The sequence below is a fragment of the Marivita sp. genome (assembly GCF_051859345.1).
Taxonomy (GTDB): Bacteria; Pseudomonadota; Alphaproteobacteria; order Rhodobacterales; family Rhodobacteraceae; genus Marivita.
Genome location: NZ_JBHYFV010000030.1, coordinates 1 through 48,719, shown reverse-complemented (window position 1 = coordinate 48,719; position 48,719 = coordinate 1). Strand labels below are relative to the sequence as shown.

Sequence of the window (48,719 nt, the reverse complement as noted above, 5' to 3'; positions counted from 1 at the left end):
GATCGACGACCGTCTGCGCCTTCAGGCCGCCGAAGAGGCCGGGATTGTCCCCTCGCCGGAAGAAGTGCTGGACGGCATGAGCGAGTTTGCAAGCCGCGCCAATCTGAGCCGCGAGGAATTCATTCAGTCGCTTGAGGGAAGTGGCGTTTCGGCGCAGACCTTCCGCGATTTCGTGCGTGCGGGCCTCAGCTGGCGTTTGCTGGTGCAATCGCGGTTCGCGGGCCGTGTGAACCTGTCCGAAGACGAGGTCGACCGCGCGCTTGGGGCGTCGGGTGGATCGTCGGTGCGGGTGCTGTTGTCGGAAATCATCATGCCTGCCCCGCCGCCACAGGCCGAAGCGGTGCAGCAACGCGCCGAGCGGATCAGCGAAATCACGTCGGAGGCTGCGTTTTCGCAAGAGGCACGCCGCTACTCCGCCACCGCCACGCGGCAGGCCGGTGGGCGCCTGCCCTGGCAGAACCTTGACGATCTGCCGCCCGTCCTGCGCCCGCTGGTTCTGGCGCTCGCCCCAGGTGAGGTGACGGATCCGATCCCGATCCCGAATGCCGTGGCGCTGTTCCAGCTGCGCGATATCGAAGAAGCGGGCTACACTGCACCGACCTATTCGGCGATTGAATACGCCGCCTATTATCTGCCTGGCGGACGCAGCGAGACGGCGCTCGCGCAGGCTCGGGTGCTGGCCAGCAAGGTCGATCGGTGCGACGACCTGTACGGCGTGGCGCGTGGTCAGTCGCCGGACGTGCTTGACCGCCAGACGCTGCCGCCGGCAGAGATCCCGACGGATATCGCGTTTGAGCTGTCCAAGCTTGACCCCGGTGAGGTGTCCACCGCGCTGACCCGCTCGAACGGCCAGACGTTGATGGTCCTGATGCTGTGCGGGCGCACCGCCGAGATGAACGAGGATGTGGACCGCGACCAATTTGCAATTGGTCTGCGCAACCAGCGGCTTCAGTCGCTTGCCGAAAGCTACCTGTCGCAACTGCGCGCCGACGCCCGTATCGTCGCGCAATGAGCGCAGCACCGATTGTCCTGACCATCGGGGAACCTGCCGGGATAGGCCCAGAGCTTGCCGTGATGGCGTGGCAGGCCTTGCGCGGTGAGGTGCCGTTTTTCCTGATTGGCGATCCGGCGCATTTGCCCGACGGCACCGATTGGGTCGAGATCGCGGCCCCCGACGATGTCTCGGCCAAAGGCGGTGCGTTGCCTGTGCTGCCGCATGTCTTTGACGGACCGCGACGTCCGGGACAGGCGCAACCTGCACAGGCCAAAGGGGTCGTCGCCGTGATCGAACGCGCAGTTGCGCTTGCGGCCTGTGGCAAGGCGGGCGCGGTCTGTACGCTGCCGATCCACAAACAGGCGCTTCAGGAAGGGGCCGGGTTTGCATTTCCCGGCCATACCGAATTCCTGGCGCATCTGTGCGACACAGGCGATGTGGTGATGATGCTGGCCGGGCCAGAGTTGCGCGTGGTGCCCGTCACGATCCATATTCCGCTGGACGAGGTGAAACGGTCCCTGACGCCAGAGCTGCTCGAGACCCGTATCCGCATCACCCATGCGGCGCTGCGCACGCAATTCGCGATTGCCGCGCCGCGTTTGGCTGTGGCGGGGCTTAACCCGCATGCAGGCGAAGGTGGGCGCATGGGGCGCGAAGAGATCGACGTGATCGCGCCCGTGCTTGACCGTCTGAGGGCGGAAGGGATGGACATCACAGGACCACTTTCGGCGGACACGATGTTTCACGCCTCGGCACGCCAGGGGTATGACGCGGCGATCTGCATGTATCACGATCAGGCGCTGATCCCGATCAAGACGCTGGATTTCGATCGGGGTGTGAATGTCACGCTGGGTCTGCCGATCATCCGCACCTCGCCGGATCATGGAACGGCCTTTGACATCGCGGGCACTGGTCAGGCGAATCCGTCATCGACCATCGAGGCGCTGCGCATGGCGTGGCGGCTGGCCAACGCGGCCTCCTGACGGCATCGCGGGTGGATGGGACAGAGTTTGCATATTTTTGAAAAGAAGAAGCAGGGCGCTGCGCCCGGCAAGGCGAGGCTGCAATGGCGATGATCGACGGCTTGCCGCCGCTGCGCGAGGTGATCGCGACACATGACCTGAGTGCGAAAAAGGCATTGGGGCAGAATTTTCTGCTGGATTTGAACCTGACCGCCAAGATCGCGCGGCAGGCAGGAGACCTGAGCGGCACCGATGTGCTCGAGGTTGGGCCCGGCCCAGGCGGGCTGACGCGCGGATTGCTGGCCGAGGGCGCGCGCAAGGTTCTGGCGGTGGAGAAAGACCCGCGCTGCCTGCCCGCGCTGGCCGAGATTGCCGACGCCTATCCGGGACGGCTTGAGGTGGTTGAGGGCGACGCGCTGGCGATCAATGCGCTGGACCGACTGACACCCCCCATCGCGATCTGTGCCAACCTGCCCTACAACGTCGGCACCGAATTGCTGGTGCGCTGGCTGACGCCACCCGCGTGGCCGCCGGTATGGAATACCCTGACACTGATGTTTCAGAAAGAGGTGGCCGAGCGGATCGTGGCAAAGCCCGGTTCCAAGGCCTACGGGCGGCTGGCCATACTGGCGCAGTGGCGCTGCGACGTACATGTGGCCATGCACTTGCCGCCCGAGGCGTTTACACCACCGCCGAAGGTCAGCTCTGCCGTGGTGCATCTACGCGCGCTGGCGGAACCGCGATTCGAGGCCGATCCGAAGATCCTTGAACGGGTGGTGGCAGCCGGATTCAACCAGCGGCGCAAGATGCTGCGCGCGTCGTTGAAGGGGGTGTCACCGAATATCGAGGAGCACCTGAACGCCGTTGGCATTGCACCGACCGAACGCGCCGAACAGGTGTCGGTCGAACAGTTCTGCGCCTTGGCGCGACAGCTGGGCGGGTGATTCGATCCGCCCGCCAATGCGTCATTCGGCGGCGTTGGTTTCTTTTTGCTCGGACTGGGCCTCGGACGACTGGGCCTCGGCCTTTGGTTCGGGCTTCTTGCGCGGCTTGCGGGGCGCGCGCGGTTTCTTCGGTTTTTCCTCGGCTTTCGCTTCGGGTGTTTCGACCAGACCGCTGTCATTGCCGTCGTTGCTCGCGCCGGTATCGTCGCTGTGTTTGTCGATCACTTCTGGCTGCGGTGCGCTTGCCGGATCATTGTGGTTCTGCGTGTTCTGGGGCTGCTGCTGATCCTGATCAGAACGCTGCGGCCGTTCCGCGTCGCGTTGCTGCTGGCGTTCGCGGTTTTCGCGTTCCTGCTGTTCGCGGCGCGCATCCTGTTCGCGCTGTGCTTCGCTCAGCATGCGCATGTAGTGTTCGGCATGCTGCTGAAAGTTTTCCGCATTCACGCGATCATTGCTCAGCTGAGCGTCCCGCGCGAGTTGGTTATACTTGTCAATGATTTGCTGCGGAGTTCCGCGCACCTTGCCCTCGGGGCCAGAGCTGTCGAACACACGGTTGACAACGTTTCCGACAGAGTTCGAGCGGTTGCGGTTGTTCTTATTCCGCGGACGTTTGTTTGAAGAACGCATCTGTAACTTTCCAGCCTTCTTTCAGCTGTTTTTGCGATTGCTGTGTGCGCTTTGTGCGCGGGTCCTGTGCAATAGCATCCATGTTTGGGCTTAACGACCGCGCGAGAGGGGTGTAAACCTGCCTCGACCACTGCGGTAATCCTGAATAATCATGTCCGACCGCCGCTTACAAGCATAATTTGCCTCAAATGCTTCGGATTTTGCCGATTACCGGTCGTTTTGCGGCAGGAATACGCCAGATACGACCCGATCCCGCCCATCGAGGTCCGGAAACGTCGTGACATCGCTCAGTCCGGCAGCGATGAACAGCCGACTTACGGCGGCCGCCTGGGTGGGGCCGATTTCGACCATCAGCCGTCCTTCGGGTTCAAGATGGCCTGGCGCCTGCGCGGCGATCACCCGATAGGCGCTCAGTCCGTCTGCCTCGTCCGTGAGGGCAGAGCGTGGTTCAAAGCCAAGTTCCGGTGCCAGGGCGGCCATTTCGGATTTGGCGATATAGGGCGGGTTCGACACGATCAGGTCATAGGTGCCGCGCACATCCGCAAACCAGTCCGACAGGGCCCATGCCACGCGATCCGCGACCCCGGCGGTTTGGGCGTTGCCCCGCGCCACATTCAGCGCCGCATCAGAGATGTCGGTGCCAAGCCCCTGCGCATCGGGGCGTTCGTGCAGCAGGGACACCAGGATGCAGCCCGATCCGGTGCCAAGATCCAGAACGTTGTCAAAAGGTCGCGATAAAGCGGCCTCGACCAGCGTTTCCGTATCCGGGCGCGGGTCGAGCACGTCCGGGGACACGGCGAAATCATGCATCCAGAAGGCGCGCTTTCCGGTGATATGGCTGATCGGTTCGCGCCGCGCGCGCCGCGCGACCAGCCGTTGCAGTTCGGCCATCTGATCGTCACTCAAGACGCTCCACGAAGGCGCGTTCCCCTGCACCTTGTCCAGCAACGCGCTGGCATCGCGCGCCGCACTTGGGGAGCCTGCCACTTCGAGCTGGCGGCGTGCGTGTTGCAGGGCGTCCTTCGGGTCGTGGGTCACGTCATCTCGGCCAGCATCGTGGCCTGCGCATCGGCGGTGAGCGCGTCGATGATGTCATCCAGATCGCCCGCCATCACCGCGTCAAGCTTGTAGAGCGTGAGACCGATGCGGTGGTCGGTCAGGCGGCCTTGGGGGAAATTGTAGGTGCGGATGCGTTCCGAGCGGTCCCCCGAACCGACCTGGCTTTTCCGGTTCGCCGAGCGTTCGGCATCGACCTTTTGCCGTTCCTTATCAAAAAGGCGTGTGCGCAACACCTGCATCGCGATCTCGCGGTTGCGGTGCTGGGATTTCTCGGAACTGGTCACGACAAGGCCGCTGGGGATGTGGGTGATCCGCACCGCCGAATCGGTGGTGTTGACGTGCTGACCACCTGCGCCGGAACTGCGCATGGTGTCGATGCGAAGGTCATTGGAGTTGATCTGGATGTCCACATCCTCGGCCTCGGGCAGCACGGCAACCGTGGCGGCAGAGGTGTGGATGCGCCCGCCGCTTTCGGTTTCGGGCACGCGCTGCACCCGGTGGACACCGGATTCGTACTTGAGCCGGGCAAACACATTGTCGCCGGTGATGTGGGCGACAACTTCCTTGATGCCGCCGATCTCGGTCTCCTGGTGTTCGATGATCTCGAACCGCCAGCCGCGGGCTTCGGCATAACGCTGATACATACGCAAGAGGTCTCCGGCGAAGAGCGCTGCCTCTTCCCCGCCGGTGCCGGGACGGATTTCCAGCATCGCGGGCCGGGCATCCGCCTTGTCGCGCGGCAAGAGGGCCAGTTGCAGGGCATGTTCGACGTCCGGGAGCCGCGCCTTGAGGTGGGGCAGTTCCTCTTGCGCCAGTTCGCGCATCTCGGGATCGGACAGCATCGCCTCGGCATCGGCGATGTCGGCGCGCACCTGTTTCCATTCGGCGATCTGTTCGACGACGGGGCGCAGGTCGGAATATTCCTTGCCCAATGTCGCAATATCGCCCGACCCTTCGGCCATCTGGGCCTCAAGGTATTCAAAACGCGATGTGATCTGGTGCAGGCGGTCTTCGGGGATCATGCGGTTCTGTCGAGCATCAACGCCGTCCGGTCAAGGCCTATTGGCCAAGCCGCTCCAGCCAGCCCTCCACGCGGGCCTTGTTCACCCCCATGTCGGACTGGCCAAAACGTGACCGCGCGAAGAGTTCGAGAATGTCCTCGTTCCTCATCACTGTCGTGTAGTCGGGAAACCCCATCCATTGCGAGCGGGTGATATAGGTCACCTTGCCCTCGTCCACACTGCCCGCCAGCACTTCGGTGCGCGGCGTGGCGAGGATGATGCGGTCAAGCGCGGCAAAGGTGCCGTCCTGCGCGGGGATGCGACGACGTACGCCACCGGCCAGATCCTGATCTGCGGTCACTTTGGGGTCGACATGCCACACGGCCGGGTCGGACGGGGCAAGCCTGATCCACGCAAGCCCACCGACCACGATAAGCACCACAAGCCAAAAAATCATCTTCACGATGCCTCGATCCTTGCCTCAGCGGGCCACTTTGCCCGGCTATACGAGTACTGAACGTTACGCGCGGCGGGTCCATCCCCAGAGCGACAGAATCTCGGTCGCCACATGCGCCCCGGCAATCGCCGTTGCGCCCGTAGTATCGAAAGGCGGGCTGACTTCAACCACATCGCCGCCCATCAGTTCGATCCCGGCGATATTCCGCAGGATGACGGCAATGTCAGAGGTCGATGGTCCGGCCCAGACCGGCGTTCCGGTGCCCGGCGCAAAGGCCGGATCAAGGCAGTCAATGTCGAAGGTAAGGTACGTTGGGTAATCCTTGAGGATCTCACGGATATGTTCGGCCACCGCTTCGGGCCCGATGCGGTGCATCTCGCGGGCGTCGATGATGTTGAACCCCAGCGTGTCGGGATTGTCGGTGCGGATGCCCACCTGAACAGAGCGCGCGGGGTCGACCAGACCCAGCTTGACCGCCTTGTACAGAAACGTGCCGTGGTCGATGCGGTCCATGTCATCGTCGGCCCAGGTATCGGTGTGGGCATCGAATTGGAGCAAGGACAGAGGCCCGAATTTTTCGGCATACGCCTCCAGGATCGGCAGGGTGATATAGTGATCGCCGCCCAGCGTGACGGTGGCTGTGTCGGTCGCCAGAATACCCGCGATGTGGTTCTTCATCGTGTCGGGAAATTCGGATGTCTTGGCATAGTCGAAGGCCAGATCGCCGTAATCGGCAATCGCGAATTCCTCGAGCACGTTGTAGCCCCAGCCATAGGGCATGTCGTAGGGTTGCAGGCTGGATGCCTCGCGGATCGCGCGGGGGCCAAAGCGGGTTCCGGTGCGGTTGGTGACCGCCTGATCGAAGGGCACGCCGGTGACGGCCACGTCCACCTGGCGCAGATCCTTGGTGTATTTGCGTCGCAGAAATGACGTCGCCCCTGCAAACGCGTTCTCGAAACTGCCACCCTTGAGGTCATCGCGGGTGAAGGCGTGGTCGATCTGGGTTTTTGCGTCTTCAAGCGCCATGGGTCACACTCCGTGCCGTGTTTCGATGAGGCGCGCGAAGAAAGACGCGCCGATGGGGGCGACATCGTCGTTGAAATTGAACGCCGGGTGATGACAGGACGGGCCGATCCCCTGCCCCAGCATCAGGTAGCTGCCGGGACGCTTTTCCAGCATGTAGGAGAAATCCTCGGCCCCCATTTCGGGTTGACGGTCGCTGATGACGTTGCCCGCGCCCGCGACCTCTTCGGCCACTTTCACGGCGAATTGCGTCTGCGCGGCATGATTGATCGTGGCCGGGTAATTGCGCATGTAATTCAAACTGGCCTTCACCCCGTAGCTGGCCGCTTGCCCCGCGACAATCTCGGCAAAGCGGCGCTCCACCATATCGCGCAGGTCGGGATCAAAGCTGCGCACGGTCCCGGCCAGCCGCATGGTCTCGGGAATGACGTTGGTGGCGCTGCCGGTCTGAACGATGGTCAGCGACACCACCAGCGGCAAACGCGGATCGGCATTGCGCGACGGGATCGTCTGAAGCGCCTGCCCGATGGCCAGCCCGCATGGGACCGGATCAAGCGTGGTGTGCGGGAACGCGCCGTGCCCGCCCTTGCCGGTTATGGTGATTTCGAAATCATCCACCGCCGCCATGATCGGACCGGGACAGGTGTTGAAGACACCGGCTTCGGAAAACGGATCGGTGTGGAGCGCGTAGACCTCTTCGATGCCGAACCGCTCCATGATGCCGTCTTCGACCATGATGCGTGCGCCACCAATGGTTTCTTCGGCGGGTTGGAAGATCAACGCGACTGTCCCTTTGAATTTGCGGGTTTCCGCCAGATAGCGCGCGGCGCCCAAGAGCATCGTCGTGTGCCCGTCATGGCCGCAGGCATGCATCTTGCCGGGGAGGATCGAGGCATAGTCGGCGCCGGTGGTTTCCTCGATCGGCAGCGCGTCCATATCGGCGCGCAGCCCGGTGACGGGGCCGTCGCCCTGCCCCCGGATCAGCGCCACAACACCCGATTGCGCAATCCCTTCATGGATTTCGTCGATGCCGAACTCGCGCAACCGTTCTACGACGAAAGCCGCAGTTTCATGGCAGTCGAGGCTCAACTCGGGGTGCATGTGCAGGTGACGCCGCCACGCGGTCATGTCGTCTGCATAATCGCCGATCCGGTTGATGATGGCCATGTCTGGACTCCCTCGGTCTGATGCCGCATCCCTGCATCTAATCCCGAAGCACGGAGGCCTGCAATGTCCGATGACCTGATCCACGATCCCAAGGGCGGGATGCCCCGGCTGCTGGAAATCATGCGCCGCTTGCGCGACCCCGAGACGGGCTGCCCCTGGGACATCGAACAGGACTTTGCGTCCATCGCGCCCTACACGATCGAGGAAGCCTATGAGGTGGCCGATGCGATCGAGCGAGAGGCGTGGGGAGAATTGAAGGGCGAATTGGGAGATCTGTTGTTGCAGTCGGTCTATCACACGCAGATGGCCGAAGAGGCCGGGATGTTCAGCTTTGATGATGTGGCCAACGCCATCAGCGACAAGATGGTGGCGCGGCACCCGCATGTGTTCGGGGACGAGAGCCGGGACAAATCCGCCGAACAGCAGGTTCAGGACTGGGAACAGATCAAGGCAGCGGAACGCGCGGGCAAGGCAGAAACAGGGGTGCTGGCGGGTGTGGCAAAGGGGCTGCCGGCGCTGACCCGCGCGATCAAGTTGCAGAACCGCGCGGCACGGGTCGGGTTCGACTGGCCCACGACGGACGAGGTGTTGGACAAGATCGTCGAGGAAGCGCAGGAGCTGTGCGAGGTTCAAAACGAGGCAGAGCGGTTCGAGGAATTCGGCGACCTGCTGTTCGTGATGGTCAACCTGGGTCGCCACATGGGGCTTGATCCCGAAGCGGCACTGCGCGCAGCGTCGGCCAAGTTCACCCGGCGGTTCGAAAGCATCGAAGCCGCATTGGCGGACATGGACAAGACCCCTGCCGACAGCGATCTGGCCGAGATGGACGCGCTGTGGGATGCCGCCAAAGCGCAAGACAAGGCGCAAAAGAAAAACGCGCCCTGAGACAGAGCGCGTTCTAAAATGTCGAAGTTCGAACCGCTTACTGCGCTTCGTTGATGAACTTTACCGCGTCGCCAAAGGTCTGGATGGTCTCGGCAGCGTCGTCCGGGATCTCGATGCCGAACTCTTCTTCAAAAGCCATGACCAGCTCAACGGTGTCGAGGCTGTCAGCGCCGAGATCGTCGATGAACGACGCATTCTCAACCACTTTGTCCTCTTCAACACCAAGGTGCTCGACAACAATTTTCTTAACGCGATCTGCGACGTCGCTCATGTTTTCTTCCTCACAGTTTCGTCGGCGCGGAGGCCGGGTTAGCCCTCGCCCGGGCGGAATTGATCTTGCCCTTGCGGGCGGCGGTTTGCGTCCCGGTCGAACGCGACAGACCGATCATACCCGAAAATGGGCAGGTCCAAAACCTGCGCCGCTATAGCACATGAAACAGCGATGGCAAACGCTTTCAACGTAAACGCATGCAGGAGAAATATTTCGCGATATCAGCGGTTTCTGCACCTGCACAAAACAGCTTTCCTCTGCAAAATCAGAGCATTGCCATGCCGCCATTCACATGCAGCGTGGTGCCGGTCACATAACCCGCCTCTGGGCTGGCGAGATATAGCACCGCTGCCGCGATTTCCTCAGGGGTGCCCATGCGCGCGCAGGGAATCTGTGTCAGGATGGCGGATTTCTGGTCGTCGGTCAGCTTTTCGGTCATTGCGGTCGCGATAAAACCCGGGGCAACTGCGTTGACGGTGATGCCGCGTGTGGCGACCTCGTAGGCCAGCGATTTGGACATTCCCACCATGCCCGCCTTGGCCGCCGCGTAATTGCCCTGCCCCGGATTCCCGGTGGCCCCGACAATCGACGAGATGTTGACGATCCGCCCCCAGCGCGCCTTCATCATGCCGCGCAGCACACCTTTGCACAGCTTGAACGTCGCCGTGAGATTGACGTCGATCACAGACTGCCATTCGTCATCGGACATGCGCATGAACAGGTTGTCGCGCGTGATACCCGCGTTGTTTACAAGGATATCGACACCCCCCATCGCCTCTGCCGCCTGTTTCGGGAGGGCTGCAACGGCCTCGGGATCGCTCAGATTGCAGGGGAGCACATGGGCGCGGTCGCCCAGATCGGCCGCCAATGCTTCCAGCGGTTCGGTGCGGGTGCCGGACAGACCGACCGTGGCACCGGCAGAGTGAAGCACGCGGGCGATCTCGCCGCCGATGCCGCCTGATGCGCCGGTCACCAGCGCGGTTTTGCCTGTCAAATCGAACATATATGGTCCTTTCGCATGTATCCGGGCCCCGGGCGGCAGAAAATTCGTACGAATTTTCTGCGTTGCGGACCGTTATTCCTGTGTGTCACCTTGGCGGCGGTCAGAAAATTCGTACGAATTTTCTGACGCGATGTCCGGTGTTGCAAGTCTCATGTGTCTGACGCCGCAGACTGAACGTCGCTGGCGGTCCCAACGGCACATGACGCGGCAGAGCGGTCGATACGCCGCACCATCCCGATCAACGCCTTGCCCGCGCCGATTTCCCAGAAGTCATTCACACCCTGCGCGACCATCCAGGACACGGATTCGCGCCAGCGCACCACGCCAGTGATCTGATCGACCAGCAAGGATCGGATGGTTTCCGGTGCCGTGACGGCCTCGGCCAGCACGTTCGCCACAACCGGAACCGTCGGCTCGTTGATGGTCACGCGGCCCAGAGCCTCGGTCATCGCGTCGGCGGCCGGGGCCATCAACGCGCAATGGAACGGGGCGCTGACCGGCAAGAGCACCGCGCGTTTCGCCCCCGCCGCCTTTGCCAGATCTATGGCCCGTTCGACCGCAGCCTTGTGACCCGACACCACAACCTGTCCCGGATCATTGTCATTCGCCGCAGCGCAGATTTCGCCCTGGCCTGCCGCCTCGGCCACCTGGCGCACGTCCTCAAGACCCAGCCCAAGGATGGCCGCCATCGCCCCGACGCCGACCGGCACCGCGTCCTGCATCGCCCGACCCCGCGCGCGCAACAACCGCGCTGCGTCGGAAACCGACAGCGCACCTGCAGCTGTCAGGGCGGAGTACTCGCCCAGCGAATGCCCGGCCACATAATCCGCCGAGGTGACAGCCACCCCTTCCGCTTCAAGCGCGCGCATCGCTGCTAGGGAGGTCGCCATCAGCGCCGGTTGTGCGTTCGCCGTCAGGGTCAGCGTGTCGATGTCGCCCTCCCAGATCAGCGCGCTCAGCTTTTCGCCCAGGGCATCATCCACTTCGTCGAACACGGCGCGGGCGGTCGGATAGGCGTCAGCCAGATCGCGCCCCATGCCGATGGTCTGGGCGCCCTGCCCGGGAAAAAGAAAAGCTCGGCTCATGGCACCCCTCCAAAGTTGATTGGCCCAAGCCATTACAGCCCGCACTGACGCGACGCAACGTTGCTGCACGATTTCTGTGCGGTGGCGAAGATTGCAGATGTCGGGGGCTGCGATAGCTAGGCGCCAAACCTGCGCAACTTCGGAGGCTCTCATGCCCGCCACCAATACCACGTCCCGATACGGGGCAGTGTCCAAGACCTTTCACTGGCTGACCGCACTTGGCATTCTGGTTGTGATCCCGCTCGGGATCATCGCCAATGACCTGCCTTATGACACGGCGGATCAGTTGGCCGACAAGGCCTGGCTGTTTTCGCTGCACAAAACCGTAGGCGTCACGCTGTTCCTTGTGGCGTTGGCCCGCATTCTTTGGGCGCTCAGCCAGCCGAAACCAACCCCTCTGCACCCGGATCGCAAGGTCGAAACCGTTTTGGCCGAAACCGTGCATTGGCTGCTCTACGGCTCTTTGGTTTTGGTGCCGCTCTCGGGTTGGGTGCATCACGCCGCCACCGAAGGATTCGCTCCGATCTGGTGGCCCTTCGGGCAGAACCTGCCGCTGGTTCCGGAAAGCCTGCCGGTCGCAGAAGCTGCGGCAGGTCTGCATGTTGTCTTTGAACGGGTGCTGGTGGTCTCGCTTGTCCTGCATATCGCAGGGGCGATCAAACATGCGGTGGTCGACAAGGATCAGACGCTTGCCCGCATGTTGCCCCGTCGCAGGATCGCGCAGACCGTCACAACCCAGACGCGGAATGGTCTGGTGCCTGCGGTTCTGGCGGTTGTGATCTGGGCTGGCGCGCTTGGGGTCGGAAGCATGTTGGGCGTTTACAGCAAGGGCAGCGCCATTGCTGCCGAAGGCCCGGCCCTGCAACAGGTCGAAAGCGAATGGGCCGTCACCGAAGGCACGCTTGGCATCACGGTCCGCCAGATGGGCGCGGATGTGTCCGGATCCTTCGCCGACTGGACCGCCGATATCGACTTTGACGACACCGTCACCGATGGACAGGCCGGTACGGTGGATGTCGAGATCGCAATTGCCTCGCTGACGCTGGGATCGGTCACACAGCAAGCCATGGGACCGGATTATTTCGCCAGCCAGGACTTCCCGACAGCACGGTTCACCGCTGACATCCTGAAGACGGAAGAAGGCTATCGCGCCGATGGCGTGTTGACGTTGCGCGGGGTCGAACAGCAAGTACGCCTGCCCTTTGCGTTGACCCTGGACGGCACCACGGCGCAGATGCAGGGCAGCACGTCTCTGGATCGGCGGGAGTATGAGATCGGCGCGGGCATGACGGATGAAAGCCAGCTTGGCTTTGAGGTGATCTTATCGGTCGACCTGATTGCAGAGCGCGCGTCCGAGTGATCCGTCACCTTCGGCCAAAGAAAAACCCCCGGTGCAACAGGCGCCGGGGGTTTCTTACGTTCAGAAGTCCTGAAGATTACGAATCTGTTCCGGTCACTTTCATCGCCTCCAGCGAAATCTGAATCTCGACTTCGTCGCTCACAAACGGCGCGAACATACCGACTTCAAAGTCACTGCGCATGAGGGTTGCGGTTGCATTGAAGCCCGCCCACGGCTTGCCTTCCATCGGGTGATCCCCCGCCTGGTTCAGCGTCGCGGCCAGAGTGACCGGCTTGGTGATGCCGTTCAGGGTCAGGTCACCGATGATGTTTGCGGTGGTGTCACCCGTGACGTCGATGGAGGTCGAGGTGAAGGTCACCATCTCGTCTTCGTCCGCGCCGAAGAAATCGGCTGACATAAAATGCTCGAAGCGGCCTTCCCAGCCGGTGAACATGGAGCGGACCGGGAAAGACACGGTCACAGAGGAATTGGCCGGGTTGTCCTGATCGAACTGGATGTCGCCCTCGAACCCCGAGAACATGCCCCAGGTGGTCGAATACCCAAGGTGGTTGTAGGAAAAGAGGACCTGGCTGTGGCTTGAATCGAGCGTATAGGCTTCCGGTTCGGCATGGGCTGCAAGTGGCAGGGCAACAAGTGCGGCGGCGAAGAGAGTCTGTTTCATGGGTTTGTCCTGTGTCAAGATTTCGATGGCGCACAAATTGCCGTGGCGGCGCGAAGTCTCAATTGGACGAAACTCAACAGAGTCTGTGTCGCAATGAACAGTCGCCCACAGCGGGTCAGTCCGATGCGGGCACATGCACCCATTTCGCGCCGGTTGCGCGTTCGGTTCGGGCGGGGGCGGTGCTCTGGACCAATTGGGCAGGTTGCGCCCCAGGACTTTGCGGAAGTGCCGCGTCAGCGATCAGCGATTGCCACATCAGCGGGGCGAGGCTTTTGCCGATGCCATAGTACCAATGGTTATGTTCGGGGATCACGGTCAGCGAGGTCGGATGGCCCGCGCGGGCAAGATGCTTTAGCGCCATGCGGGAACTGTCCACGGTGAAGGTCACATCGGCATCGCCAACAAAACTGTGGATCGGCACCGCCGTCAGGGCCGGGATCATGCGCCGCCGGGTTGGATGCCCGGAATGGGTCACCACCGCCTTGAACGGGCCTCCGCCAAGATTGGCGATGCGCATTGCGTGGGCACCGCCGTCCGAATGACCCGCGAGGTATATCCGATCTGTGTCCAGCGGATACCGCGTGGCCGCCTCCTTCAGCAACGCGCCAAGAAACATGGGCCCGTCGGTGACAAGCGACCATCGCGTCGCGCGCGCATCCGGAGCCACCAGCACGATATCCTGGCGCTTTGCCAGGTCCTGCCACATGTCGATCATCGACGCGCCATTGCGCCCTGCCCCGTGCAGCAGCACGACAACCGGTCGCGGCGGGCCGTCGGTTGGACCAAACCCGTACCACAACCGTTCTTCAGGGGCCCCGAACCCGACGACAGGTCCAATCCCGAACACATGTTGCGTGCCGACATCGGCGGGCGCGTCATAGACATAAGGACCACGTCCGGCGCGTTCGAATGTCGGGCCGGCGTATACGTCATAGGCACCCACCCGGTCGGGCAGCACCAGCGCATGGACAGACACGGCGGCCACTGGCCCCAGAAGCCAAAGCGCGGCCATGACCACCAGCTTGCGCAGAAAGCTGCGGATCATCGCCGATTGGAGCCGAAAAAGCACAGGCCTGCGAACCCCATGACGACGATGGACAGCGCCAGCCCCAGAATCCGCGCCTCGGGTGCCGCGCCCTGTACCGCGATCCAGATGCCGGGAAGCGCGATCAGGCAGGCTATGCCGATGATGCGTCGGATCAGGCGATTTATCGTGTGTGCGCCGCGCACATAGTTTTCGTCATAATGAACCATTCCGTCTCTCCCCGACCGGCCTTGTTCCGGTCGTGTTACCGTTTACACTCGGGAAACAGTCTGTTCGGAAAATCCGCCCAATTCTGGGCGCGCACCGCCCCGTCCCGAGGCAAGTTCACGGCAGGATTATGACGCGCCGTTCCCGCTCTGTCAGCGACGCTTGATCCCCCGATCAATCCGTGTATACGGAGCGCTCCTTTCGCGGATCGATTTTTACCGCGCAGTCTCTCGTGGGCAGGTGCGAAAGGGTCAAAGCCTGTCCGTTGAAATGCGCCAGAACAGAAACGGAGTTCACATGCCGCTATACGAGCATGTTTTTATCTCGCGTCAGGATTTGTCCAACGCGCAGGCTGAAGGCCTTATCGAACATTTTGGCACGGTCCTTGCAGACAACGGCGGCAAGCTGGTCGAGCAAGAGTACTGGGGCGTCAAGACGATGGCCTACAAGATCAACAAGAACCGCAAGGGCCACTATGCCTATCTGCGCACCGATGCACCGGCCACTGCCGTGCAGGAGATGGAGCGCCTGATGCGTCTGCATGACGACGTGATGCGTGTTCTCACCATCAAGGTCGACGCGCATGAAGAAGGCCCCTCGGCCCAGATGCAGAAACGCGACGACCGTGGTGATCGTGGCGACCGCCGCGAACGTCGCAATTGATCGCCTGAAGAAAGGACGCTAACCCATGGCTACGAAACCATTTTTCCGCCGTCGTAAGGTGTGCCCCTTCTCGGGAGACAACGCACCCAAGATCGACTACAAAGACACCAAGCTGCTGCAACGCTACATCTCTGAGCGTGGCAAGATCGTGCCGTCGCGCATCACAGCCGTGTCTGCCAAGAAACAGCGTGAGCTGGCCCGTGCAATCAAGCGCGCCCGGTTCCTCGCCCTGCTGCCCTACGCAGTGAAGTAAGGAGACACGCACATGCAAGTCATTCTTCTGGAACGCGTGGCCAAGCTTGGCCAGATGGGCGACGTCGTTGACGTCAAGCCCGGTTTTGCGCGCAACTACCTGCTGCTGCAGGGCAAGGCGCTGACCGCCAGCAAAGAAAACATCGCCTCGTTCGAAACCCAGAAAGCGCAGCTCGAAGCGCAGAACCTGGAAACCCGGAAAGAAGCCGAAACGATGGCCAACCGCCTGGGTGGTCAGCAGTTCATCGTGATTCGTCAGGCGTCCGATGGCGGCAACCTTTATGGCTCCGTCACCACCCGTGACGCGGCTGATGTCGCCACCGAGGAAGGGTTCACCCTCGATCGCAAGCAAATCATCATCCGGACCCCGATCAAGGTTCTGGGTCTGCACGAGGTCGAAGTCCACCTGCACCCCGAGGTGATGGTGGCTATCGAACTGAACGTCGCCCGCTCCCCCGAGGAAGCGGCGCTTCAGGCCTCCGGCAAATCCATTCAGGATCTGGCCGCCGAGGAAGAAGCGCAGGCTGAATTCGAGATCCAGGAGCTGTTCGACGATATCGGCGCGGCACAACTGGACGATCTGGAAACAGAGACCGAACAGGATGCCGGCAAACCTGCCGTGCAGGACAAAGCCGAACTGGACGACGACAAGTAAGTCGCGTCGACAGGTCAATCGACAAAGCCCCGCCAAATCGGCGGGGCTTTTTTCGTTTTTGAGACCCGCTTCAAGGCCTAAGACGTCATTGCAGCACCATCCCGTATGATCGCTCCTGACGTCACCGCTTTGGCGTTCCTAACCGTATTGGACCGGCTGGGGGTCGGGTTGCTTCACGGCCGCGCCACGAATGGGCCGAATTTCTTCGCTCGGTGCCCCGATACGGTTCCCGTGTTCGCGGATCGCATCAGGGCTGTCCGCCTCATAGAAGCAGACAGAGCCGATACGCCCATCCTCTTCGTTCACGGCGTAGCTGCGGATCCAACGCAACCGATCACCCATGTCTTCGCCAACCTGAGCAGATTCTTCATTGGTTGCCGCCAGCTCGTCTTCGTTGGCCCAGATACTCCTGCGGCGGATCATGTACAGGTCCATTGTGCGCCTCCTAACTGTCATTGTGACTGGGCTTGATATTGGGCCAAATCCGCCAAGTTTGGAGGCGGTGATCGTGCCGAACCACGGGGGTGATTGCGCCAAATCCTGCCGCCGGGTTGGACTCTTGGCCGGATTCCCGGAATCATGTGCCCCGAAAAAACGGGAAAGCATGGCCGAGAGTGACAAAAAGCTGGACGTGGTGATCGTGCTCGTCAACGAGGGGCACGCATCGACGGCGGTTTCTCCGATCGAGATTTTTTCGTCGGCCGGAGCGATGTTCAATGAACTGCGCGGCACCGACCCAAAGCCCCGATTCAGGGTGACAACCGCATCAATCGACGGCGACCTGATCAAGAGTGCCTATGGGCTGCGTATCGCACCCGACTGCAGCATCGCTGACGTTGGCCCGACCGATCTTGTCATGGTCTCAGCCTCGGGTCCGGTGCCGTCTGAATGGATGTCGCGACATGCCGCGCTGTTGCCCTGGCTTGTCGAACGCCACCGGCAGGGCAGCCTGATTGCCGGTGTCTGCTCGGGCGCCGCGTTCCTGGCCGAGGCAGGTCTCCTGGACGGTCGGCGCGCAACAACATACTGGGGCGTCGCTGACGCCTTTCGGGAACGGTATCCCGATGTCGATTGGCAGACTGACCTGCTGATCACCGAAGATTCCGGGCTCTTTTGTGGAGGCGGGGTGAACGCGGCAACGGATTTATCCCTCTATCTCGTCGAGCGGATGTGCGGCCACCGCGTTGCAGTCGAGTGCTCCAAGGCATTGTTGCTTGATATGCCGCGCCTCAATCAGACCGGCTACGCGATCTTGCCGCTTGCTCGTCCGCATGGAGACCGCAAAGTGCAACAGCTCGAAGACCACCTGAGCGCCAATTTCCAGCGCGAGGTTCCCATCGAGGAACTTGCCGAGGTCTCGGGTATGAGCCACCGCAACCTGATCCGGCGCTTCAAGGATGCAACCGGATTTCAACCCGGCGTCTACCTTCAAATGTTGCGCGTTGCCGCAGCGCGGAGGATGCTGGAGGACGGCGCACCGTCAATCCAGCAGGTCAGTTTGTCGACGGGTTATGAAGACGTATCCTTCTTCAGGCGTGTGTTCAAACGCCATAGCGGCATGACGCCGACGTCCTACAGGGAACGCTTTGGCCGAGGTTGGACGTAACTCCGCTGCACTGCACGCTTCATTGCGAAATTCTTAGAGCATCCCGCCCGAGACCTGGATCGCGAGGATTCCCGTGCGTGTGAATTTGTGAACCATCCTGTTTGGGAGGATGGATCATGTCAGCACCTTTGCCAGACGGGCTTCGGGCGCGGTTTCAACGATACATTTAGGAAGGGTTAAGCGGTCGCGGGGCGGCATCGCTATTGAAGCTCTCGCCAGTTACGGGATCGCGGTGGACGCTTGCGATCCGGCGCACGGGTAAGGCAAGGCGACTTCGCGAAAACTTGGTGAAGCACTGCATTCCAGCCATGTCGAAGCACCCGGAACGCGTTGTCTTTATTGGCGAAACAACCGTGAAGACAACCCTGTCGAAATGGCATTCTCCAAGCTCAAAGCACACTTGCGCAAGATCGGCGCCCACATCTTCACCGCCATGTTCAACGCAATCGCCGAATTCTGCGACCTCTACTCAACCGACGAATGCCGGACCACTTCACCGCTGTCAGCGTCAAGTTGCGCTGCTTTGGGACGTGGTCCAGGCAACGGTAAATCGGTTCCTTATCTTCCATGCTGATCGTACATTCCGCCGCAAGGCAAAAGACCGTTAAACTTGTCACTTTTTTTCATCCGGTCATTCAAGAATACACGACCTCTTGCTCACAATTAATCCATCTCAATGGACTATGACACTCTTCGGTTGTGGCTTTGTCAAGGGAACCTACCGTGCCTGAGTATAGCTTTGCAGTTGTTGCTGCGTCTGATCTGACGGCGGGCGATTTTGTCGGATCGCCGCTCGATATGTCCAATATCTTTAACTGGCACAACGTGAATACCATCACGTTTTCCAATTTTCAGACCGTCACGCTGACAGATGATGACGATCGTTTTGACGACGATGATACGACCATGTCGACGCTGTCCGAGTCGTTTGAGGGCTTGCCGGCCGGAACGAAGTTTGAGCCAGAACAGTACATCGACCTGGAGGACAGCGGCGGCAACTTCTACCGTCTGGTTGCGATTTCGACCGATGCGAACAACAACACCATCACGGCTTATTCCTTCGTGGGTGACCCGCCGCCACCCGATGTTGAACTCACGATCACAAGCCGGACCCTGACCGACCTGCCGGATGAGAGCTTTTCGGACATGTCCACGGTGTGCTTTGCCGCCGGGACATGGATCGAGACACCGGAGGGCGAGGTGCTGGTGGAGCAATTGAATGTCGGCGACCTTGTCGAAACGCGGGACCACGGTGCGCGGCCACTTCGGGCGATTATTCTGAGGCGATTGGATTTCGCGCGCGCCCCGGACCACCTCAAACCCGTGCAGTTACGCAAAGGTGCACTTGGGAGCGACCAGCCTGACCGTGATCTTTGCGTCTCGCCGCAGCATAGAATAATGGTCAATTCCGACGCTGAACAGCCCGTTCTTGTCGCGGCCAAGGCGCTGACCGGGCAACGTGGTGTGCGCGTCATGGCCGGAAAGCGCCATGTCACTTATGTGCATCTTGCCTTTGATCGCCACGAAATCATCATGTCCAACGGTATCTGGACAGAGAGCTTTTTTCCGGGCCCCATGGCAGTTCAGGCCCTGACTTCTTCTCAGCGCAACGAAATCGTCGAGATCTTCGGTGCGTTTGAACCGCAAGCAACTTGCGCTGTTCTAAAGCTCGCCGCACCGGAATTGCGGGTACAGGAGGCAAAGAGGAGCGGGATGGTCTTTCATGCGCCACCGGGAAAACCCAATTCAAGGTCTATGCTCTTGCATTGACAAAAATGATCCGTCCACAGCGAGAGTGCACAGCTAACGAGGCGGCAGCCTTGAGCGACATGTGAGAGTGCCCATTTGTCAGTCTGGCGTATGGCGTCAATCCAAGAAAGTCACTGTTCTTGTTGTCGCCAGAGAAGGATCGGACCCTGTGGGTCGTCTCCAAGCGGCCCTTTGCGCAGCCGCTGCGAAAGCTGACTTCGTCCGCACACCGGCCAATTCCGGCACCAGCTCACCGCACGCTTCATTGCGACATCCTTAACCCATCCACCCGGATAACCCCGCCATCGGATCCGATACCCGTTCCGTCTTTTGGCGGAACACCCAAGGCGACTACCCTCTCTCTGCGGACGCTCATGTGCGTTCAGACCATGAGAGATGCATCTTACAGGCCTCGTCAGAGGTACAGGTTCAAAGCGGCGCAAACCGCTCTGCACGGGGGAGAGGATGTCCACCCACCTCAGGTGACGTCACCTCTTTTTCAGAATTCACCGAAGCGACACGTTTCGCCACCGGCAGCACCACCAGACAACCGGACCGTCCCGGCGACATCGACACCCCCATCAGCCACCTTGCCTTTGCGAGGCCAAACTGCTGTGGTGGTGTCATGTCAATTACCCTGACCCGCATCACCGTTTCCGCCACTCGCGTCCCGGTCCAGTCTCCTGTAGCCACATCCTTTGGCGTCATGACCAACCGTCCCGCCGTGTTCGTGCGGCTGGAAGACCAGCATGGCGCGTTCGGCTGGGGTGAGATATTCGCCAACTGGCCCTCCGCCGGGGCCGAACACCGCGCCCGGCTGGTGATGGAGGATTTTGCCGATCTGTTGCTGGACCAAAGCTTTGACGACGCGCGGGATCTGTTCACCCAACTGACCGACAAGACCCATATCCGCGCTCTGCAATGTGGGGAATGGGGCCCGTTTCGACAGGTGATCGCAGGTCTGGACACCGCCATGACCGATCTGCAAGCACGCCGTGCCGGGCTGTCTGTCGCGCGCTTTCTGTCCGCCGATGCCAGCACCAGAGTCCCCTGCTACGCCAGCGGCATTGCCATCACCCAGGCGACCCAGCAGATCGAACACAGCCGCGATGCCGGGTTTTCCGCCTTCAAGGTCAAGGTCGGGTTCGATCTCAAGCGCGACACAGACCTGCTGGCCCAGCTGATTGCCGATCTTGATCCGTCCGAAACCCTGTGCGCTGATGCCAACCAGGCGTGGTCCCTGCCCGAAGCCGAAGCGTTCCTGTCCGCCTGTAGCGGCATGCCGCTTGGCTGGCTCGAAGAACCCCTGCCCGCGGATGCCTCCCTGACCCACTGGCAGGCACTGGCGGACCAAAGCGCGTTTCCACTTGCGGGTGGTGAGAACATCACAGGAACGGGTGGCTTTGCCGATGCCATCGCCACCGGTGTCTTTGGCGTGCTGCAACCTGACATCGCCAAGTGGGGCGGTTTCAGCGGCTGTTGGCCCGTGGCCCGCGCCATCCGTTCGGCCGGACTGCGCTTTTGCCCGCATTTCCTGGGCGGTGGGATCGGCCTGATCGCCTCCGCGCACCTGCTGGCCGCTGTCGGCGGGGATGGGCTGCTTGAGGTTGACGTGAACCCGAACCCGCTGCGCGACGCGTTCGATCCGTGGCACGGCGCGACGGACCGGGGGCACTTTGCCCTGTCGAACGCGCCCGGCCTTGGCATCACGGAACTGCCGGATGAAATCGCCCGATACGAAACATATTCCGGCGCGCTGCACCGCTGATACCGTTTTTCGCGGCGTGACATGCGCGATTTTACGCGACCGCAATGAATCCGCTACCCGGATGTGATCCTTCTGGCCTAGTCTGTGCGCATGACAATTTCGAACAGGGGACACGATCATGGCACTGAACCTCAACCGCCGTGGATTTCTCGCCAGCACAGCTGGCTTTCTCGCGCTGCATCCGTTCTCGGTCCGCGCCGCCGCCAATCAGGCGCATCTGCGCATCATGGAGACCACGGACCTGCACGTTCATGTCCATCCGTATGATTATTACGGCGACCGCCCATCCGACACGGTGGGCCTGAGCCGCGTTGCCACCATCGTGCAGAACATCCGGGGCGAGGCAACGAACTCGCTGCTGCTCGACAACGGTGATTTCCTGCAGGGCAACCCGATGGGCGATTACATCGCCTATGAACGCGGCATGAAAGACGGAGACATGCACCCGGTCATCACAGCGATGAACGTGCTTGGGTTCGAGGCCTCAACCCTCGGGAACCACGAATTCAACTATGGGCTCGATTTCCTGATGAAGGCGCTTGCGGGCGCGGACTTCCCCGTGGTCTCGGCCAATGTGGTCAAGGAGACCGGGGCCACACCGCGCGACGACACCACGCTGGTGCCACCCTACGTCATACTCGACCGCGAGATCACCGATGGCGCGGGCGACACCCACCCGATCCGCATTGGTCTGATCGGCTTTGTGCCACCCCAGATCATGACATGGGACCGCCGCCACCTTGAAGGCAGCGTGTCTACCCGCGACATCCTCGAGGCCGCCCGCGCCTATGTCCCGCAAATCCGCGAACAAGGTGCGGATATCGTCATCGCGCTGTCGCATTCCGGCATTGGCGCGGCTGACGCAGAAAACGGGATGGAAAACGCCTCGGTGCCGCTGGCGGCGATTGACGGGATCGACGTGATCCTGACCGGCCATTCGCACCTGGTCTTCCCATCCTCGACCTATGCCGATCTGCCGGGGCTTGATCCACAAGCGGGCACCATCATGGGCAAACCCGGTGTCATGGCGGGATTCTGGGGCAGCCATATGGGGCTTGTCGACCTGATGCTCGAACGCGATGGCGACGGCTGGCGCGTGCTCAGCCATCAGTCCGAAGCGCGGCCCATTTCGCAACGCAACGAGGACCGGTCCATCACCGCGCTGGTCGAGGATTACCAGCCCGTTCTGGACGCCACGCAACAGGATCACGAGGAAACCCTGGCCTATGTGCGCCGCGCCGTAGGCAAGACGGCGGCCCCCCTCCACAGCTACTTCGCGCTTGTCGCCGATGACCCGTCGGTGCAGATCGTGTCGAACGCGCAGACCTGGTACATCGCACAGATGATGCAGGGCACGCCGCATGAAGGTCTGCCGATCCTGTCTGCCGCCGCCCCGTTCAAGGCAGGGGGTCGCGGCGGGCCCGAGTATTATACCGACGTGCCGATCGGCGATGTGGCGATCAAGAACGTCTCCGACCTCTACCTCTACCCCAACACGGTGCGGGCCGTGCGCGTGACCGGCGCGCAGGTCAAGGACTGGCTGGAACGCTCGGCGGGCATGTTCAACCAGGTCGCCGCCGGGGCCAGCGATACACCACTTCTGAACCCAGACTTCCCAAGCTACAATTTCGACGTGATCGACGGGGTCAGCTATCAGATCGACCTCAGCCAGCCGTCGAAATTCGACCGTGACGGCGCGGTGATCAACCCGGACGCCAACCGCATCGTCAACCTTACCCGTGACGGCGCGCCGATCGACCCGGCGGCCGAGTTCATCATCGCCACCAACAATTACCGCGCGGGCGGCGGTGGCAGCTTTCCGGGCACCGGCGACACCATCGTTTTCGAAGGTCCCGACACCAACCGCGACGTGATCGTGCGCTATATCGTGGACAAAGGAACCATCGACCCAAAGGCCGACTTCAACTGGCGCTTTGCGCCGATGGAAGGCACCAGCGTGATTTTCGAAACAGGCCCTGCCGGGGCGAAATACGCAGACTCGCTTGAAGGGATGACACTCGAAGAAGTGGGCACGAATGATGACGGCTTCGCGCTTTTCCGCCTGACGCTCTGACGAGGGCGCGTCCCCGGCTTCTTTGGGCCACAAATACCTCGGGGGAGTCGCCCTTGGGCGACGGGGGCAGAGCCCCCAACCTGTCGGATCGGCTTGGCCGATCCGATCCTCAACAAAAAAAGGCCGCCGGAACCGGCGGCCTTTGAACCATCTGAAATCAGATAGTCTTACGCGTCGTCGTCCAGCGCCTCGACGGCTTTTTCCAGATCGTCTTTCGAGATTTCTTTCTCGGTCACGGTTGCCTGCTCGGCGACGTGATCGACAACCTTGTCTTCGAAGATCGGCGCGCGCAGCTGTTGCTGCATCTGCTGGTTCTGACGGACGAAATCAAAGAACGCACGTTCCTGGCCCGGGTACTGACGCGCCTGGTTCATGATGACCTGCGTCATCTCGGCGTCGGTCACTTCGACCTCGGCCTTCTGACCCAGTTCCGCCAGGAGCAGACCCAGTTTCACGCGACGTTCGGCCAGTTTGATGTGCTCGTCTGTCGGTTCGACTTCGGGGTGGTCGTGACCTTCGACATCCGGGTTTTCTTCGTGCCACAGTTGGTGTGCGATCTGCTTGGCTTCTGCGTCGACCAGCGACGGCGGCAGATCGACAGAGATTTTCTCGTCCAGCTGATCCAGCAGGGCCCGCTTCATCACCTGGCGTGCGGCACCGGCATACTCGGCTTCCAGACGCTCGGCGATCTGGGTCTTGAGCGCGGCCAGATCTTCGGCGCCGAACTTGGTGGCAAGCTCGTCATTGATCTCGGCGGCCACAGGTTCTTTCACGGCCTTGATGGTGCATTCGAACACCGCCGCCTTGCCCGCGAGGTTCTCTGCGCCGTACTCCTCGGGGAAGTTGACCTCGACGTTCTTTTCCTCACCGGCCTTTACACCGACCAGTTGCTCTTCAAAGCCCGGGATGAACGACCCGGAGCCAAGAACCAGCGGGTAATCTTCGGCAGCGCCGCCTTCAAAGGCTTCGCCATCGACCTTGCCAAGGAAGTCGATGACAACCTGATCGCCGTCCTTGGCCTTGGAGCCCTTCTTGCGGTCCTTGAAGTCCTGCGCGGTTTCGGCAAGGTTTGCCAGCGCTTCGTCGACTTCCGCGTCACCGGCCTTGACCACCAGCTTTTCCAGCGTCACCGAGGACAGATCGACCTCGGGCATCTCGGGCAGCTTTTCGTAGGACATGTCGACCTTGACGTCGTCGCCCTCTTTCCAGTCTTCGTTGGCCATCTTGACCTCGGGCTGGAGTGCCGGACGGTCGCCACTGTCCTCGAAATGCTTGGACATCGCGCCGTCGATGGTTTCCTGCATGGCTTCGCCCAGAAGGCGCTGACCGAACTGCTTTTTCAAAAGCGGCATCGGCACCTTGCCTTTGCGGAAACCCTTCATTTCGATTTCCGGCTGTGCCTCTTTCAGCTTTTCATTGACCTTCGCGTCCAGTTCGTCCGCCGAGACGGTGATCGAGTAGCCGCGCTTGAGCCCGTCGTTGAGCGTTTCGGTGACCTGCATGTCATTCCCCTAAGCATCAACGGGGCGCGCCTGCACCCCGTACCTTTTGAATTCGGCACCTTCTATGCAGCAGACACCTTGTGTGCAAGGCGGATTCGACTCGGGCCCGTTCAGTTTCGCGGTGCCGTCGCGCAGCGGAATGGGGATACCCCGCCCTGGCAAACCCAACTTGCGCGATGGGTCTTTGAAATCCGGACATCGGATCACATGCACAGACGCGACTCTTTGCGCAAAAGGTCGTGTCAGAACGCAGACTAACGTCCACTCTGAACGGATTGAATTGACCACTATACGTTTTGAACACTGCGGTGTCGTGATTTCGGCATCCTATTGGACCAAAAGACATTATCAGGACCGCATGTTGCGACGTACCCGTCCGCCATCTTGCCCCTTGGAATGAAGATCGTGGCGGCGGATCGGTTTGATCGCGTTGGATGGGCAGAGTTCATCAGCACGTTCCCGAAGGCGGATGGGTCATCCAGCCGCCTCAGAGAGCTTAGCGCGATCAGCCGTCAGCGATCTGTTTGGCTTTTTGCACAAGAACCTCGGCCTGGCGGATGGAGGCGTAGTCGATCAAACGCCCGTCAAGCGACACGGCCCCTTTCCCCTCAGCCTCGGCCTGGGCCATGGCTTCGAGGATGCGTTTCGCCTTGGTGATTTCTGCCTCTGAGGGGCTCATGACCTCGTTGGCGAGGGCAATCTGGCTGGGATGAATCGCCCACTTGCCTTCACATCCCAACACAGCCGCCCGATAGGCCGCCGCGCGGTAACCATCGGCATCCTGAAAATCCCCGAATGGTCCGTCAATCGGACGCAGGCCGTTGGCGCGCGCTGCGACCACCATCCGCGCAAGCGCATAGTGCCACATGTCGCCCCAATGGGTCTCGCGGTTGCCATCCGCATCCGGGTCGGTCAGGACCGCGTAATCCTCGTTCACGCCGCCGATGATCGTGGTCCGGGCGCGGGTTGAAGCAGCATAGTCTGCGACGCCGAAATGAAGGCTTTCATTGCGTTTGGACGCGCCTGCGATTTCGGTGATGTTCTGCATGCCCAATGCGGTCTCGATGATATGTTCAAAACCGATGCGTTTGCGGTAGCCTTTTGCATCCTCGATCTGGGTCACCATCATGTCCACCGCATAGACATCGGCGGCGGTTCCGACCTTGGGGATCATGATCAGGTCAAGACGTTCGCCAGCCTGTTCCACCACGTCGACAACGTCCCGATACATGTAGTGGGTGTCCAGTCCGTTGATTCGAATGGACATGGATTTGGTGCCCCAGTCTATCTCGTTCAACGCCTTGATGATGTTCTTGCGGGCCTGTGCCTTTTCGTCCGGCGCGACTGCATCCTCAAGGTCCAGAAATATGACATCAACGTCTGATTCTGCTGCCTTTTCAAACATTTGCGGCTGGCTTCCGGGGACAGCCAGTTCAGAGCGGTTCAGACGACCCGGCGCCTGTTCTACGGGATGGAATGACATCTTCTTGGACCTTTCCTGACGGTAACTTTATTGCGTCAGAAGGGTTTCGGAAGAATGATTATGTCAAGAACTCTTTGGGTCTATCTGGGTATACCGGGCGTCTGTTTCGACTCCAGCGCAAGCCGGGACGAGTAGTAAAACGCAATCGCCTGTGCGCGGTTCTTGACCGAGAGTTTTTCATACAGATTGGAGAGGTGAAATTTGACCGTATTGGTCGAGATGTCCAACTCTTTGGCAAGCTCGCGATTGGTCAATCCTTTCGACAGCGCCTCCAGGATGATCCGCTCCTTGCGGGACAATTGGTGGATCGGGTCGGACTGCAATTCGCGCACGTCGAGAAATGGGAAGACCATTTTTCCGTCCGCCACTTCGACGCAGGTTTCCAGAAGCCTTTCGGCAGGGGTGGATCGCGGCGAAAACGCCGCGGCCCCGGCTGTCATCGCGCGGCGCGGCAGGTCGCCGGTGTCTTCGGCGTAAACGACGATACGGGGGGCTGTCGCCTGTTCGCGCAGTACCTCGATCAGTTTTGCACCTCCAAGCACGGGCAGGTTCCAGTTGATCACACCGACCTGCACGGGAACACGCATGACCGTGCCCAGAAACCCCTCGGCCGTGGCGGATGTGGCAACGAGAGAGAATCGCGGGTCGCGGTCAAAAAGTTCGGAAAGAGCGGACAGAACCAATGGGTTGCTGTCTGCCAGCATAATGGCTATCGGAGCGTCGATTTGGTTAAGATATTGATTCATAACATTTATTCTCAACTACCTACCCATAAGAATGGGGCCCATTTTGGTATACTATGGTACTTTTACCTGTATGGGTAGGGAATTACCCACCCAGATAGATACCCAAAAGCAGGAGTTTGGGACGTTGTGCAGTTTCACCAGCGGTTTACCAATGTCCATCCGCATCACAGTCGTCGTTTGTGACCGGATTTTGGACGAAGGCGCAACACCGCAGAATGCGACAGGACGCGAGAGCCGCCGACGAACCATAGGTGCTTTGGGAGGAGCGTAGATGGACATCCATGAATATCAGGCCAAGGAACTGTTGGCGAATTTCGGGGTCACGGTCCCGGACGGAGGTCTTGCCTACAGTCCAGAGCAGGCGACATACCGCGCCCGCGAATTGGGCGGCGAACGGTGGGTCGTCAAGGCCCAGATCCACGCGGGCGGTCGCGGCAAGGCTGGCGGCGTCAAGGTCTGCAACAGTGACGTTGACATTCAGAACGCGACCGAAGGCATGTTCGGTCAAAAGATGATCACGCATCAGACCGGCCCTGAAGGCAAGGGAATCTACCGCGTCTATGTCGAAGCCGCCGTTCCGATAGATCGGGAGATTTATCTGGGTTTCGTCCTGGACCGCACGTCTCAACGGGTGATGATTGTGGCAAGCGCCGAGGGCGGGATGGAGATCGAGGACATCTCGGCCCAGAGACCCGACAGCATCGTGCGTGCAACTGTCGAGCCAGCCGTCGGCTTGCGTGAATTCCAGTGTCGGCAGATTGCCTTCAAGTTGGGGATCGAGGCCGGCTTGATCCAGCATATGGTGCGCACGCTGCAAGGTTGTTATCGCGCCTTCACCGAGCTTGACGCGACCATGGTCGAAATCAATCCGCTGGTCATCACGACGGACAATCGTGTCGTCGCGCTGGATGCCAAGATGACTTTTGACGACAACGCACTGTTCCGGCATCCGCAGATCAACGAGTTGCGCGACAAGTCCCAGGAAGATCCCCGCGAAAGCCAGGCGGCGGATCGTGGGCTGAACTATGTGGGTCTGGACGGAAATATCGGCTGCATCGTGAACGGCGCAGGACTTGCCATGGCGACCATGGATACGATCAAGCTGGCTGGCGGTGAGCCTGCGAACTTTCTTGATATCGGCGGCGGCGCGACGCCCGAGAGGGTGGCCAAGGCGTTCAATCTGGTGCTGTCGGACCGGAATGTGCAGGCGATCCTGGTCAACATCTTTGCCGGTATCAACCGGTGCGACTGGGTGGCCGAAGGGGTGGTTCAGGCAATGAAGGACGTTGGTGTCGAGGTGCCGGTGATCGTGCGTCTGGCCGGGACCAATGTGGAGGCGGGACAAAAGATCCTGGCTCAGTCGGGGCTGCCGATCATCCGCGCGGCCACGCTCAACGAAGCGGCGGAACGCGCCGTCATGGCCTGGAAGAACGACCTCGCGCAGGGGACAACAAGACTGGAGGTTGCATCATGAGCATCCTGATTGACCGTGACACAAAGGTTCTTGTTCAGGGGATCACCGGCAAGATGGCCCGGTTCCATACGCGGGACATGCTGCAATACGGCACCAAGGTTGTCGGCGGTGTTGTTCCCGGCAAGGGAGGCGAAACCGTCGAGGGTGTGCCAGTGTTCAACACGGTCGAAGAGGCCGTTGCGCAAACCGGTGCCGAAGCATCGCTGGTCTTTGTCCCGCCCCCGTTTGCTGCGGACGGCATCATGGAAGCCGCCGATGCCGGTATCCAGTATTGCGTCTGCATCACCGACGGCATTCCCGCGCAGGACATGATCCGCGTGAAACGCTACATGTACAGATACCCCAAGGACCGCCGGATGATCCTCACGGGGCCCAATTGCGCGGGAACGATCAGTCCGGGCAAGGCGATGCTGGGGATCATGCCCGGACATATCTACCTGCAGGGACATGTCGGCATTGTCGGGCGCTCGGGCACGCTTGGCTATGAGGCGGCAGCCCAGCTCAAGGAACGCGGAATCGGGGTTTCCACCTCGGTCGGCATTGGCGGGGATCCGATCAACGGCTCGTCCTTCCGGGATATTCTCGAACGGTTCGAACACGACGACGACACCCACGTCATCGCCATGATCGGAGAAATCGGTGGCCCGCAGGAAGCCGAGGCGGCGGACTATATCCGCACCAGCATCACCAAGCCGGTTGTGGCCTATGTTGCCGGTCTGACCGCCCCGAAAGGTCGCACGATGGGCCATGCGGGCGCGATCATTTCTGCCTTTGGTGAAAGCGCATCGGAAAAGGTCGAGATCCTGTCGGCGGCCGGCGTGACCGTTGCCGAAAACCCCGCCGTGATCGGGGCGACAATCGCAACCGTTATGGAGGCTGCGTGATGGTCAGGCCAAGTGTCCTTTTGACCCGCCGCTGGCCGGGTGTAGTCGAACAAAAGCTGGCCGAGACCTATGATGTCGTTCTCAACCAGAGCGACCGTCCTCTGACGGCGACCGACTTTCGCGAGGCCATCGCCAAATACGACGCCGTCCTGCCGACCGTCACCGACAGGATCAGCGCAGAGGTTCTGGATGTGCCCAAGGCGCGAACCAAGATCCTGGCGAATTACGGCGTCGGGTATTCCCATATCGACGTCGGCGCAGCGGCCCGACACGGTATCGCCATCACCAACACGCCTGACGTGCTTTCGGAATGCACGGCAGACCTTGCGATGACCCTGATGCTGATGGTGGCGCGTCGGACCGGGGATGGGGAACGCGAATTGCGCGCCGGTGCGTGGTCAGGCTGGCGACCGACACACCTTGTTGGCACAAAGGTGTCGGGCAAGACCCTTGGCATCGTGGGGTTTGGCCGCATCGGACAAAAGATGGCGCAGCGCGCGCATCATGGCTTTGGCATGGACATCCTCGTGGTCAGCCGGTCCCCCGTGGATCCCGCATTCCTGGCGCAATTCAATGCCCGGCAGTGTGATACGCTCGAGGTGATGCTGCCACAGTGCGATTTCGTGTCGCTGCATTGTCCGGGCGGTGCGGAAAACCGCAACATGATCACCTCGGCGCGATTGGATCTGATGAAGGAAGATGCGTTTCTCATCAATACGGCCCGTGGCGAAATCGTGAATGAAACCGCACTGGCGCAGGCCTTGATGTTCGACACGATCGGAGGTGCAGCGTTGGACGTGTTCGAAGCCGAGCCGCGCATCCATCCGATGCTTGCGCAATGCGACAACCTCGTGATGTTGCCGCATATGGGCAGCGCCACCCGAGAAGCGCGCGAGGCCATGGGGTTCCGCGTGCTCGACAACCTCAACGATTTCTTCCAAGGCGGCGCCCCGCGTGACCTTGTGGCCTGACGCCGGTTTTCCGATAACAGGATCAGGCAAACGGCCGCGAATGGCATGTCTGGCAGATGTCTTCGATTGCGCGGGCCGCTTTGGCAGCGCCATTGGACGCCGTGGCGCGTCTGGCAAAGGCCTGACCCCGGTTGCGCATGGCGTTTCTAGAACGCGGATCGAGCATCATGCTGATCTGCGTCGCCAGATGATAGCTTTCGGTGGTTCTAAGCTGGGTTCCCAGACCCATATTCCGTGCAAATGACGCGCGCAGGATCTGGCGGTCCTGCTGGGCGTTTTCGTTCGGCACCCAGATTGTCGGCAGCGCCGTGGCGATATGTTCGGCAAAGGTGTTGTAGCCGGCTGCGGCAATCGCGAAATCGAACGCATTGTGAAACTGTGAAAACGGGTATTGCGTCAGTCTGACGACATTGGCGGGCACGTCATGCTTGGTGTGGGCAATTCTCCATTCGGCCACGGCCATCCCGACACCATGCCGACCCTTCAGTTGGGTCAGCGCCTTTTCTGCCACGCTCCCCGTATCGAAATTGTTGCCCGATCCCGGTGCGATCAGAACATTCACCTCTGACGGATCAAGCCCTAGGGTCGCGCAGGCCGATGCCCGGTCAAGCAGTTCTGCGGAGTCCAGAATTCTGACGGGTGGAACGGTCAGGACGTTTTCCCGAAACCGCGTCGTTGGTCCATCGTCAAGTTCCGGCGCAACTTCGCTGGGTTCGAGAACAAGATCAAACGCCTTACCGCGCTCAAGAGCGTCGATATCGCGGTCTATCCCCCACAATCCGCGTCTGATCCAGACACGGGCAAGTTCCGGTGCCCGGTCGAGCGCGGACATCAGTCCGATGAAGGGCATGTTCCCGTCATAGACAACCGCAGAAGGCTCGTAAAAGCCGAACATCATCGACAGGGTCTCGGTCAGGGCGGCGTTCCAATGCGCGCGCGCTTCTCCGTAGGCGGTATGATAGGGAATGTGTTCACAGGGGAACCCGTAATCGCGCACAACATCGACCGCCTGGGAATGGCTGACAAAGACCGGTTTGATCCGGTTGGGCAATCGTCTGGCGACAGCCAACTGCCGCGTCAGATGTCCCATCCCGACCCCGTTGGACGAGTAGAACAGCACCCGCGTTTCCCTTTGGGCGTGGATTGACGGGGCAAATGCATCGTTGCGCGGTGCGCCGACAAGATCACGCACCGTTTGCACAAAGGTCGCTTCGGAGAACTGATTTTGCAGCGCAAATTCTGCGGTGGCCTGAAGATCGCTCAGGAATCCGCGATCCCCGTGGAAATCAATGGCGACGCGGGGAAGTGTTTCTGTATCGCCATAAAGCGCCATGCCGCCGAATGTCGGGCGGTATTCGGGCGGCAAATATGGAACAACGCCCGCCCGCAACGCCATAAGCGTTTCGACCGGACACGGGTCATCCTCGGCCACGTCCGGATTTGCCAGAATGTCGATCCGGGCAAGAAAATCGGACAGCGACAGCCTGTCCTCTGGCCAGATTTGCACCGGGCCGCCTTGTGGCCAGTCCGGACGTTTCACATCACGCCCGCCGCGTATCTTCCAGCTGACAATGGGTGATGCGAAAAGGTGCTCTGACCTGGACAGGGCGTCATTCAATCCGGCGGAGCGCGTCTGCGACATGCGGGCCATGCCAACCACTGGACGGGCGGTTTCCGTCGCGGATCGTTCGGGTGCATTCCGGTTTGGCGCAACAGGAGACCAGTCATCGTCGGTCAGCGGCCAATGCGGCACGCTGCTTTCCAGCGCGTCTCGTGCGATGATGGAATTGGGCGCCCAGAGAACCGGACCGCCCAGCGCCATCTCTGCCGTGAACACCAGTCTTTCCAGATCGACACGCGCGGCATTGGCCAGGGAACGGGGACGTTCCACCGTGACCACGCGATGGGTGGCGTCGATCCGAAAGGGGGTATCCAGACGTGCCGAGACAACCCGGCTGTCAAAGACCAGCGCCAGCGCGCAGTCGATGTCGGCATCAGAGCTTATCCGGGTGATCCGCTCTTCTGCGAAAAGCTGACCATATGACGGGTCTATCGAAAACGGATCGGCCGCAATGGCCTTTGAGGCCACGGGAATGACACCAATTCGATAGCCCGCATGCGCCAGTGCGTTCAAAGCAGCGGCGTGGCAGGGGGCTGCGTTGTCGCCGACCCGGATGTCGGCGAGGACGCAAAGATCAAGGCGGAGCCTGGTCACATTCAGGACGCGCGGCAGGTCAGTCCGGATTTTGTCCTGGCGGTGCCGGTGGGCGGAAAGACAATCCGGTCAACGCCGACGGTCTGACGTCCATCAGGTGAACGATACACGATGCTGACCGCGTAGACCCCAGAGCGTTCCCCGGAGTTCAGAATCCCGTCGTCTCCGGGGGTCAGTTGGAGGTAGGCGTCAAGCGTGATGTCCGCGCGCTGACCGGTGGCTGTGGTGCGACGGGGCGAAATGGTTTGATAGGCACCGCTTCCTTCGCGGCACTGAACGGCGCGGGTGACTGGACCAGCATAGCTCAGCACCTGTGTGCCGCTGTCGGTGGACGCGGTTCTGCGGAACCCCAGAGACTGCAGTCGCGCAACCTCTGTGCCGATTTCAACCGGTTGATATCGTATCGTCGTTGGGCCAACACCTTCGGCACATCCGGCCAAAGCAAGCAGACCGGCGAGGATTGTCATAGGTCGGATATGCATCAGGGGCATAGCGGTTCTCCTAGTTGAAGGTCGAAAGGTCGGCCAGAACCTCAAGTGTGATGACGTCACCGGGTGGCGATTTTCCGCGTGACGCAAATACGGAGTCAAGGGCGGTTCGTGTTTGCGGTCCGATCTGACCGTCTGGTTCACCGATGTCTTCCCCCATCCCGACCAGCAGTCTTTGCGCCGCGAAATTGTAGTCGTCCGGCGCATAGGACGCGACGGCCTCGGTCACGAGGCGCGCAAGATTCGGATCATCGCTGAGACCCTGTGCGGTCGCGTACCAGATCAGGGCCGCGATCCGGTCCTGTTCGACGCCGCGCCCCGCTTCGGTCAGCTTGGCAAGGTCCAGGGCAGCCCATGGCACACCGCCTTCGGCAGCACGGCGATACCAGCGCACGGCTTGTTCGAAATCGGGCACCACACCGTCAGAAGACGCCCACGCCCGGCCTGCATCCCGCGCCGCCCAGGGATTGCCATCGGCGGCCACCGCATAAAGATCGCGGGCGCGCGCCAGGTCTTTGGGAACACCGCGTCCGTCTTCGTAAAGGCGGGCGAGTTCACGCTCTGCGCCATAGACGTTTTCCGAAAGCGCCCGTTCCAGCAGCCCCACGGCACGCGCCGGATCATCAAAAAGCGGGTGTTTCGAGGCGTAGAGACGGCCAAGACGGAAATAGGCTTCGGCATCGCCATCTTGAGCCGCGCGCCGGTACAAGCGGGCGGCGGCCTCGATCCCGTTGGCCTGCCCCTGCCCTTCTTCGTACATGATCCCAAGTCGCGTGACTGCGTTGGGAACACCGCGCCCTGCTGCCGTTTCGAACCAAAAGCGCGCCTGTTCGTAATCCGGCTCCACGCCGTCACCGGTCTGATAGATGCGGGCCAACCGGGTCTGCGCGGTCAACTCTCCGCTCTTGGCGGCAGTGATGTACCAGCGGATGGCTTCGGTGATGTCCTGATCAACGCCAATGCCCTCTTGGTAGAACTCGGCGATATTGGTCATGGCCCAGTCATTCCCGCGCGCGGCGCCTTCGCGGTAATACTCCATCGCCCTCGCGAAATCCTGCTCAACGCCGACACCTGCCCGATAAATCCAGGCCAAGGCGGTGAAGGCCGCGGTTTCACCACGCTCGGCGGCCGCCTCGAAAAGCGCTTTTGCCCGCGCATAGTCTTGCGGAACCGCCTGCGCGTCCAAGTACATCTGACCCAGATAGACCATCGCAGATGCATAGCCCGCATCCACCGCCTTTTGCTGGTAAAACAGCGCCTGATCGTATCGCCCGGCAGAGCGATAGGCGCGTGCCAGTTGTGCCCAAAAGCGCACCACGTCGGGATTGGTGTCGACCGCGATTTCACAGACGGCAATGGCGGCATCGAAATTGCGGTCGATGATGAACTGCCGGGTGCCCGCCGTGACCCTCTGGCTGTCATAGGGGTTGCCGGCAAGAATATCGCAGGCGTCTACATAGGTTTCGATGGCCACGCGGGTTTCAAGCATCTCTCCGTTGTCGCGCAGGGCGGCGCCGACAAATTGGTCAATCCCGCCGTTCGAACCGATCTTCGGTGTATATGACAGCGTCCTGGCTTCCGGAATCCAGCGCACGATATTCCGTGTGAGCGGTTCCCCCTCACCGACATTGACCTGACCAAGACGCGGTGCCTCTTCGACGTAGAACCAACCGGCCTCGTTGACCTCGGCGGGGGTCCACACCAACCCGGTTCCAATCGCCACCGCAACATCGCCGCGATCCAGTTCCGAGACGAATTCTTCGCGATCCGTGGCCCCTACTCTGGCGGTTGCGCCTGACCGGATGTCCTGAAGCAAGGGATCAATCGGGTTCACGTCATCCAGCGTGCCACCAAGGTTGCGGATTTCCTGCGCGGCATCCTCTGTAAATGCGCCATCCGGCAGAATGCGCAAATATGCCTTGTAGGCGTCGATGCGCCCGCTATCGCGAATGGATCGCCAGATGGTTCTGTCAACGATGCGTTGCGGGGGTAAATCGCCAAGGGTGTCGGACCTGACCCCCATGCCGGTTGTGGTCCGGACAAGATCGTCGCCTTCGGGTTTGAAGTAGAAGCGGCTTTCAAGCGTACTTGTCGTCCAGGCGATCTGATTGCCGTCCGTCGCCTCGCGCACATCGCCGCGCACCCGGCGAAAAAGATCGGTCACTTCCAATCCGGACTCATCAATATTGTCAGCAATCGCCTGCGTGTACGGGCTGTGTTTGCCGGTGCCATCATACGCCACCGCGCCCGGTGCGGTTGCAAAGCTGATGATGGTTTCGGTCTTGCCCGATGTCATCTCTGCCAACCCGCCAGTGCTGGACCCGGCAAGTTCCTTCAAACCGCGGGCAACCTCGTCCTCGGACGCACCAATCGAGATCGCGCGCGTCTCAAGACTTTTCGCGTCAGCTTCGGTAATCTCGGCAAACGGGTTGTTGCGACACGCATCAAGCAGAACCAGATTGAGCTTGGCGCCCGAATTCGACATCAGATCGACGAAAAGCTGCGCATCGACAGATTGCGCGATCAGATCATCGACCGACAAGGGCGCGGCGGAAATCGGTATCAGATAGTTCTTCCCGTTTATCTGAACGCCATGCCCGGCATAGAAAAAAAGCGCTTCGCTGCCTTCGTGCAGCCGACTGCGGAACGTCGCGAGATCGGCAAGCATTTCTTCGCGGTCGGCGTCTATGGTCTCGATCACCTCGAAACCGGATTCCCAGAGTTTCTCGGCAATGATGCGGGCATCGTTTGCCGGGTTCGGCAATGGGTCCACGCTTTGGTAATTCGAATTTCCGACAACCATGGCGACGCGGGGCGCGAACCCGGCGTTCGGCTGTGCAAAAGCCGGGCCAGCCGCAAACGCCAGCATCACTACGACCCCAAACGGCATCGCATGGTTGAAGACCGGATGGATCACAGCGTTGACCTAGTAGGGGTCGGGATCGGGCGGATTGGACGTGCCTGGCGCATTGGTGTTCGGATTGTCCGGCGCGTTGTCGCTGGGTGTGCCCGGCGTGCTCGTGCTGGGTGCGCCCGGCGTCTTGTTGTTGGCGGATGCACTCTGACGGACCTGTGTGGTCCGAGGGGCACCCTGATATCCAAAGCCCGAAATGATCTGGTCACGGGTCAGGCCGGGGTTATCTTCGGTCAGTCGAAACTCGGACAATGCCAGAAATGCGGCATTTGCCCGTGGGCCAGTCGGAAATCTGCGAAGATAGTCGCGCGCCTCACTTTCGGTGGCGAATGAACCGGTCTCAAGCGATTGGGCCTGGGCCGCCGAAAACGGTGCGCCAAGAATACCGATCAACGTGAGCGTTCTACCGAGAATCCACTTCGGCATCGTAAAAAACCTCAAAAAAATGTTCGACAGGGTCGAGACGAATGCTCAATACTAGACCGAAATAAATGCGACACGTCAAGGTTTGCGACAGTTCTGCGGCTGCATCGGCAACACAACGCTGTTGGGCCTGACCTGTCGCGCACCTTATACATTGATCTCATGTTCAAAGCACCTTTGGCACGCCCCATCCGCTGCACCTATTACCCTGATTTCCGGGCCAAGAATCCGTATCAAACGCAGCTTTACGACGGCTGGACGCCATTCGTGGATTGCAATCCCGGAACCATCTCGACAGCCCTCGAGGCACAGCGGCTGGACGCGGATGTGCCACATCTGTTTCATCTGCACTGGGAACATCATGTCCTGAACGACCCTGCCCTGACGGTGGAGGGTTTTCTGAATGACCTTTCAGAGTTTCGCGATTGTGGTGGGAAGGTGCTATGGAGCCTGCACAATATCGAACCGCATGAAGCCTATCCGCAAGATCAAGTGGCCGACCTGATTGCCGGACTGCGCGACCTTGCCGATGTCATCCACCTGCATTCACTGCAAGCGGTGGCCGAGGCGCGGGCGCACTGGACCCTTCCGGTCGATAAAATCCGCGTCGTGCCACACGCGAATTACGCGCAATCCTACCCGGTCTATCGGCGCGACGGGATGCGTCAGGACCTGGGGCTGCAAGATGCCGATATGGTCGTCCTTCTTCCTGGTCGCATCGCGTCGTACAAGAAACCGGACTCTCTGGTGCAGGCCTTTGTCGATGTTGCGGGTGCTCGGGATGTCTTGATCATCGCCGGTCAATTCACGCCAAGCGTCACTGTCGAAACGTCCGATGATCCACGCATCATCCTTCGGAACGAATTTCTGGATGCCGACGATGTTGCCCGTTTCCATGCAGCCGCGGATTTTGTCGCGCTGCCCTATGCCCAGTCCCTGACATCGGGTTCCGCCATCCTTGCTGCCACGCTTGGGCGCGGTGTGCTTGGTCCCCACAGCGCGGGATTGTTCGACGCGGTCTCGTCTGGAAAAACCGGCGTTCTTTATGACCCGACACCGCCCGATGCGCTTAAGCAGGCGCTGGATGCAGCGCTTGGGGACGGACCCGAAGTCTGGCGCGCACGGGGTGCGGCGGCGGCCAAGGCATCGCAGGCACGAGACATCACACTGGTCTCGGCCGCGTGGGGCGACGTGGTCACCGGATTATACGCAACACCGCCGCACGGCCAGTTGTGGAGCGCGGTTCGATGAAACCCTGGTGGAAGACGGCGACGGACCCGGTGGTGGCAGATGTGCGAGACTGGCGCGCGGACCTGACATGGCCCTTCAACACCGACAGTCCCGTGCTTGACGGCCTCAAGGCATCGGATCACCCGCTGGAGGTGATGCTTGTCGATGTGACCGGCCTTGAGTGGCCCGACATCGAACCGCTTTTGCCCTTGGCGCGCAAGACGGCCTTGGAACGCGGCATGGTGCCGGTGATTGTCGTGGACCTGACGGAGTTCGGAGACCTTCGGCAATCCGGTCTGGCCTACGACGTCTTGCCCAACGCTGCCGCCAATGCGCAATTGTTCCGTTCCGGAAACTGGCTCGGCTACCTCGCGCGTCGGCGACTGCTCTTGACCGAGAAATGGCGACCGGCGGCGATTGTACATCTCTCGGGCCGGGCCGAGGGCTGGCAATGATGATCGAACTTTCAGACTGCGATGTGGTGTTCATGAGTTTCGATGAACCGAACGCCGACAACAATTTTGAACAGTTGCAGGACGCCCTGCCACGGGTCAAGCGGGTTCACGGTGTTGTCGGTTTCGATGCCGCGCACCGACAGGCTGGGGAAACGGCGACCAGCCGTCATGTCATCACGATCGACGCCGACAATCTGGTGATTGATCCGGGTTTCATGAACGGCGGCTTCGAGGTGTCGGCCCGCGATCTTGGGTCGGTGTTTTCCTTCAGCGCCCGGAACGTGTTGAATGGGCTTGAGTATGGCAATGGCGGCGTAAAGATCTGGCCACGCACGGCGCTGTTGGCGTTGCGCAGCCATGAAAACGCAGGCCGGACCGAAGCCGCGGTCGATTTCTGCTGGACCGTTCCCTACTTCCAGGTCAATCGCGTCCTTTCCGAAGTTCACATGACAACCACACCGGCGCAGGCGTTCCGGGGGGGATTTCGCGAAGGTGTGAAGTTCAACCTTGCCGGTGGCAGTCTTGCCTACCAGGCGTTTCCCAATATCCCGAAGGCCGAGGCACTTCCGAAACATATCGGCAAGGCCAATTATGAACGCCTGCGGGTGTGGTGTTCGGTTGGCGCAGACATCGAGAACGGGGATTGGGCACTTTTTGGCGCACGGCTTGGCTGCGTGATGACCGCTCTGGATGGCTTTGATCCCGCACTGGTTGCCGACTACGCGTGGTTCCAATCCTTTTGGGAAACCGAGATTTTTCCGACATGGTCGGATGAGCGCACCCGCGCGGACCGGATCAGGACACTTGGAACCCAATTGAATGATGAATTGGAGCTTCACATCGCGGATCTGGATGCAGATGCGTCCTTGTTCGTGAAATCCGTGTTTCGCGGGAAACGGGCATATGGTCCGATGGAGGTTGTGTAGATCGGGGTGACGCGCCGTTCAACACTGTGTCCAGACGGTGTCGCAAGTCGGACCTATCTGCCGAATGAGTCATGCAGCCCCGCTTTCACGCGGGGGCCACGAGACGACCCTCCCTCACCGAAAAATTGCAAAGAAATTCTTGTTATGCCGCACCTAGTGTCATAAAATTCGAAAGATATGAATTTTGCATCAGAAAATGTGAATATAAACTTCCGCCATCTCCGCGCGCTTCATGCAGTGGATGCCGCAGGATCATTCAGTGGTGCAGCCGAACATCTGGGGGTTGTGCCTTCAGCATTGTCCGAACTCATCCGGCAGCTTGAAGCTGATATCGGTGCGCCACTTTTCGACAGGCGCACCCGTCCGCCGACGATGACGCCTTTGGGACGGGATTTCCTTCAGGATACAGCGTTCTTGCTTGAAGGAATGTCGCGCGCTGTCAGTCGATTGCGGCAGAGCACCGGCCTTGAACAAGGCACCTTGGTCCTTGGTGCCTCACCCTCTGCGATTTCCGAACTTCTGGCCCCGATCCTTGCAGACTTTCTGAAGGCCAATCCGGGCCTTGGCCTCACGCTGCACGATGACATCGCAGAACGACTGGCAGGACTGGTCGCGGACGGACAGATCGACCTTGCCGTGGCGGGGCGGTCGCTCCATTCGGCCGACCTGATCCAGAGGGAAATTCTGCGCGACGAAGTGGGCATCGCCTGCCCTGCTGATCACGCATTCGCGCAAGGTGATGCCGTCAACCTGAACCAGTTGAGTGCTGATATGCTGATCGGACTTGATCCCGACACCGGCACGCAGAACCTGTTGGCCGGATGCAAACGTATTCCGAAGGATTTCCTGACCCCGCGACTCAGGGCGCATTCCACGATTGCCCAGCTGTGCATGGTGCGCGCTGGGTTGGGTATTGCCTTGCTTCCCAAAAATGCGGTCATGTTGTTTCGGGACCCAGTGATCCGTTTCGTTCCGGTGTCGGGCCTGAACCTGTTTCGGACGCTTTACCTTCTCGAACCCTCACGACGCCCATTGAGCGAAGCCGCGCGCGCCTTTGTAGAATTGCTTGAAACGCGGGTTCCCGCGTTGAACGAGACCACATCCGTCTAGAGTTTTGCGCCTCTGAACCGGGAGGCGCGCAAAGGCCTGAAGACCGACACTGACAGGAGCCACCCCATGCAAGACGCACCGACGCACCCGTTGCCCTTTGTTTGCAGCAAGGCACCTGCCCGAGCATCCGGAGGAATGGTTGTCACGAACCATCCTTTGGGCTCGGCGGCGGGCCATGAAATGTTGGCGGCGGGTGGAAATGCGGTCGATGCAGCGGTGGCCGCTTTGTTGGCGTTGACCGTGGTCGAACCGATGATGGTCGGGATTGCGGGCGGCGGCGTGTCGCATCTTCGTCTGGCAGATGGGCGACACAAGGTTTTTGACTGTCTGTCCCATGCGGGTGCATCGGCAACCCCTGACATGTTTCGCCCGTTGTCTGACAACCTGCCTGAGTACATGGAAACCGAGGGGCGCAAGAACCTTGTCGGCCCGGCGGCTGTGGCAGTGCCGGGCAACCTTGCCGGATGGTGCGACATGCACAGCCAACACGGCAGCCTGCCGCTGTCCGATGTCATTTCGCCAGCAATCCGGCTGGCCGCAGGCGGCTTCAAGGTGACACAATACCTGAACGGCACGATCCACCGGCATGCCGAGGATCTGGCACTGGACCCGGTTATTGCAAAACTCTTCCTGCCGGACGGATCGCCTGCCGCGCCGGGCCATATGCTTGTGCAAGGCGATTTCGCGGAAAGCCTGCGGATGATCGCGCGCGATGGACCGGCCGCCCTTCATGGGGGCGCATTGGGACAAGCCCTGATCGACCGGCTGGGGGACGAAGGCCATGTCTCGATCGAGGATTTGCGGACCTACAGGGTGCGCGAGCGCGATGCGATCCTGTGCGCCTACCGGGGTTTCGAAATCGCGGGTCCGCCGCCCCCGGCCTCGTCCGGTGTGCATGTGGCGCAGATGCTGAACATCCTCGAAGGATATGACCTTCGCGCGATGGGGTTCGACAATCCCGAAACGCTGCATCTTTTGGCCGAAGTCATTCGGATCGGGTTCGAGGATCGGCGCGCCGCCTCTGGTGATCCGGATTTCGTCGATATCCCGGTCGAGCATCTGATTTCAAAGGACTATGGCCGTGCATGCCGCGACAGGATTCGTGACACCGCGCAGTTGCAACACGTCCCTCCGGTGGTGGAAAGCAACAACACGACCCATGTCACAATTGCCGACAAGGCGGGCAATATCGTGTCCGCAACTCATACGATCAACGGCCTTTTCGGCGCGCGCATCATGGTGCCGGGGACCGGAATCATTCCGAACAACTACATGTACAATTTCGACCCCCACCCCGGCAAAGCCATGTCCATCGTTCCGGGCAAACGCGTGCCGACCTCAATGGCTCCGATGATTGTTCTGCGGCAAGGCAAACCGCACTTCGCGGTTGGGCTGCCCGGCGCTTTGCGGATCTTTCCGTCCGCCCTGCAAGCCATCGTGAACATCATCGACCACGGCATGAGTCTTCAGCAGGCGGTCGAAGCGCCGCGTCTGTGGACAGAAGGCGCCCATGTCGAATTGGAGCCCTGTTATGAACACCATGCCGATGCGTTGCGTGCGAAAGGGCATCATGTCGAGATCGTGCGCCACATCGGTGGAGGGATGAATGCGATTGCCTTTTCGGGTGACGGCGAAATGACCGGCGCCGCCTGTTGGCGCGCCGATGGCACGGTGTCGGCCCTTGGTGGCGGCCTTGCCGAGGCCGGTGTGTCGTTCCATATCTGATGGTGACTGACGCAGAATCACACACGGCCGCAACCGGGACCGCAATCGCGTGTCGGCGGGGCAAGCCTTCAGTATCCCCGCTCGGCATCCGCGACGTCATCACAGGTTCCGGTCTTCGCGAAGGTCATCAGGTTGTTCGCAATGAGCCGCCCGCCGGTTGCTGCGTCGATCTGCGATGCCACATGCGGGGTGACGGTGACGGCAGGATGCGACCAGAATGGGTGGTCCGTCGGCAACGGCTCAATATGAAAAACGTCCAGCGTTGCCTGTTTGATCTGCCCGCTGTCCAACGCCGCCACAAGATCGTCTTCCACCAGATGAGGCCCGCGCGCGCAATTGATCACACAAGCGCCTTTGGGCAATTTCCGGAACAGGGACGCATTCAGGAGACCGCGCGTCTGATCCGTCAACGGCAACAGATTGACGAGGATGTCACACCCGTCGAGGAACGTGTCAAAGCCTCCCTGCCCTGCGAAACACGTCACACCGTCAATGGTTTTCTCGGATTTCGACCAGCCACGGGTCGCAAACCCCAATTGCGCAAGTGTGGTCGCCGCAGCAGCCCCGAGATTGCCCAACCCCATGACGCCAACAGTCCGGTTCGGCGCGACGGGAACGACAATGGCATGCCAGTCGTTTTGAGCCTGTGCAAGAAGTTGCCTGGGCATATCTCGATGGTGACGCAAGACATGCAGCGCAACATATTCGCGCATCCGCTGGGTCAGGTCGGCACCCACTGTCCGGATAATGGGAACATCCGACGGCAATTCGGAATCTGCCAGGACATGATCAATCCCCGCGCCAATGGACACGATGGCGCGCAGGTTCCGGAACCGCGCAAGATCGCCGGTCCGAGGACGCCAGACCACCGCAAAATCCACGGTTTCAGGGTCTGCGGCAGCATCAAGCGATACGACGTCCCAGCCCGGCAGCAAGCCTTGCAGCATGTCGACCCACCACTGGGTTTTGTCTTCGGCGGGCAGATAAACGGCAACTCTCATTCGGAATCCTTTCAGATTTAGGCAGGGGCAGTCGATGAATTTCAAACAGCTAGAAGCGTTCTATTGGCTGAGCCAGATCCAGAATTACCGGCAGACCGCAGAACGGCTGGGCCTGACGCAACCTGCCGTTTCGGCGCGCATCCAGTCTTTGGAAAATGATCTGGGCAAGTCCTTGATTGATCGCGATGCACCCGGATTTCGACTGACCGATCAGGGGATAGAGGTCGCTGAATTCGCGTTGCAGTTCTTGAACTTGCGCGAGACGATGAATTCCCGTTTGCTGGACAAGCGGAAACAGCGCCTCACGATTGGACTCGCGGGCATGGTGGCAATCACCTGGGGGCCGATCCTGCGGGCACGGGTAGAGGTCGAACATCCCGAGATCATGCTCGACATATATGCGGGTTCCGACCTTCAGTTGCGGCGCTTCATCGACTCCGGCACGCTGGACATCGCCTTTACCGCCAGTGGCGACCGCATGGCAGGCTGGGACTTTACCACGCGCTACACGGTCGGTTGGGTGGCCCGCCCCGATCTTATCACGGGGCGTGACTTGCCGATGACGCCAGAGGGACTTCGGGAGATGCCATTGGTGCTCTACCCCAAGACCTCGCCGTTGTTTAACCCGGTGGCCGAGTATGTCGACGAAATGAGATCGCAACCGGCGCCGCGCCATTATGGCAACTCGCTTGCCACGATCTGCGAGATGGTGCGACAGGGCTACGGTGCGTCGGCCCTGTCGCTGAGCGCCCTGGACGCCGACATCGCCTCTGGAAACCTGACGCAAATCCCCGTGACCGACACGATCGCTCCGCTGGATGTGGCGTGCACATATATCAACCGCGCCCGGCGCAAGCATGTGGGCCTTATCCTCGAAATCGCGCGTGACGTGTGTGAGACTTGGTGTAGAGAACATTCGGCCCACGCCTCCTTTCTTCAAACCGCAAGCGACTAGCCGGAAATCCTGGTCGCCACCATGGCCGAGGCTCCGGACAATTCGCCAAGATGTGTCCCGCCAGAGACCTTGTCTTCGTTGACACGTCCCCGTTCGGTCTTGGTTTCGCCCTCGTCCAGAACCGCATCAAGGTCTTCGGGCGCGATGAACAGAACACCGCTTTCATCCGCCAGAACGGCATAGCCCGGCAGGACGGCCGCGCCACCAATGCTGATGGGCACATTGAATCCCCCACCGGTGTTGTAAAGCCGGGTGGTGACGGGCGACGCCCCGCGCGACCACATGGCAAAGTCTTGTTCGACAATTTCCGCAGTGTCCGTGTGTGGACCATCCACGCAGCCGCCCTCAAGCCCGATCATGGCCGCCATACGGGTCACACCACCACCCCAACAGGCGTATTTCGTATCGCCCAAACGGTCCACGGCAAGGAAATATCCGGGGCCGCACTGGCTCAGGCAATGGTGCAGCAGGGTTGAATCGAGGCCGGGAATGGCAAGCGTCGCAACCGTTGCCGCCACCACCTTGCCCCGAAGAACGGGTTGGATTGCCGGTGCCGCAAAACCGAAATGGTAGAAATGGCCGATGGTCGCCGTTTCAAGCTTGGCAAGCCGGTCCAGCTTGTCCTGCGCAATCGGCGTGGGCATCGGGTTCATCTTGTATGTGAGGTTGGACATATCGCCCCCTTGGCTATTGTTTTCCGAGAATGAGATCGGGCAGGAACGTCACGGTGAGCGGCACATAGGTGAGCAGAAGCAGAACCGCGAACAGCGGCAATAGCATGGGCAGCACCGCAACCGTGACTTTTTCGAACGAAACACCACCGACCTTGGACACGATGTAAAGACCAATCCCCATCGGCGGTGTTGCGATGCCGATAAGCAGGCCCAGTTGAATGATGATGCCGAAATGCACCCGGTCGATGCCATAGGCGTCAATCAAGGGAAGCAAGGTTGGCACCAGAATGAGCTTGGCTGGAACACCTTCGACCACACAGCCCACAAGAATGATGAAAACCAGAAGCAACCCGAGAAAGACGTTGCGGTTTTCGGTCAGGGAAAAGGTCCAGTCAGCAAGTTTTTGCGGAGTCTGGTCAATCGCCAGAAGCCATCCCATTGCAATGGAAAAGGCGATGATGATCATGATGACCGAGGTCATCATTGCGGAATCCGACAAGGCCTGGGAAAATTTGGCCAAGGTCAGTTCCCGGTACCAGATGCCAAGTCCGATGCAGTAGATGCAGGCCAAGACCCCCGCTTCGGTCGCGGTCACAAATCCGAACATGATCGACCCCAGAATGATCGCAGGGGCCATCAGGGCGGCAAATCCGTGCTGGGCGGTTTGACCCACTTCACGAACCGTTGCCCGTGGTTGGGTCGGAAAATCCTCGAATCCCGCGCGCAGGCGGATGTAAAGCATCAGCGCCAGACCAACCAGAATCCCCGGCACCAGACCCGCCAGGAACATCCGTTCGATGGATTGCTGGGCGAGGAAGGCGTAGATCACAAGCCCGATGGACGGCGGAATAAGCGGTCCGATGACGGAGGAGGCAACTGTGACCGCGGCGGCAAAATCGGGTTTGTACCCACGTTCGCGCATCGCCTTGATCTCGATCGCGCCAAGCCCGGCGCAGTCTGCAACAGCCGCACCGGAAATCCCTGCAAAGATCATCGACGACAGCACGTTCACCTGTGCCAATCCAGCTTTGAAATGGCCCACAAGCGCATTGGCAAAGGCAAAGATGCGCACCGTCACACCTGTGACGTTCATCAGGTTGCCCGCCATGATGAAAAAGGGCACTGCGGTCAGGGACGCCTTGTTCACACCTTCGAGCATCTGTTGCGGGATGATCTGCAACGCGTTGGAAAAGTCGGAGGTGACAAAGGTCAGGACAGTCGCCATCCCGATGGCGATGGAGATGGGCACGCGACACAGGATCAGCGCGATGAAAGTCCCGATGAGTATCCACGCCACGGTCAGACCTCCGGGTGGGAGTCGCCCACGTTTTCCGGCAAGCCGGCAAACATCTTGGCGATATCAAGCAAAGCCGTGAACGCCACCAGCGCCGCAGACAGGAAAAGTGGAATGGACAGCGCCAGGCGCGGCAGTTCAAAGCCAGCGGGCAGAATGGCACCGTCATACACGCCAAGCGATGTCGAAATCACCTTGGGCAGTTGCCACAACAGAACAAAGGTCACGGTCAGGGTGGCCGCATCGGTCAACACGCGTGTGACCATCATTCCAACCGGCCCGAACAGACCGGCAACAAAATCGACCCGCACATCCGCAAGCCGTGCATAAAGCGCGAAGAAGCCGAAAAAGCTCAGCCAGATGAAAAACACCATGGTCCAGGGCCACATCCAATATGGTGCCAGACCCATCGGACGCAGGATAATCGTCGCTGCCGTCAACAGAAGCATCACAAGCAGACAACCATTCGACAGCCAGAGAAACACGCCGCCAAGCGTCCAGTTCGCGCGGTCAATCCGACCGAGGGCCCGCTGAAGCGGGCCCTCGGGTGTGTAGTCAAATGGTGTCACGAACCAGACTCACGCGACGCTTCGATCGCTTCCATAAAGCCTTCGGGCAATTCGCCCGACGCGGCCATGTCGCTGTAAAAGCTCTTCATCCTCTCGACCAATGGACCGGTGTCGAGCACGCTGAAGGTGGCACCCGCCTCTTCCATCCGCTTGATGCTTTCTTCGGCGACGTTGAACATCACGTCCTGCGAAAACTCGCCCACCTCTTCGTAAGCCTTCATCAGCCCTGCGCGGGTGTCATCGTCCAGACTGGCCAGCGCCTGTTCGTTCACCATGAACCCGATGGACTGCCAGTATTCGTCGTGGCGGGTGATGTAGGGTGCGACCTCGTTGAAGCGCATGGATTCAACAAGCGCGATCGGCGAGTTCACCGCTTCGACGATGTTCTTCGAGATGCCTTGGTACACTTCGGTCCAAGGAAGGGTGATCACCTCGGCGCCAAGATGGTCCCATGTTTCGATGGCGACCTTGTTCTCGTGCATCCGCAGCTTGACGCCTCCGACATCATCGGCCGAGTCGATCGGTACATTGGACACCATCACACGGTACGGTCCACGCAGAACAAGTGTCGGATCGCCAAGAGGCCGAACACCGGCTTTTTCCGCGGCATTGTCGAACCAGCCACTGACGGTTTCGGACGTCATGAACCGCTGCCAGTGATCGTAGTCATCAAAGGCAAAGGCAGCGGCAACCCAGGCCAGCGCCGGTTCCCATTTCTTCATGTAGCCGAAACCTTCGGCGTAAACCTGGATGATGTTCGCCTGTAGCTGTTCGAGGACAGCGTCTTCCTTGCCCAACTGTTCGTTGGGATACACATCGATCGTCAATTCACCATTGGTGTATTCAGCGGTAAGTTCAGAAAATTTTTCGAAGACCTGCCCTTCAGGACTGTCCACTGGCATCTTTGTTGCCATCCGCCATGTCGTTTCCGCATGGGCTGTTCCGCTGAGCACAAGAGCCATGGCTGTGCCGAGTGCCAAGAGAGTTTTTCGATTATTCATTGATTTACCTCCTTGTTGAGTTCGATGGAATTGGCAGTTCTAGTCATGCAAACCTTTTGCGACATGATCACAGACCAATCCGGCACCAATCGCTGCCAGACGTTTGACAAGTGTTTCGCCCGTCTCTGCGGAACACAGGGTCGGGTCGCAGCCGAAGGCACCCGTTTCAGTCGCTTCAAGCGCCTCGATCGGGACTTGGATCTTCGCCCCATCGTATGTGATCGTCGAGAAACCCGAGATCGACATATCTTTGATGCGCGCGCCGGTCGGGGACGGGCGGACAAGATCGGGGCGCAACAGGTCCGGGTAGAAATACAGGCCAACCGAGGTCAGCGGATCCCCCCCGTGCCCAGATGAGGCGCTGGCCTTTTCGGCGCCGATCAGATCCGGCAATTCTCCGTAGGCAACTTGCCACAAGTACATCGACGGAACGAACAGCCCTGCTTTCTGGCGCCACCGAAGGGTCACTTCGGTGATTGCCGGAACGTTTCCACCATGTCCGTTGACGATCATCACCTTGCGGATGCCATGTCGGTTCAAACAGCCGAAAATGTCGTCCAGCAGCGCAACCAGCGTTGCGTTGCTGATCGAAATTCCGCCATGGCTTGAATCAAAAAAGTCCTTGCCCCCAAAGGGCACAACAGGGGCGACGAACGTGGAGACACCGCGGCCACGCGCCGTCTTGGCGATTTCAAGGGCCATGAGGTCAGCGGCCAGATAGTCGCCCATTGGGGCGTGAATTCCCTGATCCTCAAGTGATCCCATGGGCAGAAGAACAACAGCATCTTCCGTCACATGCTGCCTGGCTTCTTCCGAGGTCAACTCGGCCATGCGGATCTTGTGGATCATGTTTGGTCTCCGGTGCTTGCAATTAAATCCCGCCACCATTGAAGGCTGCGGACGTGCACCCTGTCCAATTCAAACCATTTGTGTCGCGATAGAGATTTTTTGGGACTGCCGACCTGCACGGTCAGGCCTGCGCCGCAGCCAATGAGGTTTTCGGTTTTCGATCAAACCGCGAAAATTGAAACGGCGCAGGATCAACCAACGGGCGCGCGCCTATCCCCAACTCGACGGCCAACTGACCTGCCGCTGGCCCAATGCCGAACCCATGTCCTGAAAATCCGGTCGCCACGACCAATCCCGGAACACTCGAGATGT

General features: G+C 60.4%; 48 protein-coding genes and 1 pseudogene. 21 read left to right on the top strand and 28 right to left on the bottom strand.

Translation table 11 applies throughout. The features are described 5' to 3' along the window. From ACTIEN_RS16655 to rsmA, 3 genes are all read left to right on the top strand, one after another. A partial coding sequence (locus ACTIEN_RS16655) for a peptidylprolyl isomerase (RefSeq protein ID WP_439524276.1) occupies positions 1-1,012 on the top strand: 1,012 nt, incomplete at its 5' end. Beyond that, positions 1,009-1,977: a 4-hydroxythreonine-4-phosphate dehydrogenase PdxA gene (gene pdxA, locus ACTIEN_RS16650; protein WP_439524275.1), complete on the top strand. Its 969-nt coding sequence runs from the start codon at positions 1,009-1,011 to the stop codon at positions 1,975-1,977. The genes ACTIEN_RS16655 and pdxA, both read left to right, overlap by 4 nt. Before the next feature lie 83 nt (positions 1,978-2,060). Further along, on the top strand, positions 2,061-2,900 hold the full coding sequence (gene rsmA, locus ACTIEN_RS16645; RefSeq protein WP_439524274.1) for a 16S rRNA (adenine(1518)-N(6)/adenine(1519)-N(6))-dimethyltransferase RsmA: 840 nt from the start codon (positions 2,061-2,063) through the stop codon (positions 2,898-2,900). Positions 2,901-2,921: 21 nt separating this feature from the next. On the opposite strand, the gene ACTIEN_RS16640 is transcribed toward rsmA, so the two are convergent. The 6 genes from ACTIEN_RS16640 to ACTIEN_RS16615 all read right to left on the bottom strand — a co-directional run bounded on the left by ACTIEN_RS16640 (position 2,922) and on the right by ACTIEN_RS16615 (position 8,234). Beyond that, positions 2,922-3,527, bottom strand: a complete 606-nt coding sequence (locus ACTIEN_RS16640; RefSeq protein ID WP_439524273.1) for a DUF4167 domain-containing protein — start codon at positions 3,525-3,527, stop codon at positions 2,922-2,924. A 207-nt stretch (positions 3,528-3,734) separates the two neighbouring features. Continuing rightward, entirely contained in the window at positions 3,735-4,565 is an 831-nt protein-coding gene (prmC, locus tag ACTIEN_RS16635; RefSeq protein ID WP_439524272.1) for a peptide chain release factor N(5)-glutamine methyltransferase, read from the bottom strand. Next, on the bottom strand, positions 4,562-5,608 hold the full coding sequence (prfA, locus tag ACTIEN_RS16630) for a peptide chain release factor 1 (RefSeq protein WP_439524271.1): 1,047 nt from the start codon (positions 5,606-5,608) through the stop codon (positions 4,562-4,564). Before prfA ends, prmC begins: the two co-directional genes overlap by 4 nt. A gap of 37 nt (positions 5,609-5,645) precedes the next feature. Continuing rightward, positions 5,646-6,044: a DUF1499 domain-containing protein gene (locus ACTIEN_RS16625; RefSeq protein ID WP_439524277.1), complete on the bottom strand. Its 399-nt coding sequence runs from the start codon at positions 6,042-6,044 to the stop codon at positions 5,646-5,648. Between the two features lie 63 nt (positions 6,045-6,107). Further along, positions 6,108-7,070 carry an agmatinase gene (gene speB, locus ACTIEN_RS16620; protein WP_439524270.1) on the bottom strand — a complete coding sequence of 321 codons (963 nt, stop codon included), beginning with the start codon at positions 7,068-7,070 and terminating at the stop codon, positions 6,108-6,110. Between the two features lie 3 nt (positions 7,071-7,073). Then, positions 7,074-8,234 carry a M20 aminoacylase family protein gene (locus tag ACTIEN_RS16615; protein WP_439524269.1) on the bottom strand — a complete coding sequence of 387 codons (1,161 nt, stop codon included), beginning with the start codon at positions 8,232-8,234 and terminating at the stop codon, positions 7,074-7,076. Between the two features lie 63 nt (positions 8,235-8,297). Here ACTIEN_RS16615 and mazG point away from each other — a divergent pair, with 63 nt between their 5' ends. Continuing rightward, positions 8,298-9,119 carry a nucleoside triphosphate pyrophosphohydrolase gene (gene mazG, locus ACTIEN_RS16610; RefSeq protein ID WP_439524268.1) on the top strand — a complete coding sequence of 274 codons (822 nt, stop codon included), beginning with the start codon at positions 8,298-8,300 and terminating at the stop codon, positions 9,117-9,119. A gap of 37 nt (positions 9,120-9,156) precedes the next feature. Here mazG and ACTIEN_RS16605 read toward each other — a convergent pair whose 3' ends face one another. The 3 genes from ACTIEN_RS16605 to fabD all read right to left on the bottom strand — a co-directional run bounded on the left by ACTIEN_RS16605 (position 9,157) and on the right by fabD (position 11,478). Further along, positions 9,157-9,390: an acyl carrier protein gene (locus ACTIEN_RS16605; RefSeq protein ID WP_085631956.1), complete on the bottom strand. Its 234-nt coding sequence runs from the start codon at positions 9,388-9,390 to the stop codon at positions 9,157-9,159. Between the two features lie 265 nt (positions 9,391-9,655). After that, positions 9,656-10,393: a 3-oxoacyl-ACP reductase FabG gene (fabG, locus tag ACTIEN_RS16600; RefSeq protein WP_439524267.1), complete on the bottom strand. Its 738-nt coding sequence runs from the start codon at positions 10,391-10,393 to the stop codon at positions 9,656-9,658. A gap of 149 nt (positions 10,394-10,542) precedes the next feature. After that, complete coding sequence (gene fabD, locus ACTIEN_RS16595; protein ID WP_439524266.1) at positions 10,543-11,478, bottom strand: ACP S-malonyltransferase; 936 nt, start codon at positions 11,476-11,478, stop codon at positions 10,543-10,545. Positions 11,479-11,629: 151 nt separating this feature from the next. Here fabD and ACTIEN_RS16590 point away from each other — a divergent pair, with 151 nt between their 5' ends. Next, a complete protein-coding gene (locus ACTIEN_RS16590; protein ID WP_439524265.1) occupies positions 11,630-12,838 on the top strand; it encodes a cytochrome b/b6 domain-containing protein in 1,209 nt (402 codons plus the stop codon). A gap of 76 nt (positions 12,839-12,914) precedes the next feature. On the opposite strand, the gene ACTIEN_RS16585 is transcribed toward ACTIEN_RS16590, so the two are convergent. The 3 genes from ACTIEN_RS16585 to ACTIEN_RS16575 all read right to left on the bottom strand — a co-directional run bounded on the left by ACTIEN_RS16585 (position 12,915) and on the right by ACTIEN_RS16575 (position 14,753). Further along, entirely contained in the window at positions 12,915-13,499 is a 585-nt protein-coding gene (locus ACTIEN_RS16585; protein ID WP_439524264.1) for a YceI family protein, read from the bottom strand. A gap of 115 nt (positions 13,500-13,614) precedes the next feature. Further along, on the bottom strand, positions 13,615-14,544 hold the full coding sequence (locus ACTIEN_RS16580) for an alpha/beta hydrolase (protein WP_439524263.1): 930 nt from the start codon (positions 14,542-14,544) through the stop codon (positions 13,615-13,617). Then, a complete protein-coding gene (locus tag ACTIEN_RS16575) occupies positions 14,541-14,753 on the bottom strand; it encodes a hypothetical protein (RefSeq protein ID WP_439524262.1) in 213 nt (70 codons plus the stop codon). Before ACTIEN_RS16575 ends, ACTIEN_RS16580 begins: the two co-directional genes overlap by 4 nt. Positions 14,754-15,048: 295 nt before the next feature. On the opposite strand from ACTIEN_RS16575, the gene rpsF reads away from it, so the two are divergent. From rpsF to rplI, 3 genes are read left to right on the top strand one after another with little or no spacing between them, the layout of a single operon-like run. Beyond that, positions 15,049-15,414, top strand: a complete 366-nt coding sequence (rpsF, locus tag ACTIEN_RS16570; protein ID WP_439524261.1) for a 30S ribosomal protein S6 — start codon at positions 15,049-15,051, stop codon at positions 15,412-15,414. Between the two features lie 25 nt (positions 15,415-15,439). After that, on the top strand, positions 15,440-15,667 hold the full coding sequence (gene rpsR, locus ACTIEN_RS16565; RefSeq protein WP_026756163.1) for a 30S ribosomal protein S18: 228 nt from the start codon (positions 15,440-15,442) through the stop codon (positions 15,665-15,667). A gap of 12 nt (positions 15,668-15,679) precedes the next feature. Then, on the top strand, positions 15,680-16,321 hold the full coding sequence (rplI, locus tag ACTIEN_RS16560; protein WP_439524260.1) for a 50S ribosomal protein L9: 642 nt from the start codon (positions 15,680-15,682) through the stop codon (positions 16,319-16,321). A gap of 138 nt (positions 16,322-16,459) precedes the next feature. Here rplI and ACTIEN_RS16555 read toward each other — a convergent pair whose 3' ends face one another. Then, entirely contained in the window at positions 16,460-16,756 is a 297-nt protein-coding gene (locus ACTIEN_RS16555; protein WP_439524259.1) for a nickel-binding protein, read from the bottom strand. Between the two features lie 169 nt (positions 16,757-16,925). On the opposite strand from ACTIEN_RS16555, the gene ACTIEN_RS16550 reads away from it, so the two are divergent. After that, positions 16,926-17,927, top strand: a complete 1,002-nt coding sequence (locus ACTIEN_RS16550) for a GlxA family transcriptional regulator (RefSeq protein ID WP_439524258.1) — start codon at positions 16,926-16,928, stop codon at positions 17,925-17,927. A 723-nt stretch (positions 17,928-18,650) separates the two neighbouring features. After that, on the top strand, positions 18,651-19,697 hold the full coding sequence (locus tag ACTIEN_RS16545; RefSeq protein WP_439524257.1) for a Hint domain-containing protein: 1,047 nt from the start codon (positions 18,651-18,653) through the stop codon (positions 19,695-19,697). Positions 19,698-20,105: 408 nt separating this feature from the next. On the opposite strand, the gene ACTIEN_RS16540 is transcribed toward ACTIEN_RS16545, so the two are convergent. Next, complete coding sequence (locus ACTIEN_RS16540; RefSeq protein WP_439524256.1) at positions 20,106-20,303, bottom strand: hypothetical protein; 198 nt, start codon at positions 20,301-20,303, stop codon at positions 20,106-20,108. Here ACTIEN_RS16540 and ACTIEN_RS16535 point away from each other — a divergent pair. Further along, a complete protein-coding gene (locus ACTIEN_RS16535) occupies positions 20,302-21,444 on the top strand; it encodes a mandelate racemase/muconate lactonizing enzyme family protein (protein ID WP_439524255.1) in 1,143 nt (380 codons plus the stop codon). The two genes, ACTIEN_RS16540 and ACTIEN_RS16535, sit on opposite strands and share 2 nt — an antisense overlap. A 118-nt stretch (positions 21,445-21,562) precedes the next feature. Continuing rightward, entirely contained in the window at positions 21,563-23,518 is a 1,956-nt protein-coding gene (locus ACTIEN_RS16530) for a bifunctional 2',3'-cyclic-nucleotide 2'-phosphodiesterase/3'-nucleotidase (RefSeq protein ID WP_439524254.1), read from the top strand. Positions 23,519-23,685: 167 nt separating this feature from the next. Here ACTIEN_RS16530 and tig read toward each other — a convergent pair whose 3' ends face one another. The 3 genes from tig to ACTIEN_RS16515 all read right to left on the bottom strand — a co-directional run bounded on the left by tig (position 23,686) and on the right by ACTIEN_RS16515 (position 27,249). Beyond that, complete coding sequence (gene tig / locus ACTIEN_RS16525; protein WP_439524253.1) at positions 23,686-25,020, bottom strand: trigger factor; 1,335 nt, start codon at positions 25,018-25,020, stop codon at positions 23,686-23,688. Between the two features lie 505 nt (positions 25,021-25,525). Beyond that, positions 25,526-26,503, bottom strand: a complete 978-nt coding sequence (locus ACTIEN_RS16520) for an HpcH/HpaI aldolase/citrate lyase family protein (protein ID WP_439524252.1) — start codon at positions 26,501-26,503, stop codon at positions 25,526-25,528. A gap of 80 nt (positions 26,504-26,583) precedes the next feature. Then, entirely contained in the window at positions 26,584-27,249 is a 666-nt protein-coding gene (locus ACTIEN_RS16515) for a LuxR C-terminal-related transcriptional regulator (protein ID WP_439524251.1), read from the bottom strand. 271 nt (positions 27,250-27,520) lie between these two features. Between ACTIEN_RS16515 and ACTIEN_RS16510 the strand changes: the two genes are divergently transcribed. From ACTIEN_RS16510 to ACTIEN_RS16500, 3 genes are read left to right on the top strand one after another with little or no spacing between them, the layout of a single operon-like run. After that, entirely contained in the window at positions 27,521-28,723 is a 1,203-nt protein-coding gene (locus tag ACTIEN_RS16510; protein ID WP_439524250.1) for a malate--CoA ligase subunit beta, read from the top strand. Continuing rightward, the gene (gene sucD / locus ACTIEN_RS16505) at positions 28,720-29,607 is read left to right on the top strand and encodes a succinate--CoA ligase subunit alpha (protein WP_439524249.1); all 888 of its coding nucleotides are present in this window, start codon (positions 28,720-28,722) and stop codon (positions 29,605-29,607) included. Before ACTIEN_RS16510 ends, sucD begins: the two co-directional genes overlap by 4 nt. Continuing rightward, positions 29,607-30,578, top strand: a complete 972-nt coding sequence (locus ACTIEN_RS16500) for a 2-hydroxyacid dehydrogenase (RefSeq protein ID WP_439524248.1) — start codon at positions 29,607-29,609, stop codon at positions 30,576-30,578. Before sucD ends, ACTIEN_RS16500 begins: the two co-directional genes overlap by 1 nt. A 22-nt stretch (positions 30,579-30,600) precedes the next feature. Here the strand turns inward: ACTIEN_RS16500 and ACTIEN_RS16495 are convergent, their stop codons facing one another. From ACTIEN_RS16495 to ACTIEN_RS16480, 4 genes are read right to left on the bottom strand one after another with little or no spacing between them, the layout of a single operon-like run. Beyond that, positions 30,601-32,793 (bottom strand): glycosyltransferase, encoded by a 2,193-nt coding sequence (locus ACTIEN_RS16495; protein ID WP_439524247.1) that lies wholly within the window; start codon positions 32,791-32,793, stop codon positions 30,601-30,603. A 2-nt stretch (positions 32,794-32,795) separates the two neighbouring features. Next, the gene (locus ACTIEN_RS16490; protein WP_439524246.1) at positions 32,796-33,284 is read right to left on the bottom strand and encodes a pyruvate/2-oxoglutarate dehydrogenase complex; all 489 of its coding nucleotides are present in this window, start codon (positions 33,282-33,284) and stop codon (positions 32,796-32,798) included. A 10-nt stretch (positions 33,285-33,294) separates the two neighbouring features. Further along, positions 33,295-36,198, bottom strand: coding sequence for a caspase family protein (locus tag ACTIEN_RS16485; RefSeq protein ID WP_439524245.1), 2,904 nt, complete (start codon positions 36,196-36,198; stop codon positions 33,295-33,297). Positions 36,199-36,207: 9 nt separating this feature from the next. After that, positions 36,208-36,621 carry a hypothetical protein gene (locus ACTIEN_RS16480; RefSeq protein WP_439524244.1) on the bottom strand — a complete coding sequence of 138 codons (414 nt, stop codon included), beginning with the start codon at positions 36,619-36,621 and terminating at the stop codon, positions 36,208-36,210. 159 nt (positions 36,622-36,780) lie between these two features. Here ACTIEN_RS16480 and ACTIEN_RS16475 point away from each other — a divergent pair, with 159 nt between their 5' ends. The 5 genes from ACTIEN_RS16475 to ggt all read left to right on the top strand — a co-directional run bounded on the left by ACTIEN_RS16475 (position 36,781) and on the right by ggt (position 42,064). Next, complete coding sequence (locus tag ACTIEN_RS16475) at positions 36,781-37,869, top strand: glycosyltransferase (RefSeq protein WP_439524243.1); 1,089 nt, start codon at positions 36,781-36,783, stop codon at positions 37,867-37,869. Further along, on the top strand, positions 37,866-38,303 hold the full coding sequence (locus ACTIEN_RS16470) for a hypothetical protein (protein WP_439524242.1): 438 nt from the start codon (positions 37,866-37,868) through the stop codon (positions 38,301-38,303). The genes ACTIEN_RS16475 and ACTIEN_RS16470 overlap by 4 nt, the downstream gene beginning before the upstream one ends. Continuing rightward, entirely contained in the window at positions 38,303-39,229 is a 927-nt protein-coding gene (locus ACTIEN_RS16465) for a hypothetical protein (protein WP_439524241.1), read from the top strand. Before ACTIEN_RS16470 ends, ACTIEN_RS16465 begins: the two co-directional genes overlap by 1 nt. A 198-nt stretch (positions 39,230-39,427) precedes the next feature. Then, a complete protein-coding gene (locus ACTIEN_RS16460) occupies positions 39,428-40,339 on the top strand; it encodes a LysR family transcriptional regulator (protein WP_439524240.1) in 912 nt (303 codons plus the stop codon). 66 nt (positions 40,340-40,405) lie between these two features. Further along, on the top strand, positions 40,406-42,064 hold the full coding sequence (gene ggt, locus ACTIEN_RS16455; RefSeq protein WP_439524239.1) for a gamma-glutamyltransferase: 1,659 nt from the start codon (positions 40,406-40,408) through the stop codon (positions 42,062-42,064). 68 nt (positions 42,065-42,132) lie between these two features. Here the strand turns inward: ggt and ACTIEN_RS16450 are convergent, their stop codons facing one another. Next, positions 42,133-43,065 (bottom strand): 2-hydroxyacid dehydrogenase, encoded by a 933-nt coding sequence (locus tag ACTIEN_RS16450; protein ID WP_439524238.1) that lies wholly within the window; start codon positions 43,063-43,065, stop codon positions 42,133-42,135. A gap of 34 nt (positions 43,066-43,099) precedes the next feature. Here ACTIEN_RS16450 and ACTIEN_RS16445 point away from each other — a divergent pair, with 34 nt between their 5' ends. Further along, entirely contained in the window at positions 43,100-44,020 is a 921-nt protein-coding gene (locus tag ACTIEN_RS16445; RefSeq protein ID WP_439524237.1) for a LysR family transcriptional regulator, read from the top strand. On the opposite strand, the gene ACTIEN_RS16440 is transcribed toward ACTIEN_RS16445, so the two are convergent. The 6 genes and pseudogenes from ACTIEN_RS16440 to ACTIEN_RS16415 form a co-directional block, all read right to left on the bottom strand. Next, positions 44,017-44,694: an RraA family protein gene (locus ACTIEN_RS16440; protein ID WP_439524236.1), complete on the bottom strand. Its 678-nt coding sequence runs from the start codon at positions 44,692-44,694 to the stop codon at positions 44,017-44,019. The genes ACTIEN_RS16445 and ACTIEN_RS16440 overlap by 4 nt on opposite strands. Before the next feature lie 13 nt (positions 44,695-44,707). Continuing rightward, a complete protein-coding gene (locus ACTIEN_RS16435; RefSeq protein ID WP_439524235.1) occupies positions 44,708-45,991 on the bottom strand; it encodes a TRAP transporter large permease in 1,284 nt (427 codons plus the stop codon). 2 nt (positions 45,992-45,993) lie between these two features. Next, a complete protein-coding gene (locus ACTIEN_RS16430; RefSeq protein WP_439524234.1) occupies positions 45,994-46,557 on the bottom strand; it encodes a TRAP transporter small permease in 564 nt (187 codons plus the stop codon). Then, positions 46,554-47,558: a TRAP transporter substrate-binding protein gene (locus tag ACTIEN_RS16425; protein ID WP_439524233.1), complete on the bottom strand. Its 1,005-nt coding sequence runs from the start codon at positions 47,556-47,558 to the stop codon at positions 46,554-46,556. The genes ACTIEN_RS16430 and ACTIEN_RS16425 overlap by 4 nt, the downstream gene beginning before the upstream one ends. A gap of 39 nt (positions 47,559-47,597) precedes the next feature. Next, positions 47,598-48,407: a creatininase family protein gene (locus ACTIEN_RS16420; protein WP_439524232.1), complete on the bottom strand. Its 810-nt coding sequence runs from the start codon at positions 48,405-48,407 to the stop codon at positions 47,598-47,600. Between the two features lie 121 nt (positions 48,408-48,528). After that, a pseudogene (locus ACTIEN_RS16415) lies at positions 48,529-48,719 on the bottom strand (hypothetical protein); the annotation flags it as partial.

What these genes read in the sequence shown, in the direction of transcription:
- pdxA (WP_439524275.1), top strand. Translation starts at nt 1,009, where the DNA reads ATGAGCGCAGCACCGATTGTCCTGACCATCGGGGAACCTGCCGGGATA.
- rsmA (WP_439524274.1), top strand. Translation starts at nt 2,061, where the DNA reads ATGGCGATGATCGACGGCTTGCCGCCGCTGCGCGAGGTGATCGCGACA.
- ACTIEN_RS16640 (WP_439524273.1), bottom strand. Translation starts at nt 3,527, where the DNA reads ATGCGTTCTTCAAACAAACGTCCGCGGAATAAGAACAACCGCAACCGC.
- prfA (WP_439524271.1), bottom strand. Translation starts at nt 5,608, where the DNA reads ATGATCCCCGAAGACCGCCTGCACCAGATCACATCGCGTTTTGAATAC.
- ACTIEN_RS16625 (WP_439524277.1), bottom strand. Translation starts at nt 6,044, where the DNA reads ATGATTTTTTGGCTTGTGGTGCTTATCGTGGTCGGTGGGCTTGCGTGG.
- speB (WP_439524270.1), bottom strand. Translation starts at nt 7,070, where the DNA reads ATGGCGCTTGAAGACGCAAAAACCCAGATCGACCACGCCTTCACCCGC.
- ACTIEN_RS16615 (WP_439524269.1), bottom strand. Translation starts at nt 8,234, where the DNA reads ATGGCCATCATCAACCGGATCGGCGATTATGCAGACGACATGACCGCG.
- mazG (WP_439524268.1), top strand. Translation starts at nt 8,298, where the DNA reads ATGTCCGATGACCTGATCCACGATCCCAAGGGCGGGATGCCCCGGCTG.
- ACTIEN_RS16605 (WP_085631956.1), bottom strand. Translation starts at nt 9,390, where the DNA reads ATGAGCGACGTCGCAGATCGCGTTAAGAAAATTGTTGTCGAGCACCTT.
- fabG (WP_439524267.1), bottom strand. Translation starts at nt 10,393, where the DNA reads ATGTTCGATTTGACAGGCAAAACCGCGCTGGTGACCGGCGCATCAGGC.
- fabD (WP_439524266.1), bottom strand. Translation starts at nt 11,478, where the DNA reads ATGAGCCGAGCTTTTCTTTTTCCCGGGCAGGGCGCCCAGACCATCGGC.
- ACTIEN_RS16590 (WP_439524265.1), top strand. Translation starts at nt 11,630, where the DNA reads ATGCCCGCCACCAATACCACGTCCCGATACGGGGCAGTGTCCAAGACC.
- ACTIEN_RS16585 (WP_439524264.1), bottom strand. Translation starts at nt 13,499, where the DNA reads ATGAAACAGACTCTCTTCGCCGCCGCACTTGTTGCCCTGCCACTTGCA.
- ACTIEN_RS16580 (WP_439524263.1), bottom strand. Translation starts at nt 14,544, where the DNA reads ATGATCCGCAGCTTTCTGCGCAAGCTGGTGGTCATGGCCGCGCTTTGG.
- ACTIEN_RS16575 (WP_439524262.1), bottom strand. Translation starts at nt 14,753, where the DNA reads ATGGTTCATTATGACGAAAACTATGTGCGCGGCGCACACACGATAAAT.
- rpsF (WP_439524261.1), top strand. Translation starts at nt 15,049, where the DNA reads ATGCCGCTATACGAGCATGTTTTTATCTCGCGTCAGGATTTGTCCAAC.
- rpsR (WP_026756163.1), top strand. Translation starts at nt 15,440, where the DNA reads ATGGCTACGAAACCATTTTTCCGCCGTCGTAAGGTGTGCCCCTTCTCG.
- rplI (WP_439524260.1), top strand. Translation starts at nt 15,680, where the DNA reads ATGCAAGTCATTCTTCTGGAACGCGTGGCCAAGCTTGGCCAGATGGGC.
- ACTIEN_RS16555 (WP_439524259.1), bottom strand. Translation starts at nt 16,756, where the DNA reads ATGGACCTGTACATGATCCGCCGCAGGAGTATCTGGGCCAACGAAGAC.
- ACTIEN_RS16550 (WP_439524258.1), top strand. Translation starts at nt 16,926, where the DNA reads ATGGCCGAGAGTGACAAAAAGCTGGACGTGGTGATCGTGCTCGTCAAC.
- ACTIEN_RS16535 (WP_439524255.1), top strand. Translation starts at nt 20,302, where the DNA reads ATGTCAATTACCCTGACCCGCATCACCGTTTCCGCCACTCGCGTCCCG.
- ACTIEN_RS16540 (WP_439524256.1), bottom strand. Translation starts at nt 20,303, where the DNA reads ATGACACCACCACAGCAGTTTGGCCTCGCAAAGGCAAGGTGGCTGATG.
- ACTIEN_RS16530 (WP_439524254.1), top strand. Translation starts at nt 21,563, where the DNA reads ATGGCACTGAACCTCAACCGCCGTGGATTTCTCGCCAGCACAGCTGGC.
- tig (WP_439524253.1), bottom strand. Translation starts at nt 25,020, where the DNA reads ATGCAGGTCACCGAAACGCTCAACGACGGGCTCAAGCGCGGCTACTCG.
- ACTIEN_RS16520 (WP_439524252.1), bottom strand. Translation starts at nt 26,503, where the DNA reads ATGTCATTCCATCCCGTAGAACAGGCGCCGGGTCGTCTGAACCGCTCT.
- ACTIEN_RS16515 (WP_439524251.1), bottom strand. Translation starts at nt 27,249, where the DNA reads ATGAATCAATATCTTAACCAAATCGACGCTCCGATAGCCATTATGCTG.
- ACTIEN_RS16510 (WP_439524250.1), top strand. Translation starts at nt 27,521, where the DNA reads ATGGACATCCATGAATATCAGGCCAAGGAACTGTTGGCGAATTTCGGG.
- sucD (WP_439524249.1), top strand. Translation starts at nt 28,720, where the DNA reads ATGAGCATCCTGATTGACCGTGACACAAAGGTTCTTGTTCAGGGGATC.
- ACTIEN_RS16500 (WP_439524248.1), top strand. Translation starts at nt 29,607, where the DNA reads ATGGTCAGGCCAAGTGTCCTTTTGACCCGCCGCTGGCCGGGTGTAGTC.
- ACTIEN_RS16490 (WP_439524246.1), bottom strand. Translation starts at nt 33,284, where the DNA reads ATGCCCCTGATGCATATCCGACCTATGACAATCCTCGCCGGTCTGCTT.
- ACTIEN_RS16480 (WP_439524244.1), bottom strand. Translation starts at nt 36,621, where the DNA reads ATGCCGAAGTGGATTCTCGGTAGAACGCTCACGTTGATCGGTATTCTT.
- ACTIEN_RS16475 (WP_439524243.1), top strand. Translation starts at nt 36,781, where the DNA reads ATGTTCAAAGCACCTTTGGCACGCCCCATCCGCTGCACCTATTACCCT.
- ACTIEN_RS16470 (WP_439524242.1), top strand. Translation starts at nt 37,866, where the DNA reads ATGAAACCCTGGTGGAAGACGGCGACGGACCCGGTGGTGGCAGATGTG.
- ACTIEN_RS16465 (WP_439524241.1), top strand. Translation starts at nt 38,303, where the DNA reads ATGATCGAACTTTCAGACTGCGATGTGGTGTTCATGAGTTTCGATGAA.
- ggt (WP_439524239.1), top strand. Translation starts at nt 40,406, where the DNA reads ATGCAAGACGCACCGACGCACCCGTTGCCCTTTGTTTGCAGCAAGGCA.
- ACTIEN_RS16450 (WP_439524238.1), bottom strand. Translation starts at nt 43,065, where the DNA reads ATGAGAGTTGCCGTTTATCTGCCCGCCGAAGACAAAACCCAGTGGTGG.
- ACTIEN_RS16445 (WP_439524237.1), top strand. Translation starts at nt 43,100, where the DNA reads ATGAATTTCAAACAGCTAGAAGCGTTCTATTGGCTGAGCCAGATCCAG.
- ACTIEN_RS16440 (WP_439524236.1), bottom strand. Translation starts at nt 44,694, where the DNA reads ATGTCCAACCTCACATACAAGATGAACCCGATGCCCACGCCGATTGCG.
- ACTIEN_RS16425 (WP_439524233.1), bottom strand. Translation starts at nt 47,558, where the DNA reads ATGAATAATCGAAAAACTCTCTTGGCACTCGGCACAGCCATGGCTCTT.
- ACTIEN_RS16420 (WP_439524232.1), bottom strand. Translation starts at nt 48,407, where the DNA reads ATGATCCACAAGATCCGCATGGCCGAGTTGACCTCGGAAGAAGCCAGG.